38 protein-coding genes are annotated in these 46832 nt (G+C 70.2%); 15 read left to right on the top strand and 23 right to left on the bottom strand.

The genetic code is table 11. From position 1 onward, the window contains the following. Positions 1 to 371, bottom strand: a 371-nt coding sequence (locus ABZT47_RS38675) for an endo-1,4-beta-xylanase (protein ID WP_354853288.1), incomplete at its 3' end; no start/stop codon positions are given. Positions 372 to 1068: 697 nt separating this feature from the next. On the opposite strand from ABZT47_RS38675, the gene ABZT47_RS38670 reads away from it, so the two are divergent. Then, a complete protein-coding gene (locus ABZT47_RS38670) occupies positions 1069 to 2421 on the top strand; it encodes a cellulose binding domain-containing protein (protein WP_354853286.1) in 1353 nt (450 codons plus the stop codon). Positions 2422 to 2583: 162 nt separating this feature from the next. Next, the gene (locus tag ABZT47_RS38665) at positions 2584 to 4224 is read left to right on the top strand and encodes a cellulose binding domain-containing protein (RefSeq protein WP_354853285.1); all 1641 of its coding nucleotides are present in this window, start codon (positions 2584 to 2586) and stop codon (positions 4222 to 4224) included. Positions 4225 to 4449: 225 nt separating this feature from the next. On the opposite strand, the gene ABZT47_RS38660 is transcribed toward ABZT47_RS38665, so the two are convergent. From ABZT47_RS38660 to ABZT47_RS38615, 10 genes are all read right to left on the bottom strand, one after another. Further along, positions 4450 to 5919, bottom strand: coding sequence for an arabinofuranosidase catalytic domain-containing protein (locus ABZT47_RS38660; protein ID WP_354853283.1), 1470 nt, complete (start codon positions 5917 to 5919; stop codon positions 4450 to 4452). Between the two features lie 1004 nt (positions 5920 to 6923). Next, positions 6924 to 8609 (bottom strand): trehalase family glycosidase, encoded by a 1686-nt coding sequence (locus ABZT47_RS38655; protein WP_354853281.1) that lies wholly within the window; start codon positions 8607 to 8609, stop codon positions 6924 to 6926. Between the two features lie 25 nt (positions 8610 to 8634). Beyond that, positions 8635 to 9441, bottom strand: coding sequence for a carbohydrate ABC transporter permease (locus ABZT47_RS38650; RefSeq protein WP_354853279.1), 807 nt, complete (start codon positions 9439 to 9441; stop codon positions 8635 to 8637). Next, a complete protein-coding gene (locus ABZT47_RS38645) occupies positions 9438 to 10400 on the bottom strand; it encodes a sugar ABC transporter permease (RefSeq protein WP_354853277.1) in 963 nt (320 codons plus the stop codon). Before ABZT47_RS38645 ends, ABZT47_RS38650 begins: the two co-directional genes overlap by 4 nt. Positions 10401 to 10403: 3 nt before the next feature. Next, the gene (locus tag ABZT47_RS38640) at positions 10404 to 11675 is read right to left on the bottom strand and encodes an extracellular solute-binding protein (protein WP_354853275.1); all 1272 of its coding nucleotides are present in this window, start codon (positions 11673 to 11675) and stop codon (positions 10404 to 10406) included. 347 nt (positions 11676 to 12022) lie between these two features. Then, positions 12023 to 13159 carry a glycoside hydrolase family 68 protein gene (locus tag ABZT47_RS38635; RefSeq protein WP_354853273.1) on the bottom strand — a complete coding sequence of 379 codons (1137 nt, stop codon included), beginning with the start codon at positions 13157 to 13159 and terminating at the stop codon, positions 12023 to 12025. A gap of 160 nt (positions 13160 to 13319) precedes the next feature. Next, positions 13320 to 14216 (bottom strand): ROK family protein, encoded by an 897-nt coding sequence (locus ABZT47_RS38630; protein WP_354853271.1) that lies wholly within the window; start codon positions 14214 to 14216, stop codon positions 13320 to 13322. Between the two features lie 5 nt (positions 14217 to 14221). After that, entirely contained in the window at positions 14222 to 15046 is an 825-nt protein-coding gene (locus ABZT47_RS38625; protein WP_354853269.1) for a carbohydrate ABC transporter permease, read from the bottom strand. After that, entirely contained in the window at positions 15043 to 15972 is a 930-nt protein-coding gene (locus ABZT47_RS38620; RefSeq protein WP_354853267.1) for a sugar ABC transporter permease, read from the bottom strand. The genes ABZT47_RS38625 and ABZT47_RS38620 overlap by 4 nt, the downstream gene beginning before the upstream one ends. 5 nt (positions 15973 to 15977) lie before the next feature. Further along, positions 15978 to 17339 carry a hypothetical protein gene (locus ABZT47_RS38615; protein WP_354853265.1) on the bottom strand — a complete coding sequence of 454 codons (1362 nt, stop codon included), beginning with the start codon at positions 17337 to 17339 and terminating at the stop codon, positions 15978 to 15980. A 147-nt stretch (positions 17340 to 17486) separates the two neighbouring features. On the opposite strand from ABZT47_RS38615, the gene ABZT47_RS38610 reads away from it, so the two are divergent. Next, positions 17487 to 18557 (top strand): LacI family DNA-binding transcriptional regulator, encoded by a 1071-nt coding sequence (locus tag ABZT47_RS38610; RefSeq protein WP_354853263.1) that lies wholly within the window; start codon positions 17487 to 17489, stop codon positions 18555 to 18557. 108 nt (positions 18558 to 18665) lie between these two features. Here ABZT47_RS38610 and ABZT47_RS38605 read toward each other — a convergent pair whose 3' ends face one another. Together ABZT47_RS38605 and ABZT47_RS38600 are read right to left on the bottom strand one after the other, a co-directional pair. Beyond that, positions 18666 to 20651 carry an alpha-L-fucosidase gene (locus ABZT47_RS38605; RefSeq protein WP_354853261.1) on the bottom strand — a complete coding sequence of 662 codons (1986 nt, stop codon included), beginning with the start codon at positions 20649 to 20651 and terminating at the stop codon, positions 18666 to 18668. Between the two features lie 413 nt (positions 20652 to 21064). Then, positions 21065 to 21787: a FadR/GntR family transcriptional regulator gene (locus ABZT47_RS38600; protein WP_354853259.1), complete on the bottom strand. Its 723-nt coding sequence runs from the start codon at positions 21785 to 21787 to the stop codon at positions 21065 to 21067. A gap of 364 nt (positions 21788 to 22151) precedes the next feature. Here ABZT47_RS38600 and ABZT47_RS38595 point away from each other — a divergent pair, with 364 nt between their 5' ends. The 3 genes from ABZT47_RS38595 to ABZT47_RS38585 are packed head-to-tail and all read left to right on the top strand — an operon-like array spanning position 22152 to position 25855. After that, the gene (locus tag ABZT47_RS38595) at positions 22152 to 23231 is read left to right on the top strand and encodes a sugar ABC transporter substrate-binding protein (RefSeq protein WP_354853258.1); all 1080 of its coding nucleotides are present in this window, start codon (positions 22152 to 22154) and stop codon (positions 23229 to 23231) included. Positions 23232 to 23244: 13 nt separating this feature from the next. Beyond that, positions 23245 to 24810, top strand: a complete 1566-nt coding sequence (locus ABZT47_RS38590) for a sugar ABC transporter ATP-binding protein (RefSeq protein WP_354853256.1) — start codon at positions 23245 to 23247, stop codon at positions 24808 to 24810. Further along, complete coding sequence (locus tag ABZT47_RS38585) at positions 24803 to 25855, top strand: ABC transporter permease (protein ID WP_354853254.1); 1053 nt, start codon at positions 24803 to 24805, stop codon at positions 25853 to 25855. The genes ABZT47_RS38590 and ABZT47_RS38585 overlap by 8 nt, the downstream gene beginning before the upstream one ends. Positions 25856 to 26023: 168 nt before the next feature. Here ABZT47_RS38585 and ABZT47_RS38580 read toward each other — a convergent pair whose 3' ends face one another. Continuing rightward, the gene (locus tag ABZT47_RS38580; RefSeq protein WP_354853252.1) at positions 26024 to 27316 is read right to left on the bottom strand and encodes an L-fuconate dehydratase; all 1293 of its coding nucleotides are present in this window, start codon (positions 27314 to 27316) and stop codon (positions 26024 to 26026) included. A gap of 325 nt (positions 27317 to 27641) precedes the next feature. On the opposite strand from ABZT47_RS38580, the gene ABZT47_RS38575 reads away from it, so the two are divergent. Then, complete coding sequence (locus ABZT47_RS38575; protein WP_354853250.1) at positions 27642 to 28967, top strand: histidine kinase; 1326 nt, start codon at positions 27642 to 27644, stop codon at positions 28965 to 28967. Between the two features lie 429 nt (positions 28968 to 29396). Further along, complete coding sequence (locus ABZT47_RS38570) at positions 29397 to 30401, top strand: hypothetical protein (RefSeq protein WP_354853248.1); 1005 nt, start codon at positions 29397 to 29399, stop codon at positions 30399 to 30401. Positions 30402 to 30463: 62 nt separating this feature from the next. Here ABZT47_RS38570 and ABZT47_RS38565 read toward each other — a convergent pair whose 3' ends face one another. Further along, entirely contained in the window at positions 30464 to 31135 is a 672-nt protein-coding gene (locus ABZT47_RS38565; RefSeq protein WP_354853246.1) for a response regulator transcription factor, read from the bottom strand. 181 nt (positions 31136 to 31316) lie between these two features. On the opposite strand from ABZT47_RS38565, the gene ABZT47_RS38560 reads away from it, so the two are divergent. After that, positions 31317 to 32252 carry a LysR family transcriptional regulator gene (locus tag ABZT47_RS38560; protein WP_354853244.1) on the top strand — a complete coding sequence of 312 codons (936 nt, stop codon included), beginning with the start codon at positions 31317 to 31319 and terminating at the stop codon, positions 32250 to 32252. Positions 32253 to 32279: 27 nt separating this feature from the next. Here ABZT47_RS38560 and ABZT47_RS38555 read toward each other — a convergent pair whose 3' ends face one another. Both ABZT47_RS38555 and ABZT47_RS38550 read right to left on the bottom strand, forming a co-directional pair. Then, positions 32280 to 33362, bottom strand: a complete 1083-nt coding sequence (locus ABZT47_RS38555; RefSeq protein ID WP_354853242.1) for a hypothetical protein — start codon at positions 33360 to 33362, stop codon at positions 32280 to 32282. A gap of 212 nt (positions 33363 to 33574) precedes the next feature. Then, positions 33575 to 33754, bottom strand: coding sequence for a hypothetical protein (locus tag ABZT47_RS38550; RefSeq protein WP_354853240.1), 180 nt, complete (start codon positions 33752 to 33754; stop codon positions 33575 to 33577). Positions 33755 to 33857: 103 nt separating this feature from the next. Here ABZT47_RS38550 and ABZT47_RS38545 point away from each other — a divergent pair, with 103 nt between their 5' ends. Continuing rightward, entirely contained in the window at positions 33858 to 34349 is a 492-nt protein-coding gene (locus tag ABZT47_RS38545) for a cupin domain-containing protein (RefSeq protein WP_354853238.1), read from the top strand. Between the two features lie 214 nt (positions 34350 to 34563). Next, positions 34564 to 36072 (top strand): S8 family serine peptidase, encoded by a 1509-nt coding sequence (locus ABZT47_RS38540; RefSeq protein ID WP_354853236.1) that lies wholly within the window; start codon positions 34564 to 34566, stop codon positions 36070 to 36072. A gap of 85 nt (positions 36073 to 36157) precedes the next feature. Here ABZT47_RS38540 and ABZT47_RS38535 read toward each other — a convergent pair whose 3' ends face one another. Further along, entirely contained in the window at positions 36158 to 36544 is a 387-nt protein-coding gene (locus ABZT47_RS38535; RefSeq protein ID WP_354853234.1) for a DUF1622 domain-containing protein, read from the bottom strand. 691 nt (positions 36545 to 37235) lie between these two features. On the opposite strand from ABZT47_RS38535, the gene ABZT47_RS38530 reads away from it, so the two are divergent. Continuing rightward, the gene (locus ABZT47_RS38530) at positions 37236 to 38612 is read left to right on the top strand and encodes a ricin-type beta-trefoil lectin domain protein (RefSeq protein ID WP_354853233.1); all 1377 of its coding nucleotides are present in this window, start codon (positions 37236 to 37238) and stop codon (positions 38610 to 38612) included. Between the two features lie 133 nt (positions 38613 to 38745). After that, positions 38746 to 39393, top strand: a complete 648-nt coding sequence (locus tag ABZT47_RS38525; RefSeq protein ID WP_354853231.1) for a hypothetical protein — start codon at positions 38746 to 38748, stop codon at positions 39391 to 39393. On the opposite strand, the gene ABZT47_RS38520 is transcribed toward ABZT47_RS38525, so the two are convergent. The 5 genes from ABZT47_RS38520 to ABZT47_RS38500 all read right to left on the bottom strand — a co-directional run bounded on the left by ABZT47_RS38520 (position 39359) and on the right by ABZT47_RS38500 (position 44734). Continuing rightward, positions 39359 to 40570, bottom strand: a complete 1212-nt coding sequence (locus tag ABZT47_RS38520; protein WP_354853229.1) for a fumarylacetoacetate hydrolase family protein — start codon at positions 40568 to 40570, stop codon at positions 39359 to 39361. The two genes, ABZT47_RS38525 and ABZT47_RS38520, sit on opposite strands and share 35 nt — an antisense overlap. Beyond that, entirely contained in the window at positions 40567 to 41748 is a 1182-nt protein-coding gene (locus ABZT47_RS38515) for a mandelate racemase/muconate lactonizing enzyme family protein (RefSeq protein ID WP_354853227.1), read from the bottom strand. Before ABZT47_RS38515 ends, ABZT47_RS38520 begins: the two co-directional genes overlap by 4 nt. A 7-nt stretch (positions 41749 to 41755) precedes the next feature. Beyond that, positions 41756 to 42586 (bottom strand): carbohydrate ABC transporter permease, encoded by an 831-nt coding sequence (locus tag ABZT47_RS38510; RefSeq protein WP_354853225.1) that lies wholly within the window; start codon positions 42584 to 42586, stop codon positions 41756 to 41758. Continuing rightward, entirely contained in the window at positions 42586 to 43530 is a 945-nt protein-coding gene (locus tag ABZT47_RS38505) for a sugar ABC transporter permease (RefSeq protein ID WP_354853223.1), read from the bottom strand. The genes ABZT47_RS38510 and ABZT47_RS38505 overlap by 1 nt, the downstream gene beginning before the upstream one ends. Before the next feature lie 64 nt (positions 43531 to 43594). After that, a complete protein-coding gene (locus ABZT47_RS38500) occupies positions 43595 to 44734 on the bottom strand; it encodes a sugar ABC transporter substrate-binding protein (RefSeq protein WP_354853221.1) in 1140 nt (379 codons plus the stop codon). A gap of 254 nt (positions 44735 to 44988) precedes the next feature. Here ABZT47_RS38500 and ABZT47_RS38495 point away from each other — a divergent pair, with 254 nt between their 5' ends. Further along, positions 44989 to 45756: an IclR family transcriptional regulator gene (locus ABZT47_RS38495; protein WP_354853219.1), complete on the top strand. Its 768-nt coding sequence runs from the start codon at positions 44989 to 44991 to the stop codon at positions 45754 to 45756. A 771-nt stretch (positions 45757 to 46527) separates the two neighbouring features. Then, positions 46528 to 46832, top strand: a 305-nt coding sequence (locus tag ABZT47_RS38490; protein WP_354853217.1) for an endo-1,4-beta-xylanase, incomplete at its 3' end; no start/stop codon positions are given.

The following is a 46832-nucleotide window of genomic DNA, read 5'->3' as shown; positions in this document are numbered from 1 at the left end:
CCGCGGATCTTCATGCCTTTGCTCTGGGCGTGGCTGACGATCTGGTCGGCGCCGGTGAAGCGGAAGGAGTTGCGGGAGGGTTCGGTGGCGTCCCATTTCATTTCGTTTTCGGGGGTGACGCCGGAGAACTCGCGGTCCCAGGTGGCCACGTAGGTGGAGTCGTTGAGGTGCGAGGCGGAGATCGCCGCGCCGAAGTACCGGCCGCTTTGGGCCGCCGCGGCGCCCAGCGTGCTCGCCGCCGCGCCCGCCGGAGTGCTCGCCGCCAACGCCGAGACCACCCCGAGCACACCGACGACACCGGCCACCGCCAATCGGCGGGAACCGCCGAGACGTCGCCGCGCTCCCGCGGCGGATGACAGCTTCTCGCCCATGCCTGAGCCTCCAGTACTGAAAATGGATGAAATCAACACGGGAACGTCCCGAAACGAACGCCCGAGCCTGATCGGTCTTCGCGCGAGAACAGTGGCGCCGGCGCCCGGCGATCGATCGCGTCAGCGCGTCACGCCACCATCGGACCGCACCATGAACCGCGACCTCTGCCGCTCACCACCGAACCGACAGGAGGTCATATCGGGACTCAGTTTGGAAATCTCCACGAAACGTGTCAAGGCCATGCGCCGATCGTTTCGGTCGTTCCGGCGGGCCCGCACCCGGCTTCGCCTGGGAGAACCGCCGATGCCGGCCGTCGAAGTTTCCGCCGTTCCGCGTCGAGCCGCCTTCGCCGTCGAAACCTCCTTGTCAGAGGGCAGATCACCGCCGGCGGGGACCTGAAAGTTTCATCTCGCCCACCTCGGCGGGAATCGGCTCCGCGCCTGGTAGACGCGGTCGGGGAACGCCGGGCGATGGGAGGCCGGCGCGCGGTGGAGTCCTCACCTTGACGGGACTCCGCCGCGTCGTATTTGCTCCGCCGCACCACCACCAATCGGAAACAAGGCCGGCGAGCCCCCCATGTTGCCGACAACCAGTACGCGCCTACCGGCGGCCGGTCGACCCGCGGCCATCCCACCTGGCGAAAGGGCCGACCCGACGCGATGTTAGCGCTAACAAGACCTTTGGACGGGGAGTGCGATGTCAAGACATAGATCGTTCTTAGGGGCCATCGCGGTCGCGGCGCTTCTCGTGCTGGCCACCGGTCGCGCGGCGCTGAGCGAAGGCCTCGAGGGAGCGACGAAGGCGGCGGGCGCGAGCGTCGCCGCGGCGACCGCCGGATGCGGCAAGGCTCCGACGCTGACCAGCGGTACGAGGTCGATCACGACCAGTGGCAAGAACCGCAGCTACATTCTGCGGATTCCCGACAACTACGACAGGAACCACCCCTACCGGCTGATCTTCGGCCTGCACTGGCTAGGCGGCACCGCCACCGACGTCGCCACGGGCCAGACCGTGCAGAGGGACGTCTGGTCCTACTACGGCCTGCAGCGCCTGTCGAACAACAGCACCATCTTCGTCGCGCCCCAGGGCTTCAACAACGGCTGGGCCAACTCCGGCGGCGAGGACGTCACCTTCATCGACGACATCGTCCGGCAGATCGAGACAGACCTCTGCGTCGACACCACACAGCTCTTCGCCACGGGGTGGAGCTATGGCGGCGCCATGTCGTTCTCGCTCGCGTGCAGCCGTCCGACGGTCTTCCGTGCGGTGGCGGTCCTGTCCGGCGCCCAGCTCAGCGGATGCAGCGGAGGCACGCAGCCCGTCGCCTACTACGGCATCCACGGCATCAGGGACAGCGTCCTCAACATCTCCAACGGACGGACGCTGCGCGACAAGTTCGTCAAGAACAACGGCTGCACCGCGCAGAACCCGCCCGAGCCGACGCAGGGCAGCCTGACCCACCGGATCACCGCCTACTCCGGATGCCGGGCCGGATATCCGGTCGTGTGGGCGGCGTTCGACGACGACCACAACCCCGCTCCGCATGACGGTGGCACCGGCACCAGCGGATCCAGTTGGGTGCCGGGAGAGGTGTGGAAGTTCTTCACCCAGTTCGCGGGCACCGACCCGAACCCCACCCCGACCCCCACTCCGACGCCGACGCCGACGCCGACCGTGACGCCGACCGTGACGCCGACGCCGACCCCCACCCCGACCCCCACCCCGGGCACCGGAGCCTGCCGGGTCACCGACACCCTCAACGCGTGGAACTCCGGTCTGACCTCGGACATCTCCATCACCAACACCGGCACCGCCGCGATCGACGGCTGGTCGCTGGTCTTCACCCTGCCCGGCGGCCAGACCATCACCTCCGGCTGGAACGCCACCTACAGCCCCACCAGCGGCCAGGTGACCGCGAAGAACGTCTCCTACAACGGCGCCATCGCGCCCAACGCCTCGGTCAGCATCGGCTTCCAGGCCACCCACACCGGCAACACCGGTAAACCCACGTCGTTCACCCTCAACGGCGCGGCGTGCACCATCGCCTGACCGAGGACGAACCGTCAGGGGTGGAGCCCGGCCGGGCTCCACCCCTGAGTTCTGACGGGGCCCCTCACGGGAGCGGTCGAGTCGATGCCGCCCGCGCCGGTGCGCGAGGGCCCCCTTTCCGTAAGTGCTCTTCGTAGGTCCGCAGGAGGAACAGTGCGCAAAGTGAGAACTCGGCTCGGCTCGGCGGCGCTCGCCACCGGGGTGCTCCTGGGCGGCCTGGTCGCCGTCCAAGGGGAGGCCGGCGCCCTGGAGAACGGCGTGGCGCGCACGCCGCCCATGGGATGGAACAGCTGGAACACCTTCGGGTGCAACATCAGCGAGTCACTGATCAAGCAGATGGCCGACGCGATCGTCAATTCCGGCCTGCGCGACCTCGGTTACCAGTACGTGGTGGTCGACGACTGCTGGTTCAACTCCAACCGCGACTCCTCGGGAAACCTGCAGGGCAATCCGTCGCGGTTCCCCAGCGGGATGAAGGCGCTCGGGGACTACCTGCACGGCAAGGGGCTGAAGTTCGGCATCTACCAGGTCCCGGTGGACAAGACCTGCGCGCAGTACTTCGGCAGCTACCCGGGGGCGACCGGAAGCCAGGGACACGAGGCCCAGGACGCCCGGCAGTTCGCCGCCTGGGGCGTGGACTACCTGAAGTACGACTGGTGCTCGCCCAACGGCACCATCAACGACCAGATCACCACGTTCGCCAAGATGCGTGACGCGCTCGCCGCGACGGGGCGGCCGATCCTCTACAGCATCAACTCCAACAGCATCCACGACAAGACCGGGCCGCGCCGCAACTGGGGCGACATCGCCAACATCTGGCGGACCACCGAGGACATCACCAACAAGTGGGACACCGGTCAGACCAACGGCTACCCGATGGGCATCCAGAACATCGTCAACGTCACCATCCCGCTCGCCTCCTACGCCAAGCCCGGGCAGTTCAACGACCCCGACATGATGGAGGTCGGCCGGGGCGGCATGACCGACACCGAGATGCGCAGCCACTTCGCCCTCTGGGCGATGATGGCCTCGCCGCTCATCGCCGGGAACGACCTGCGCAGCATGGACTCGGCGACCTCGACGATCCTGAAGAACCCCCGCCTCATCGCCATCAACCAGGACACCCTCGGCCTGCAGGCGACTCAGATCAGCAACGACGGCACCCGCCGCGTACTGGCCAAGAAGCTCAGCAACGGCGACGTCGCGGTCGCCCTGTTCAACCAGGGCGGCAGCACCACCACCATCTCCACTACCGCCTCGGCGATCGGCAAGTCGGGTAGCTCGTTCACCCTGCGCGACGCCTGGACCAACGCCACCACCACCAGCACCGGGACGATCTCGGCCAGCGTGCCCTCACACGGCACCGTCGTCTACCGGGTCAGCGGCGACACCTCGCCGACGCCCACTCCGACCCCGACGCCCACTCCCACTCCGACCCCGACCCCGACGCCCAGTCCCACCCCGACGCCCAGCCCGACGCCGACGCCCACTCCCGTTCCGGGCGGTTGCACGGCGACCTACCGGCTGGTCAACGACTGGGGCGGCGGCTTCCAGGGTGAGGTGACCGTCGGCAACGGCGGAACCTCCGCGCTCAACGGCTGGACCGTCAGCATGACGCTGGCCGGCGGGCAGACCGTCTCGAGCATGTGGAACGGCGTGAACACCGGCACCTCCGGCGCGATCACCGTCAAGAACGCCGCCTACAACGGCACCGTTCCCGGCAACGGGTCGACGACGTTCGGATTCACCGCCAACGGAAGCGGATCGACGGCGCCGACCGGGCTGAGCTGCACCAGCCCATGACGACCGGGTAGCACCGTCTCCTGACCGCGCCCTCCCGCCGCCGGCCCTGACGGCGGCGGGAGGGCGCGTCCGGTCGATGCGACAGGGCCGCTGGTCTACGGTTCCCGGCAGGGAAAGGCCGGGTGAGAGTCCTTCCCTGCCCGGCCGGCGGACGGACGACGGCGAGCCGCCCCTGGATGTCCACAGGGGCGGCTCGGCGGTCCGGTGCGGCCCGCGGTCGCTCGCCTACCGGTAGCCGGCGGCGGTGATGTTGGCCTGGACGGCGTTCTCTGTGGCGTCGGAGGGATAGCCGGAGGTCATCACGCCCTCGTAGAAGGTGCCCACGGCGCCGTGGCTGTTGTCGCCGCCGATGCCCAGGATGATGGCCCCTTCCTTCTTCATCGGGTTGTAGCCCGACACGTTGGGCCGCTTGCCGTCGTAGAAGGTGCCAAGACCGCCGGACTGGGCGTTGCCGCCGCGGATGGCCCAGTGGTTGGGCTCGCCCTTGATGATGGCGGTCAGGTACCGGTGGCTGATGGTCGGGTCACCGGCGTTGTTCTTCTGGTTGACCCCGGAGAACAGGCCGTTCTCCAGGTCGGCCATGATCCAGGGGCCGTTGCCCGCGCCGGTGCCCCACACCTTGATGTTGCCGAAGTAGATGGCCTCCATCGTGCCGTTGCCGTTGTCGCGGCTGTTGGTCTCGGCGTTGCCGTAGTCGAAACAGCAACCACCGTTGTAGTGCGTCCCGTCGAAGATCGCGTACATCCCCTCGGGCTGGTCGCCCTTGGCGACGCCGTTGGTGGCGTTGTTGCGGTAGCCGACTCCGGCGTCCACGTAGACGCCGTAGGCCTTGTGGCCGCCCACCGTGGTCGGCGCCTTGGTCGCGGTCGCGAGGTTGTCGTACCCGCCCGCGGCCGGGCCGGAGAACCCGCCGGGAGGCGCCTGGGTCAGCCGGTTGTTACGACCCGACTGGTCATAGATGACGCTGATCAGACAAGTGGTGTTCGCGCAGAAGGTGTCCTGGGTCGCGGCGTTGGCCACTCCGCCCGGGCTGAGCACGCCGATGTCCCGCGTGGTGTTGTCCGAGGAGCGCCGCACCTGGTACAGCGGGCCGTTGTAGGAGGCGTACAGCGCGCGCGTGGTGCTGTGCGCCGCCACGCACGGCGTGCCGCCGTCGGCGTAGATGTCACACGGCTGCTTGCCCGACGGCGTGGGCGTGACCGTCGGCGTAGGCGTGGGCGTCGGCGTGACGGTCGGGGTGACGGTGGGAGTGGGCGAGGGGGAAGAGACGCCGCCGGTGCAGGTCGTGCCGTTGAGGGCGAAGCTCGACGGCACCGGGTTGGAGCCGCTCCAGCTTCCGTTGAACCCGAAACTGGTGCTTCCCCCCGTGGGGATGGCGCCGTTGTAGGAGGCGTTGGTCACCGTCACCGACGACCCCGACTGGGTGTAGGACCCGTTCCACAACTGCGTGATGGACTGCCCGGCGGGGAACGACCAGGTCAGCCTCCAGCCGTTGACCGGGTCGCCGAGGTTGTCGACGATGACGTTGGCGCCGAAGCCGTCCTGCCACTGGGCGCTGACGGTATAGGTGACCCGGCATCCCGCCGCGGCCGCCGAGGCGAGATGGGTCCCGGCCACGCCGACCATGGCCGTCAGGAGGGCCAGGACGCCGGCGATCAGCGTCCACCTCCCACGATGTGCGGTGCTCTGTCGCATGGGTGCTCTTCCGTTCTCTGTAGCCGGTGTTCCACTGTCACGACCCGTATTGTTAGCGCTAACAATGACGCGCGCGGGTACGTCGACGTGTCAGCGACAACAGAACCGGGATTGCGTCACCGGGGTCGGTGACGTCGGACTTCGTGGCGGACGCCACGGTGGAGCGGCCTCTCTCCGGCGGGCTCCACGGTGACGAGTTCCGCCGCACACCACCTGACGTCCGAGGAGAGCAGGCCGCTCGGGGAGTCAGTGTGGAAACCGGTACGGAACCTGTCAAGACCATGTGCCGGCCGTGCGGAGCCCGCCCACCGAAGCGCGGCGGCCCGGCACGGAGGCCAGGACCTGGCACGGCGAGCGGTTACGGCGATTCCCGGCGCTCGCGCGACCGCCTTCCACGAGGGGCGCACACCACTGAAACTTTCAGCCGGCGCGGCCGAACGATGTCACCGCGGCCGGGGCGGGATCGCGGAGCCCCATGTGGCGGCCGGACGCGGGCGAGCGGGCTCGGCGACGGCTCGGCGCGTCGTCTTCGCCCCGCCGCGCCACCCTCGCGTCAGAACAGTGCCACTCCCGCTGAGCAGGCGTTATCGCGAGCATCGTCGGCGCGGAACGTGCCTCGCGAGGCCCGGCGAGCCCACCGCCGGCGCCGCCGAGCCGTCACCCGGCCCGGCGCCGGCGTCGCCTGACGCCGTCGCCGAAAGCAGGCCCGCCACCGTCCGCAGCGTTGACTTCGGCGTACCGATCGCTCACGATCGGCCGCAACTTAACCCCCCAAGAGCGGAAACTTAACCCTGATGGAGCGCCGCCCGTCCGCACGAGGATGACCCGGCCGCGCGCCGACCGCCCGCCGCCGGATCGGCGCCGGGCCGGGCCACGCCGCGGGCGGTCGGCGCCGATCACCACCCAAGCGGAGGCGAGCTGAGATGTTATCGCTAACAACACGTCCTGGCCCTTCGGCGCTCCGACCGTGCGAATAGGGCTCACCCCGGCGACGACGACGCGGGTCAGACCCGACGCCGTTCGTGGTCGCCGGCGAGGATGAGGTAGGCGCCGGCCGTCCAGGTGTAGGCACGGTCGCGCAGCCCCTCACCGGTCCGTGCGTCGAAGTTCTCCGCGAAGCCGGATTTCTCGCACAACGTACGGAACCGTGCGCTGATCTCGTCGGCCAGCTCGACGTGGCCGGCCCGCCGCAGGCCGTCCTCGATGAGGACGGTCGAGGGCGCCCAGATGGGTCCGCGCCAGTAGCCGTCGTCCCGGTAGTGCGGCGATGTGGGCAGCTCGGTCGCCGGGCCGAAGGCGGTGAGGTGGTCCTCGATGCGGGCGGCGAGCGCGTCACGCACCGGTTCGGGCAGTTCTTCCCCGAGGACGATCGGCATGAGGTCGAGCAGGCTGGAGCTGGACCAGGTCCGGCCGGAGTGCGCGCCGCGCGCGAGGAACCTCGACCCGTCCCACAGCTCGGTGAGCAGTGCCTCGCGCATCCGGTCCGCGGCGCTGGACCAGCGCTCGGCCGCGTCCGGTTCGCCGAGTCCCGTGGCCAGACGGGCGAGTTCGCGCATCTGGAGCACCAGGAAGGCGGCCAGGTCGGCGCTCTCGATGACGCGTTCAGGGTCGAAGGTGGTGGCGTTGTCCCAGCCGCTGTCGTTGCCGTGCTGGTAGTGCGGCAGTTCCCTGCCGGGGGCGCGCCGGGCGTCCAGCCAGAAGCGGGTCCAGCGTTCCAGCAGCCGGTAGGTCTCGGACGGCTCGAGGTCGCAGGACGGGCGCAGCCGCCGCAGGGCCCAGCCGTGGATGGGCGGCTTGACGAAGTTGTAGAGGATCTCCGAGTGGGTGACGGAGTCGGGCAGCGCACCCGAGGGGTCCTGGTGGTCGAAGGGCAGCCGGAACTGGTCCTCCGCGAGATCGGGCAGCCCGCCCGCCAGGGCGATGGCGTTGAAGCAGTGGTCCCAGCTCCAGACCTTGTCCATCCAGTGCTTGGACATCAGCACCGCGGGGCGGGTGACGAACCCCGCGGGGCGCACGGTGGCCGACCACAGCACGTAGGCGGCCAGCTCGGCGGCGGGCGTCCGGTCGCTGCGCCAGGGCGCGACGGCCGCGGTGAAGGCGTCGAACTCGGCGCGCGCCGTCTTGGCCACCTGCTCGAAGGAGGTGTCACTGGCGAACGGGGCGCGGGCGGTCTCGTACTCCTCCAGGGCGATCTCCCATGGCTCGTCCGCCCGGAGCAGGACGCCGCGTTCGGCCGTGCCGAGCGCCTGGGCGCCGACGGACTCGGCCCGCCCGTCCAGCAGGGTGACGCGGTAGCGGCGCCCGGTCTGGTAGACGGTGAAGACATAGGAGCCGTCCGCGGGGTCCTGGTAGAAGTACGGGCCGCTGAACGGGGTCAGGACGGGGTCGGCGGCCAGCAGGCGGAGCCCGAGGCCGCGGCCGCGCACCCGGACGGTGTCGGTGGTCTCGTAGGCCAGCTCGATCCGGCCGTCGTCGCCCCTCCAGGTGAGCTGGTGCGGAGCGGCGTCGATCGCGGTCTCGGCCGTGGGCACCAGCCGCAGGATCGGGTGCATGCCGGTCTGGTGCGAGACCAGGTGCACGTCCTCGGCGTAGACCTTCTCGGCCACCACCGGTGAGAAGGCGAACCACGATCCGCTGAAGCTGAACGGGATTTCCCGCAGGGAGAACACCGGGCCCGAGGCGGCGGTCATGAAATGAGAATCCCTTCTCCGAAGGTCAGTCTTTGACGGCGCCGGCGGTGACGCCGGCGGCGACGTAACGCTGGGCGATGATGAGCAGCACCGTGGCGGGGATGGAGGCGATCACGGCGGTGGCCATGATGGCGTTCCATTCCTGGTTGTTGTTGCCGATGTAGTGGTAGATGCCGAGGGTGATGGGCTGGTGGTCGCCGCCCTGGTCCAGGGTGCTGGCGAAGATGAAGTCCGACCACGCCCACAGGAAGGTGAACAGCGACACCGTGATGAGGGAGTTGCGGCTGACGGGCAGCACGATGGACCAGAACGTGCGCGTCACCCCGGCCCCGTCGACGCGGGCGGCCTGCAGCAGCTCCTCGGGGATGCCCGACATGAACGCGGTCAGGATCAGGGCCGCGAACGGCACCGCGAGGGTGGAGTCGGCCACGATCAGCCCTGAGACGGTGTTGAGCATGCCGGTGTTGAGGAAGATGGCGTAGAAGCCCATCGCCATGATGATGCCCGGGATCATCTGGGCCACCAGCAGCACGAAACTCAGCGCTCCGCCGCCGCGGGGCCGCAGCTTGGCCAGCGAGTAGCCCGCCGGGGCCGCGACGAGCAGGGTCAGGGCGACGGTGCCGAGCCCGACGACCAGGCTGATGCCGAGGTAAGGGAGCTGCTGGTCCAGCACCGCGCGGTACCCGTCCAGCGTGCCGTTGATGGGCAGCCAGTTCGGCGGGCTCTTGCGCATGTCCTGTTCCCGGGTGAAGGACACATTGATCATCCAGTAGACGGGGAACAGCATCACCGCGGTCAGCAGGAGACCGACACCGGTCCTCCAGTGCCTCATGTGAGGTCCTGCTTGCGTTGCGCGCGGATGTAGACCAGCCCGAAGACGAGGGCCATCACGATCAGCAGGTTGCCCACGGCCGCCCCGGGGCCGAAGGAGGGCACCAGGTTGCCGAACCCGAGCCGGTAGGACCAGGTGGCGAAGGTGGTGGAGGAGCCGCTGGGCCCGCCCTTGGTCATGATCCAGATGATGTCGAACACCTTCAGCGTGTACACCAGTCCGAGGAGCAGCGTGACCGCCGACACCGGGCGCAGCAGGGGGAAGGTGACCCGCCAGAACCGCTGCCGGCCGTTCGCCCCGTCCAGCGCGGCGGCCTCGTACACGGTGGGGTTGATGGCCTGCAGGCCGGAGTACAGCACCACGAGGTTGAACGGGACGCCGATCCAGATGTTGGCGATGGTCACCGACCACAGGGACCAGTCGGGGGAGGTCAGCCAGTTCACCGGTCCGAGGCCGACCGTCCTCAGCACGGCGTTGACCACGCCGGAGTCGCTGTTGAGCATCCACGACCAGGTGGAGGCCGACACGATCAGCGGGAGCAGCCACGGGACCAGGAACAGCGCCCGCAAGGTGGCCGACAGGCGGAAGTGCCTGGCGAAGAACACCGCCAGGGCCAGCCCGATCGCGAACTGGAAGGCCAGCGACACCACGGTGAACACCGCCGTGTGCCACAGCGTCGGCCCGAAGGCCGGGTCGCCGACGACCTTGGCGTAGTTGGTCAGGCCGGTGAAGGGGGCATCGCCCTGCACGAAGGAGCGCACGGTGTAGTTGCGCAGGCTCAACTCGACGTTGCGGAACAGCGGGTAGGCGTAGAAGACCGTCAGGTAGACCACGATCGGGGCGAGGAACGCCCACGCCGCCCACTGCCCTGACGCCAGGCGTGCCGCCCGGCGCCCCCTCCTCGCCGCGGGGAGGGGGTCACGGGCGGCACGCGCCGGCTTCTCTATGACTCGGCTCATGTCTTACTGGGTGGCGCTCGCCGCGGCCGTCTGCGCGTCCGCCATCGCCTGCTGGGGGTTCTTCGACCCGCTCAGCGCCGCCTGCACCGCGCCCCACATCGGCTCGGAGATCTTCGGATACTTGGTGCCCAGGTCGTCGCTGGTGCGGCCCTTCGCGGCCTTGACCGCCTCCACCCAGACCTCGAGCTTCGGGTTCTGCTCGACCTGCTTGGCCTGCACCGCTTCGGTGGGGGCGACGTAGGACAGGGTGGTGGTCGTGGTGAGGGAGTTGGCGGTGTCGGTCAGGCACGCCACGAGCTTCTGGGAGGTGGCGTAGCGGGCGGTGTCCTTCTGCACGGGAATGCTCACGAACTCGCCGCCGGTCGGCGCCGGCGCGGTCCCGCCGGCCTTGGCCGGGATCGGGATGATGCCGTAGTCGAAGCCGGCCTTCTCGGCGTTGGCGAGCTGCCAGGTGCCGTTCTCGGCGAAGGCGTAGTCGCCGGTGGCGAACTCCTGCCAGCTGGTGGTCTGGGTGTTGTTGATGACGGAGTTCGGGGCGTACCCCTTCTTCAGCCAGTCGGTCCACAGCGCCGCCGCCGAGATCCCCTCGGGGGAGTCGAGCTTGGTCAGCTGGGCCCCGGACCCCCAGTACCAGGGCAGGAACTGGAAGCTGCCCTCCTCGGTGCCGATGGCGGAGAAGGTGATGCCCTTCTTGCCCGCCGCCTTCACCTTCGCGAGCGCCGCGGTGAGCGAGGCCCAGTCCTTGACCGAGGCGACGTCCACCCCGGCCTTCTTGAGCACCGCCTTGTTGTAGTACAGGGCAAGGGTGTTGGCGCCGATCGGGACGCCGTAGGTCTTGCCGCCGCTCTGCCCGGCGGCCAGCAGGTTCGGCGCGATGGCGGAGGTGTCGAGCTTGTTCTCCTCCGTGGTCGTCAGGACCCCGGCCTCGGCCATCGTGGAGACCACCGGGTTGTCCACGATCAGCACGTCCGGCGCGTTGCCCTGCTGGGCGGCCAGCAGCGCCTTGTTGGTCAGGTCACTGGTGTCGTAGCCGGTGCGCTCGATCTTCACCCCGGCCTGGGTGCCGCACGTCTCGAGCAGCTTCACCCACTCGGAGCTCTTGTCGTACTGGGGGTAGGGATCCCAGATGGTGTAGGTGCCGCCGCCGGCGGCCGGGCTCGCGCTGGCCGCGTCGCCGCCACCGGACGACGACGAGCACGCGACCGTACCGCCGGCGACCAGCAGGACCGTGAGACCCAGGCCGGCCGCGTGGCGGCTCGTTGCTGCTGACCCCATGATTATGACCTCCGCTGACAGGCGTTGAGCGGCTATTTTCGATGGCCGGTCGAACCGGTTCGCCGAACCGGTTCGATGAACATAAGCGCGCCCACAAGAGGAGTCAATGGGAGAGGCCCAATGTATGCCGTCCTGTTGCACGGCGCCGCGCCCGTGCCTCGCCGCCGGATGGCCGCCGCGTCACCGGCGGATGTCGCGGGTGTTCCGCCGGCGATGGACCCGAGACGTCTGTCGTGCCGCACATCGAATCGATTCGAGCGACGGCCGGACACGGCCCCCTGAGACGCGGCCCTCGTGGCCGCGTCCCTGGGCGGGCGACGCGGCCACGAGGCCGTCCATGCGTCCGGTCAGCGGGCGGACGGCACGACGGTGGTCGTCAACCCGTCCACGGTGAGCCTCAGCGCCGGAGCGATGGTGCCGCCGAAAGCGGCCCGTGCCCGCTCGGCCTCCGCGAACCGGAGGTCCATGCCCGGCTCGGACCCGTAGTTGGCGAAGCCGACCACCTGGAGGTCGGACAGCACCAGCCAGGCGTAGGTCTGGTCGGGCCGGGCGGAGGGATTGCCGAGCACGAGCCCGGACCCGTTGAGCGGCTCGTACGGTCCGGTCAGGCTGGGCGCGGCGAAGCCGTACAACCCGGTGGGCGCGCTGCCGGCCGGGTGGAAGCCGTGGCGCTGGGTGGAGAAGAACAGGTAGTAGCGCGACTCGTGCACGATGACGTGCGGTCGTTCGAGCTCGTGGTTGACGCCTTCGGCGACGAGCAGGGGCGGCTGCAGGACCCAGGCGCCGGCCCGCCGCCCGGCCAGGGCGATCGCGCCGGTGAAGCCGTCCTCCCAGGCGGTGGACGCGGCGACGAGCAGGTGGTCGCGCCCGTCGGCCGGGTCGCGGAACCAGCCGGGATCGCGGAAGGCCCTGATGCGGCCCGGCGCCCCCTCGGACTCGTCGGCCGGCAGGTACATCCGGCCGTCGGAGCGCAGCACCTCGCGGTGGTCGGCGTCCCGTCCGAGCGCGATCCGGCCGCCGTCGGCGATCAGGGCGGGACGGGTCTCGATGACGCTCTGCGCGAATGTCGGGCGTGCCTCGCCTCGCCGTCCGGCGGCCGTGTAGAACACCGAGACGGTGCCGTCGGGCCGGCGGACCGCCGACCCCGACCATTCGCGGCTGCCGGGCGAGGCGCCGTCGGCGAAGGCGTCCCCGAGGTCGGTCCACTCCTCGCCGTACCTGGCGAGCAGGCGGATGCGCGCCTGGTCGTGGCGCTCCTCCGGATGGCCGAGAGCGGGAGCCGACAGGGCCATCCACAGCTCACGCCCGCCGATCACGCTCGTCGAGCCGTCCTCCTCCTGGATCGGCCACAGGTCCCACAGATAGTGGCCGGGCAGGATGCGCGGCAGGGACGGCGGATCGATGACGGGCACGGTGACCGCGCCGGTCTCGGCGAGCAGGTCGAGATGCCGGCGGGTCCAGCGCGCCGGCCGGCCGTCGCTCACGCGGCGCCCTGCCGGCGGCGGTGACCACCGATGCGTCCGTGGAGCGCGCCGGGTCCGTCCGCCGTTCCCCGTGCGGCCCGTGACCGTCCTTGGCGGAGCATGGTGAACCTCTTCTCTGAGAGTGATGGATGTGATCTCGCCTGACCGGCGGGCCCGCCGGTCAGGCGAGGGCGCTCATGGCGAGCTCGACGGCGCCGGCGATTCCGGAGTGGTCGCCGAGCGAAGGGCCGGCCACGTACTCCTCCATGGCGGATCGGTCGGTGAGCGCAGGTATCGCCGGATAGCCGGCGGCCAGGTCGAACGCGCGCGCCCGGATCCGGGGCAGCAGCCCCGGACGCTTCGCGACGCCGCCGCCGATGACGATCCGCTCGGGAGACAGCGCGTAGGTGAGGGTGGTGACGGCGTGGGCCAGGTACTCGGCCTCGAGCTCCCACGCCGCCGGGTCGTCCAGGTCCTCCGCACGCCGCCCCCAGCGCCGGCGCATCGCCTCCCCGGAGGCGAGCCCTTCCAGGCAGTCGCCGTGAAAGGGGCAACTGCCCGCGAACGGGTCTCGGGCGCGGTCGTGCGGGATGCGGATGTGGCCGAACTCCGGGTGCAGGAGACCGTGCGCCGGGCGGCCGTTCAGCACGGCTCCCACGCCGATGCCCGTGCCCACGGTCATGTAGGCGAGCGTCTCCAGGCCTCGCCCGGCGCCACGCCGCCACTCCCCCAGCGCGGCGGCGTTCACGTCGGTGTCCAGGCCGACGGGAACGCGCAGCGCGGCGCGCAACGGGGAGACGACGTCGGTGTGGGTCCAGCCGGGCTTGGGCGTGACCGTGATGTGGCCGTACGTCGGTGAGCCCGGCCGCAGGTCGACCGGGCCGAAGGTGCCCACGCCGATCGCGGCGAGCGTCCGGTGCTCCTGGAAGAACCGCACGGCGCCGGTGATGGTCTCCTCCGGCGTGGTGGTCGCCAGCACGTGCGTCGCGAGGATCTCCCCGCCGGCGTCGGCGACCGCGCACACCCACTTCGTGCCGCCCGCCTCGATCCCGCCGAAGAGCGGCGGCGGTGCGCTCATCGCCGTCATCCCTTCAGCGAGCCCTGGAGCAGGGCCTTGACGAAGTGGCGCTGGAAGATCAGGAAGATCGCGAGCGTGGGGGCCAGGATCAGCAGCGACCCGGCGCACAGCAGCGGGATGTCGGTGCCCCACTGGCCCTGGAAGGCGCCCAGCGCGCCGGACATCGTGCGCTTGGCGGGGTCGTCGACCAGGACGATGGCCAGCAGGAACTGGTTCCAGGTCCACAGGAACAGCAGGATGCCCAGCGAGGAGATCGCCGGCATGGCCAGGGGGAGGTGGATGCGGCGGAACAGCTGCCACACGTTGGCGCCGTCCATCCGCGCGCTCTCGGACAGCTCTTGGGGCATGTTGACGAAGTGGGCGCGCATCCAGAAGACGCTGAACGGCATGAACAGGCCGATGAGCGGCAGGATGATCGCCCACCGGGTGTTCAGGAGCCCCATGTCGCGGATCTGGTAGTACAGCGGCGTGATGATGCCCTCGAACGGCAGGGTCAGGCCGAGCACGAACAGCAGGAAGACCACCCGTCCGCCGATCACCCGCAGGTGGCCGATGGCGAAGCCGGCCATCGTGCCCAGCAGGATCGACAGCGGGACCACGCCCAGCACGATGAGGACGCTCGACTTCAGCAGCTCCAGCATGTTCGCCGCCTGGAAGGCCCGCGGGAAGTTGCCCCACTGCGGGTGCTCCGGCCAGGCCAGCCCGGCCGGGTAGGTGCCCGAGGGGTGCAGGGCGGTGACGAACAGGCTGATGAACGGCAGGAGCGTGACCGCCATCATCAGGACGAGCAGCAGCCGGCCGGTCCATGCCTCCCCCCGTGCGGTGATCATCGGTTGCCGTCCTTCGCGAACCACTGGATGGGAAGGGCGCAGGCCATCACCAGGACCATGAGCACCACGGCGAGGGCCGAGGCCATGCCCACCTCGCGTTCGGAGAAGGCCAGGTAGAAGATCTGCAGGCCGGGCACCATGGTCGTGTTGCCGGGGCCGCCCTGGGTGGAGATGTAGATGATGTCGAAGCTCGCCAGCGCCGCGATCACGGTCACGGTGACGCAGACCGCGATCTCCTGGCGCAGGCTGGGGACGGTGATCGAGATGAACTCCCGCCACGGCCCGGCGCCGTCGAGCCGGGCGGCCTCGTACAGCGCCGGGTCGATCTTGCTCATGCCCGCCAGGAGCAGCAGCGTGCACAGGCCGAGCAGCACCCACGCGCCGATCATGCCGACCGCCGGCAGGGCGGTGCCGAAGTCGCCCAGCCAGGCCCGGGTCACCCCGCCCAGGCCGACCAGCGTGAGCAACTGGTTGACCACTCCGGTGGAGGCCAGCAGCCAGCTCCACGCGATGCCGGCGGCCACCAGCGGGATGACCTGCGGCAGGAAGATCACGGTGCGCGCCACCAGGGCGAGCCTGGTCGCGGCGATGCGCCTGATCGTCGCGGCGATCGCCAGCCCCAGCACGACCGGGATCGCGCTGAAGAACACGATCAGCTTGACGGCGTTGACCAGCGACTCGAACAGGTCGGGGTCGGTGAAGACCTTGCCGTAGTTGGCCGGCCCCACCCAGGTGGAGGCGCCGATGCCGTCCCAGTCGTACAGCGAGTACTGGAACGTCACGGCGATCGGGCGCAGGACGAACACCGCGTAGAAGGCGAGCGCCGGGGCGATGAACAGCCAGCCGGCCAAGCCGCGCGAGCCGCGCAGCTTGGCCGTGACCGGCCGCCGGGACGCCGATCGGGCGCCGGCGGGGCGGGGCACCACCTGTCTCAGTTCCCTTCGAGCTGGCCGGTGTAGTCGGCCTGGACGCTCTTCAGCAGCTCCTGCGGCGTCTGCTGCCCGGCCACCAGCTTCTGCAACTGCGGCGTCCAGCTCTTGGCGTAGATGGCGCCGGTGGCGTTGGCGATGAAGTCCATCGCGCCGTTGTCCTTGGCGATGTCGGCGCCGGCGGACAGCGTGCTCGCGGTGACCTTGTCGGCGGGCACCTCGGGCATGTACGCGTCGGCCGGTCCCATCGGGTGCGACCCGCCGACCTCGACGCCGATCTCGCGGGCCCGCTTGTCGGTGGCCACCCAGTTGAGGAAGAAGGCGGCGCAGTCGGCGTTCTTGGCGCGGGCGGCGATGCCGAAGGTCAGGGGGGCCGACATCGCGGCGCGCTTGCCGCCCTGCTGCGCGGGCGGCATCAGGGTGAAGCCGGCGTTGCCCGGCATCTGCTTGTCGAGGTTGCCCGACTCCCAGTCTCCGTTGAACATGAACAGGCCCTTGCCGCCGATGAAGCGGCTCATCATCGTGGCGTAGTCGACCGCGTTGACGTCCTTCTGGAAGTATCCTGCCTTGACCCATCGCTCCAGGTGCTGGGCGGCCTGCAGGTTCGACGGGGTGTCGATGGTCGCGCCTTGCTTCTGGAAGATCCAGTCGTTGATGGGCCCGGGCGGCCCGTAGGAGGCCATGAGGTTTTGCAGCGGGAACGCCAGGCCGCCGGTGGCGCCGCCGTTGAACTGCAGGATGGGGGTGAGGCCCGCCTTCTTGGCCTTGTCCAGCGCCTGGTCCAGCTCCGCCAGCGTGGTGGGCGGCGCCGACATCCCGATCTGGGCGGCCAGCTTCTTGTTGTAGAACAGACCGGTCAGGCTGAAGTTGAGTCCCAGGGCGTACAGCGAGCCCTCGCCGCGCGGGCGCCCGCCCGGGCCCATGCGCAGCTGCTCGAGCTGCGAGGCCGGCCACCGGTCCCAGCCGAACGCCTTTGCGTAGCCGTCCAGGTTCTTCAGCAGGTTGTCCTTGACCAGCTCCGACACCTGGGGAAGGCGCATCAGGTCGGGCGGGTTGTCCGCCAGCACGCGCGGGGCGTTCTGCGTGATCACCGCGAACTGGTCCTCACGGATGTCCCAGGTGACGTTCGGGTGCTGCTTGGTGAACTCGGTGGTCAGCTCCTTGGGCAGCGGGAATCCGGTCTCGAAGTAGCCGCTGAGCTTGACCGGAGCCGTGCCGCAGGTGGGCGCCGCGGACGTCGACGACGTGCTGGTGGCCTGGGGTGGCGGGTTGTCGCTGCCGGGAGCCGCGCAGGCGGCGGCCAGCATTCCCATGGCGATCACAAGCGCGGCCCCGGACCTGCCGGGGCGACCTCGACGAGCCATGCGCATCTCCTCTGCTGCCTGGGACCATCCGCACCGGGCTGACGTCCCGTCTTCGTTGCTAAATCGGGTTAGCGCCCGTTAGTCTCACCGTGCACGTCGCACGATGTCAACCCTCCGTAACACACTCTTGACGATCGGAGGCTCCGGGTGAGCCCACGCCGGGTCACGCTGGCCGATGTCGCCAAGGCCGCGGGCGTCTCCCGCCCGACCGCCTCGCTGGTGCTGTCCGGCCGCGGCCGTGAGCTGCGCATCTCTCAGGACGTCGAGCAGCGGGTGCTGAAAGCGGCCGACGAGCTGCAGTACCGGCCCAACATCGTCTCGGTGGGCCTGCGCACGGGCACCTCCCGGACGATCGGCTTCGTCTCCGACACCGTCGCCACCTCGCGGCTGGCCGGCGACATGATCAAGGGAGCGCTCGAGGCCGCCCGCGACCGCGGCTTCATGCTGTTCATCGGTGAGACCGAAGGCGACGCCGAGCTCGAACGCCTGCTCCTGCAGGCCATGCACGACCGTCAGGTGGACGGGCTCATCCTGGCCTCGATGTTCACCAGGACCATCAAGGTGCCCAAAGGCATCACGGCCTCACCCGTCGTGCTGCTCAACGCGGTGCCCAAGGGGCCGGCCGTCCTGCCCGCCGTCCTCCCCCACGAGGTCGAGGCCGGTCGTCTCGCCGCCCGCGTCCTGCTGGACGCCGGCCACCGCGACGGCATCTACCTGATCGGAGTCGGTCCGGGCCTGCGCAACGTGCCCTCCGAGAGCGTCGCGGCGCTGGAACGGCTCGTCGGCATCCGCGAGGCCCTCGGCGAGGCGGGGGTGAAGGTGGCGGGCGCGCGCACGTGTTTCGACTGGCAGCCGGAGTACGGCCTCGCCGCGACGCGCGACCTGCTGGAGACGGTCAGGCCGCGCGCGCTGATCTGCTTCAACGACCGCATCGCCATGGGCGCCTACCAGGCGCTCGACGACTTCGGGCTCAAGGTGCCCGCGGACGTCTCCGTCGTCTCCTTCGACGACCACCCCATCGCCTCGTGGATGCGGCCCGGCCTGACCACCGTCGCGCTGCCCCACTACGAGCTGGGCCGCAAGGCCGTCGACGTGCTGTTCACCGAGATGGACCGCGCCCCCGCCGAGCGCGCGGCGGGCGAGGTGCACCGTGTGCCGATGCCGGTCCGTGCCCGCGATTCCGTCGCGCCGCCTTCTGGCGCGCACTCCCCCGGCTGAGCGCCGCCCGCCGGCACGCGGGGTGAGGTGGTGAGGAGGGCGCGCATGGCCGCGGCGGCCGCGTCTCGGCGCGACCGCCGCGGCGGGTGAGAGGGGTGGTGGTACCGCTCAGAGCGCGGTGATGGTCCACTGGTTGTTGGTGCTGGTGTTCGGGGCCCACATCTGCACGGCCGAACCGGCCGTGGTGAGGCCCGCGCCGTCCAGCGCGGTTCCAGTGCCCCGGTTGATGATCTGGTAGCGGCCGTTGCCGACGTTGTTGAGCCGCCACTGCTGGTTGTTGCCGCCGTTCCAGGCCGACTGCAGGCAGTTGGCGCCGTTGGCGGTGTTGCCCCAACTGTCGGCGACCATGCCGTTGGTGCGGTTGACGATGCGGTACCAGCCGCTGCCGAGGTCGACGAGCTGCCACTGCAGGTTGTTGCTGCCGTCGTAGTTCCACTGCTTGAGCGCCGAGCCGGAGGCGACGCTGCCGCCGCTGTCCAGGGCGAGGTTGGTGCTCACGTTGTTGATCCGCACCCAGCCGGTCGGGGTGGGGCCCGAGCCCGGGGCGGGGATGGAGCCGTTGAAGGTCAGCTTGACCACGTAGGCGGGGGCGCTGAACGGGGCGCTGGAGGAGGGCATCGTGATGTGCAGGCCCGAACCGTCCTGGGTGCGCGTCGGCAGGTTGGTGTACTGGCCGGCCGTGGAGCCCAGCAGCTGCACCGACGCCAGGGTGCTCAGGTTGATCCGGTTGGAGCCCAGCGTGCCGATGTTCAGCGTGCCGCCCGGCCAGCCCAGCACCGTGGCGTACAGCACGGTGTTGTCCTTGCTGCGGGTGAAGCGGATGTCGGTGTTGGTGCCGGCCCGCGGCGTGGTGAAGGACCCGCCGCCCATCTGCGTCGGCCCCTCGCCGTAGACCGACCAGGCCCGGGTGGCGTAGATGGACTCGCCGAAGCGCTTGAGGTAGTCGCCGATGCCGAGCAGGACCGACCGCTGCCCGGAGGGGATGGTGCCGTCGGCCATCGGCGCGATGTTGAGCAGCATGTTCCCGTTCTTGCTGACCCGGTCGATCAGCGAGTGGAGCATGGCGTTCAGCGAGTAGTAGCCGATGCCGACGGTGTAGCACCAACTGGAGCTGGAGATGCTGTCGTCGGTCAGCCAGTAGGGGGTCTGGATGCCGGCCGGGCCGCCGCGCTCGTAGTCGAACACCTCGCCCCGGTTGTTGAACCCGTCCTTGTAGGTGGCGACGACGTCCTTGTTCCAGGAGACCGCCCGGTTGTAGTAGTACGACAGGAAGTCCAGCCGCCGGGACTCGGGGAGCTGGGTGAGGTTGAAGTCCTGCCAGATGACGTCGGGCTGGTAGCCGTCGATCACCTCGCGCAGCTTGTCGTACCACAGTTGCTGGTGGGTGGACGCGCCGAGCTGGCCGTACAGCTTCTTCAGCGAGTTGGTGGACTGCGTCGGCACCCACTGGTAGAAGCCGGTGAAGTTGTAGGCGTGGTGCAGCGACACGATCAGCTTGAGGCCCTTGGCGCGGATGGCGTCGGCGTGCAGGCGCAGCAGGTCCAGCCGGGGCCCGGTGGCCACGGAGTTCCACTCGTTGACCTGGCTGTTCCACATGGAGTAGCCGTCGTGGTGCTCGGCCACCGGCCCGGCGAACCTGGCCCCGGCGTCGGCGAACAACTGCGCCCACTCGTTGGGGTCGAAGCTGCCGCCCGCGGACTTCAGCTTGGGCGCGAACTGCACGAAGTTCCCGGCCTTGTCCCGGGCGCCGTTGATGAAGTTGTGGTACGGCCACGCGGAGGGATCGCCGTAGACGCTCTTGTGGTGGTTGTTCTCGTTCGACCCGTTGTTGTACATGTTGCGCGGGTACCACTCGTTGGCGAAGGCGGGGACGCTGAACACGCCCCAGTGGTAGTAGATGCCGAACTTGGCGTCCTGGAACCACTCGGGGGCCGGCGGGTGCTGGTCGACCGAGGACCACGACGCGGTGTAGCTCTGCGGGCCGTCGGTCGCGAACGCCGGGCGGAACCCCAGCAGGCCCGAGGCCGCGACACCCCCGGCCCCGGCGAGGAGCGCGCGACGACTGAACTGGTACGAGGACGAAGACGAGGACATGAGCGGGGACCTCTCAGGACCAAGGAGCTCTACTGGGTCACGTGCGTTGTTTCGCCGAGATGACTGGAGGGTCACACCTGAGACATTGGATGTCTTTGTAGACCTACCAACGGCATCTGTCTAGCCCCCGCCGATCGCCGGAACCGCCCACCGGAAGGGGGCCGCCGCGCGCGGAACGCCGCCGGATCACGAGGTCCGGGGGACGGACGGCCGAGACGGAGCAGGTCTCCGCGATGCCGCTGACGGGTGCGCATGCCGCGGACGCGGGTCTCCCCCGTCATGACCTTCCGCCATCAGACAACCCATGTCTGACGACACACCCCGCGCGACCGCCGAGAGCCGAGATGGCTGTAACTTTCAGCGCGCGACGGCGCGTCGATCTTCCGGACGGCCGATCCCCAGACGGCCGGCCCTCAGGATGATCGCCGCAGTGGCGCGAGGGCGGGCTCCGGCAACGACGGGCCGAGGTTCTCCCGCAACCAGGTCTCGGTGGTGTTCACATGCATGAGCGCGGCCGCCTGGGCCAGGGGCGCGTCGCCGTCGGCGAGCGCGCGGTAGATGGCGGCGTGCTCGGCGATGGTGCGGTCGGCCGCGTTCCCCTCCACCAGGCCCCGCCAGACACGGGCACGCAACGTCCGGCCGGCGATGCCGGCGAGCAGTGCGCACAGGGACCTGTTGCCCGTCGCCTCGAACACCGCCCGGTGGAAGGCGTCGTCGTGGTGGTTGAGCATCTCCACGTCATCGTGCGCGGCGATCATGGCATCGAGATGGCGTGCGACCTCCGCGAGCTGGTCCGCGGTGATGCGCAGCGCGGCCACGCCCGTGGCCACCGGCTCGAACAGGCGCCGCACCTCGGTGATCTCCAGCAGGTCGTCGCCCCGCATCATCTCGACGGCGAGGCCGACCCCTTCGAGCAGCAGCTCCGGCTTCAGGCTCGTGACGAAGGTGCCGTCTCCCCTGCGCACCTCCAGCACGCGGGTCGTGACCAGGGAGCGAACGGCCTCTCTCAGCAGGTTGCGGGAAAGGCCCAGCTCGGCGGCCAGGTCCTGCTCGGGAGGCAGCCGCGCACCGGGGTGGAGGGTCCCGTCCTTGATGAGTTGCCTGATGCGTTCGATCGCCTGCTCGGTCAACGACATAGACGAATCTTCGTACCTCAGGACGGAGGAGAGCCACCCCACCCCGTCCGAGAACGCCATCGAGAGCCACAGACATGTGATGAATCGGCTGATTCGGCACGACTCATCGATCATCGGACGCGTCCGGCCGTCCGCCCGGGATGATGCCGTCTCCGACCCTCGTGGGGTCACGGCGAATCCGTCCCATGAGGTCTGGACACCGGCCAGGTTTGGCCATAGAAAGACATCCCATGTTCTTGTCGATGATGAGCGCTAGTGAGGCTTTTCACCGGAGTCCCGCGTCCCGCGGCGCGTGACCCCGCCCGAGCCCGCGGCGCGGCCCGCCACGGCGATCCCCCATCGTGGTGATCCTTGAGGAGAGACGATGAAACGCAGAAGGTTCGCGCTGGCCGCGGCCCTCGCCATGTCGGGGTGCCTTGCCGCGGCATGCGGCGGCGGTGGCACCGGCGGCGGTGACGGTGGCGGCGAGAAGGGCGCGCCGGCGAAACCGCTCATCGGCGTCGACTACCCGCGGTCGGACACCGACTTCTGGAACTCCTACATCAGGTACGTGCCCCAGTTCGGCGGCGAGCTCGGAGCCGATCTGAAGACCACCAACTCCCAGAACGACATCTCCACGCTCACCGCCAACGTCCAGAGCCTGGTCGGCCAGGGCGTGGGCGGCATCGTCATGGCCCCCCAGGACACCGCCGCGGTGGCGCCCACGCTGCAGCAGCTCGAGACCAAGAAGATCCCCGCCGTTCTCGTGGACACCCGGCCCGACCAGGGGAACGCCTTCATGGTCGTGCGCGCCGACAACCGCGCCTACGGCGAGAAGGCCTGCCGGTTCCTGGGCGAGAAGCTCAAGGGCAACGGCAAGGTCGTCATGCTCCAGGGCGACCTGGCGTCCATCAACGGCCGAGACCGCACCGAGGCCTTCAACGAGTGCATGAAGCAGAACTACCCGCAGATCAAGGTGTTCGGCGAGGCCGCGAACTGGGACGGCGCGGTGGCCGCGCAGAAGCTCTCCACGGTCCTCACCGCCAACCCGGACGTCAAGGGCGTCTACATGCAGTCGAGCTTCGCCCTGGCCGGCACGCTGCAGGTGCTCAAGCAGCGCGGCCTGCTGGTCAAGCCGGAGGACCCCAAGCACGTCTTCGTCGTCTCCAACGACGGCATTCCCCAGGAGCTCAAGGACATCGCCTCCGGCGACATCGACGCGACCGTCTCCCAGCCGGCCGACCTGTACGCCAAGTGGGCCCTGTCGTACGCCAAGGCCGCGATCGACGGCAAGACCTTCCAGCCGGGCAAGACCGACCACGACAGCACGATCGTGCAGGTCCGCGCGGGGCTGCTCGAAGACCAGCTGTCCGCGCCCCTGGTCACCGCCGACGGCGGCACCTACGGAGGCGTCCCCAGCGTCAAGCACGACGACAAGTCGCTATGGGGCAACAACCTGAACTGAGAGGGCGAGGGTCATGGGCGACCACGCGGGAGCGACCGCGAAACCCGCGCCCGCACGCGACGGCGAGCCGGCCCCCGCCGACGGGCCGGTCGCCGAGGCGGAGCGCGTCACCAAGAGATACGGCGAGACCGTCGCGCTGGACGGCGCGCACATCACGATCATGCCGGGACGGACGCACGCTCTGGTCGGACGCAACGGCGCGGGCAAGTCGACCCTGGTCTCCATCCTGACCGGGCTGCAGCCGCCGGACGAGGGGGAGATCCGCTTCGCCGGGGCCCCCGCTCCGCGGCTCGCCGACCGGGACGCCTGGCGTGAGCGGGTCGCCTGCGTCTACCAGAAGTCCACCATCATCCCCGAGCTGACCGTGGCCGAGAACCTCTACCTGAACCGGCACAAGCGCAACCGGCTCGGGCTGGTCGACTGGAAAAACGTGTGGCGCAAGGCGTCGGAGCTGCTGGAGACCTGGTCGGTGGACGTCGACGTCCGGCGGCCGGCGCGGGAGCTCGGGGTGGAGCAGCGGCAGTTCGTGGAGATCGCCCGGGCGCTGTCGTTCGGCGCGCGGTTCATCATCCTGGACGAGCCCACCGCCCAGCTCGACGGCGCGGCGATCTCCCGGCTGTTCGAACGCATGCGCGCCATGCGCGAGCAGGGCGTCACGTTCCTGTTCATCAGCCACCACCTGCAGGAGATCTATGAGATCTGCGACACCGTCACGGTGTTCCGCGACGCCCGGCACATCCTCACCGCGCCGGTGGCCGAGGTTCCGCAGGGCGACCTGGTGGGGGCGATGACCGGCGAGGCCGCGGGCCTGCGGGAGCGGCGGATCCGTCCGGCCGTGCCCTCGGACGCGCCCGTCGTCCTGGAGGCCAAAGGACTGGGCGACGGCGAGCTCTACCACGACGTGGACCTGCGGGTCCGCGCCGGGGAGATCGTCGGGCTGGCCGGGCTGGGCGGCAGCGGGAAGACCGAGCTCGCCGAGGCCGTCGTGGGGCTGCGGGCGCCCCGGTCGGGGACGGTGGAGGTGGCCGGGAGCCGCCCGCGCCCCGGCAGCGTCCCGGCGTCGCTGACCATGGGCGTGGGGTTCGTCCCCCGGGACCGCCATCACCAGGGCCTGGTCCCGCTGATGTCGATCGCCGACAACACCACGCTGACCATCCCCGAGCGGCTCGGTCCTGCGGGCTTCGTCAGCGGCCGGCGCAAGGACCGGCTGGCCCGCGAGATGATCGACAATCTGGCGATCAAGACCCCCGGGCCCGAACTGCCCGTCACAGGGCTGTCCGGGGGGAACCAGCAGAAGGTCGTGATGGCCCGCGCGCTGGCGAACGGCCCCCGCCTGCTCGTGCTCATCACCCCGACCGCCGGGGTCGACGTCCGCTCCAAGGAGTTCCTGCTCGGCAAGGTCGAGGAGATCGCCGGGACCGGGACCGGCATCGTGATCGCGTCGGACGAACTCGACGACCTGCGGCTGTGCGACCGGGTGCTGGTGATGTTCCATGGCCGCGCCGTCGCGGAACTGCCCGCCGGCTGGCACGACCACGAGATGGTGGCCGCCATGGAAGGAGTCGACCTCGATGCCTGAGACCACCACCGCGCCGTCCGGCACCGGACGCCCGCCAGGCTCACCGTCCTCGGAGGGCACCGGACCGGGAAGGCGGCGCGCCGGGCCGCGCCTGGCGCGGCTGCGCGACCTGGCCCTGGTCCCCGCGATCATCGTGATCGCGATCGTCGGGCAGGTCGTCCACCCGATCTTCCTGCAGGCCGACAACCTGATCAACATCCTGCAGACCATGTCGGAGATCTCGCTGCTGGTGCTCGCGCAGACCCTCGTCCTGGTCGCCGGCAGGATGGACCTGTCGCTGGAGTCGACGTTCGGGCTGGCGCCCGGCGTGGCCGCCTGGGTGACGGTCGCGGCGGGGACGGGACACGGGCTCGGCCTGCTGTCGGGCGCCTGGGCCATCCCGGTCACCCTCGCGGTCGGGGTGCTGGCGGGGGTGGTGAACGCGCTGTTCATCGTCCGCTTCGGCCTGAACGGGTTCATCGTCACCCTCGGCATGCTGATCGTGCTGCGCGGCCTTCTCACCGGCATCTCGGGCGGGCAGACCTTCTTCAACCTCCCCTCGTCCATGACCTACCTGGGCTCGGCGTTGTGGCTCGGCATCCCCGCGTCCATCTGGGTCTGCCTGCTGCTGTTCGCGGCCGGCGTGGTGCTGCTGGGGTTCACCGGCTTCGGCCGCTCGCTGTACGCGATCGGCGGCAACGTCGACGCGGCCAAGGCCGCGGGAATCCGCACCGACCGGGTGCTGTGGATCACGCTGATCACCGCGAGCGTGCTCGCGGCGCTCGGCGGCCTAATGCTCGCGGGCCGGCTCGCCTCCGTCGCCGCCGGCCAGGGAAACGGGGCGATCTTCACCGTGTTCGCCGCCGCCGTCATCGGCGGGGTCAGCCTCAACGGCGGCAAGGGGACGGTGTTCGGCGCGTTCACCGGCATCCTGCTGCTCTACATGATCCAGAACGTGCTGACCCTCGCGGGCGTCCCGGCCCAGTGGATCGGCGCGCTCAACGGGGCGATCATCCTCACCGCGCTGGGGATCTCGCGGCTCACCGGCGGCAAGACACAGGAGTGAACCAGAGACGGCGGTGGCCGGGCTCGGGCCGACCAGATGGTCCGCCCGGCCCCCGCCGGCTCTGACCCGGACGCCTGAGGCGGTGACGGCGGCGCCCGTCCGCCGCGCGCCCCGGCGTCGATGGTCAGGTGCTCGACCGGGTCGACCGCGGTCTCGGCGACGCCCGCGTCAGCCTCCCCAGCGGTGCCCGTCCGGATAGCGGTAGGCGGCGACGGAGCCGGGGTGCATGCGGGCGCTGTAGCCGGGGGCCTCGGGCAGCCGGTAGCGGCCGCCCTCGACCCGGACCGGGTCGGTGAAGTGCTCGTGCAGATGGTCGACGTACTCCAGCACCCGCCCTTCGAGACGGCCGCTCACGCAGACGTAGTCGATCACGGAGATGTGCTGGACCAGCTCGCACAGGCCGACGCCGCCGGCGTGCGGGCAGACGGGCACGCCGAACTTGGCGGCCATCAGCAGCACAGGGACGATCTCGTTGACCGAGGCCAGGCGGCAGGAGTCGATCTGGCAGAAGTCGATCGCCCCGGCCTGGAGGAGCTGCTTGAACATGACGCGGTTGTGGCAGTGCTCCCCGGTGGCCACTCCCACGGGGGCGACCGCCTTGCGGATGGCGGCGTGGCCGAGGATGTCGTCGGGGCTGGTCGGCTCCTCGATCCACATCGGCTCGTACGACGCCAGCCGGTTCACCCACTCGATGGCCTGCGGCACGTCCCACACCTGGTTGGCGTCGATGAGCAGCGTGCGGCCGCCGAGCTCCTCCCGGGCGATCGACAGGCGGCGCACGTCGTCCTCGACGTCCGCGCCCACCTTGAGCTTGACGTGGGTCCAGCCCTCGGCGACGGCCTCACGGCACAGGCCGCGCAACTTGTCGTCGTCGTAACCCAGCCATCCTGGGGAGCTGGTGTAGGCCGGGTATCCCCGCTCGGCGAGCTCGGCGACGCGCTGCTCGCGCGTGGGAGCGAGCGCGGCCAGCATCTCGACGGCCTCGGCGGCCGTGAGCACGTCGGACAGATAGCGCAGGTCGCAGGCCGCGACCAGCTCTTCGGGCGGCATGTCCGCGACCAGCCGCCACAGCGGCTTCCCGGCCCGCCGGGCGGCCAGGTCCCACGCGGCGTTCAGCACGGCCGCCGCCGACAGGTGCACCACGCCCTTCTCCGGGCCGAGCCAGCGCAGCTGGCTGTCGCCCATGATCTCCCGGTAGAGGCCGCCGAGGTCGCGGGCCAGCTCGTCCACGTCGCGGCCGGTCAGCCGTGCCCCGATCTGCCGGGCCGCCGCCACGCACAGGTCGTTGCCGCGCCCGATGGTGAACGTCAGACCGTAGCCCGCCAGCTCGGCGTCGTCGGTCACGAGGACGACGTAGGCGGCCGAGTAGTCGCCGTCGGGGTTCATCGCATCGGACCCGTCGAGGGTGGCCGAGGTGGGGAACCGGACGTCGATCACGTTCACCGAGGTGATTGTCGGCATGAACCAGCTCCCATTGATCCGATGAATACGCCCTGGACAGTAGAATCGCATCCGGCTCGGGACAAGTAAATCCACGTTGCGCGACTCCCCCGTCTTCCCGCAAACCCGATGAATCCCCTACCCGCGCCCCGCGACGTCCACCTCGCCGTCACAGAGCGGGACCGAGCGGCGAGCGGTCACCGGGTGGGCCTGGCGGGCGAGAACGACCTCGCGTACCCGGAGCCCAGAACGAGGGGGAAGACGCCACCGGGTGGCGGGGACGACCTCGCGTCTCCGGGGCCGGGACGAGCGGCCGGCGGCGTCCCGGGAGGCTAACGTGGTCCGCGTGCCCGACCTCGCCGCAGCTCCTCCTCGCACCCCGGCGGACCGGCGGGGAAGCCGGCGGGACACGGCCACGCTGGTGGGTTTCGCGCTGGCCTTCGGCCTGCTCGACGTCGTGATCTGCCTCAGCAGCCGGCCCACCACGGGGTGGGCGGGCCCGCGCGCCGATCTGCTGCTGCAGCTGGCGGTGGACGCCTCGCTGGTGTTCCTCGGCCGGTTCCCGCGCCAGGTCAGCGGGGTGGTGCTGGTGGTCGTAGCGCTCACGCTGCTCTCGGACACCTTCTCCCCCGGCCTGTTCTCCCCCGTCGAGCCGGCCAGCCCGCTCGCGTTGCCACGGGCCACCCCGGTGGTGGTCATCTACCTGGTCAGGCGGCAGCCGCAGCGGGTCGCGCTGCCGCTCGTCGCGCTGTTCGCGCTGGCCGGCAGCCGGCTGTGGGAGCCGAGCTGGACCGTCACGCCGGTCGGGCTGCTCAGCACGACGGGCCCGGCCGTGGTCGTGCTCTACCTCGACGCGCGCAGGCAGCTGCTGCGGTCGCTGCGCGACCGCGCCGAGCGGGCCGAGCGCGAGAAGCACCTGCTGGCCGCGCAGGCACGATCCGAGGAGCGCCGCCGGCTCGCCGCGGAGATGCACGATGTGCTCAGCCACGGCGTGAGCCTCATGGTGCTGCACGCCGGGTCCTTGGGCGTGACCTCCTCCGACCCCGCGGTACGCGAGGCCGCCGAGGAGATCAGGGCGGCCGGCGCGATGGCCCTCGACGAGCTGCGCGACCTCATCGGCGTGCTCAACGGCGAAGCGGACGATACCCGCGTCCGCCGGGCGGACGGCGAACCGGACGATACCCGCGCCCACCCGCCGGGCCCGAGCCGCCGCCCCGCCGGCGCGCGGCGGCAGGCGCCCCCGGTGCCCGACCCGGCCGCCCTGGCCGAGGAGTCGGCGGCCGCCGGCTTCCCGGTCGAGCTGGACGTCGAGGGCGAGCGGTCGCTGATGTCGCCCACGATCGCGCGCACGGTGCACCGCATCGTGCGGGAGGCGCTGACCAACACCCGCAAGCACGCGCCGGGCGCCCACGTTCGGGTCCGGCTGCGCTACCGGCCGGACGGCGTCACCGTCCGTGTGGTCAACGGCGCCGCCGCGCGTCCGGCCGACGAGGTGCTGGCCGGCAGCGGGTCCGGGCTCGGCCTGGCCGCCCTGGGGCACCGGGTCGACGTGGTCGGCGGCACTCTGCGCGCGGGCCCCACCGGCGACGGCGGCTTCCTGGTCGCCGCGGAGCTGCCGGCGTACGTCCCGGCCTCGCAGACCGATGGCAGGCCCGCCACCGCCCACGGCTGACCCCGATGCCTCGCCGCTGACGCCGCTGATTCGTGAATGACCCCGGCTGGGCGTGGCTCTCCACCCTGGCCACGTGCCGGAGATGATCGGCGCCGGGTCGGCGGGTCGTGGTACGGCGATCCCGGCGGCTGCTACGGCGCCCGAGCCGGTGATCGTGGATGGCCGGCGCATCGGCGACCGCGACCGGCAACTTTCGTTGTCGCCGGAGCCCACCTTGTGCCGTAGCCCCCGCCCCGCGTACCCGGGTTGCATGGAGGACGGAACCGCTGGGTCCGGTACCCGCCGGCGCGTTCCCGAGGGCCGATGGCCGAGCAGGGAGGTGGGCGGGCCGGTGGATGGACCCGCCGGGACGACCGGGGCGACGCCCGCCCATCCCCTTCGCGGCCTCCCGGCGGCGAGACACGGACGCACGATGTGGAGTGAACACCCATGAAGAACCGGCCTCGCGGCGAGCGCAACCGGCTCGCCGCGCTCACCCTGGTGGTCCTCGGGCCGTTGGTCGCCGAACTCGCCCTGGGCTCCACGCCGGTGCGGATGGCATGGCTGCTGTTGCTGTGGCTGCCGATCTACGGCGCTGGGGTCCTGCTCATCCGCGAGCTGGTACGCCGCTTCCGCGGCGGGTGGCTCAGCGTCATCCTGCTCGGGGTGGCTTATGAGCTGGTCGAAGACGGCATCGCCCTGCAGGCCCTGTCCAGCCCCCACCTGTACGGCGCGGCCGGCTGGGCTCCCCGGGTGCTCGGCCTCAACAGCGCCTATCTGGAGGCCAACCTGCCCTACCACGTGGTGTTCAGCGTGACCGTCCCGATCCTGCTGACCGATCTGCTCTTCCCGCGCCACCGCCACGTGCCCTACCTGGGCCGGACCGGGCTGGTCGTCACCGGCCTGTGCGCCCTGGCCGGGGTGGCTCTGCTGAGGGTCAGCGTGCCCCCGAACCAGGATCCGGGGTACATGGCGCCGCCCGGTGTGCTGCTGGGGTGCCTGGTGGCCGTCGCCGTTCTCGCCGTGATCGCCCTCGGTGTGCTGCCGAGGCGCGCCGCGCGTCCGCGCACCGACGCGCGGGTGCCCTCCGCCCGGGCGCTGGCGGGGGGCGGCTTCCTCGCCACCCTCGCCTTCATGGGCCTGCTGTTCCCCTTCTGGGGGGCCGCACAGCCGGCCTTCACTCATGGCCTGTGGGTTCTGCTCCCGATGGCGGCCGCCGCCGTCGTCGCCGTGGGCACGGGACTGCTCGTCCACCGCTGGTCGGCCTCGTCGCGATGGGACGATCGGCGGTGCCTGGCCCTGGCGGGCGGCGCGCTGATCGCGCACACGGTCTTCGGGGTCGTGGGCGTGGCCGACACGGCCCTGGACAGGGCGGGCCTGGTCGTCCTCGGCCTGCTGACCGCCTGGCTCCTGCTCGTGCTGGCCCGCCGTCCGCCGGCGGCGGCGACGAGCTGAGCCGGGCGGTCGCGCACGTGCCGGTGGCACCACCACCGGCGTACCCGGGTAGCCGGCGGATCTCAGCCGGTGAGCCCGGCCTCGTGGGCCAGCAGGCCGGCCTGCGTACGGTTCGCGCAGCCCAGCTTCGTCAGCATGCGGGAGACATAGCTCTTCACCGTCGCCTCGGACAGGTGGAGCCTGGCCGCGATCGCGGCGTTCGACATCCCTTCGCCGAGGCAGACCAGCAGGTCGATCTCGCGCTCGGTGAGCTCGTCCAAACGGGTCCTGGCCTGCTGGACGCGCTGGTGCCGGCCGGCCGAGGCGGCGACCATGCGGCGCGTGGCCTCCTTGGACATCACGGTGTGCCCCTCGGCCGCGACGCGGACCAGGCCGAGCAGGTCCTCCGGCGGCGTCGTCTTCAGCAGGAACCCCGACGCGCCCGCGCTCAGGGCCTTCATCACATGAGCGTCGGTGTCGAACGTCGTGAGCGCCACCAGCGCCGGAGCGGCCGGCATCGCGGCGATCTTCTCGATCGCGGTCAGCCCGTCCACCTCGGGCATCCGCAGGTCCATCAGCATCACGTCGGGCCGGAAGCGCACGGCGGCCTCGATCGCCTCGGCCCCGTCCTGCGCCACGCCGACGACCTCGATGTCGCCGGCCGAGCTCAGCACGGTCCGCAGGTGCGCCAGCACCATGGGCTCGTCGTCGACGAGGACCACGCGGATCGCGGTGCGGGCGCTGTCGGCGGACACCCCTGCAGTATCGCATCACGACCGGCCGGATGAGGCTCCCCCGAGCACGGCGGTCCCACCACGCCTTTCGCCCGCACAACCGATTCGCGATCGCAAGCATGGAGCACGCGGCATATCAGGACTTCACGCGCCCGATGAGCCGCCTGGACACAACCACGGGTTGTGGCCATAGGGTACCCGGATGGACCTCGACACCGTCCGGACCTTCGTCGCCGCCGCGGACGCGGGACGGTTCCAGGAGGCCGCCGCCGAGCTGGCGGTCACCCAGCAGGCCGTCTCCAAGCGCATCGCCGCGCTGGAGCGCGACCTCGGCGTGCGGCTGTTCACCCGCACCGCGCGCGGCGCCGAGCTCACCATCGACGGGCAGGCGTTCCTGCCCCACGCGCGCGAGCTGCTGCGCGTCGCCGAGCGCGCGGTCGGGTCCGTGCGCCCCGGCAGCCGTCCCCTGCGCGTCGACGTGATCGCCTCGCGCGGCGCGGCGTCGGGCCTGATGCGCGGCTTCCACCGCGCGCACCCCGAGATCGAGCTCGACGTGGTGATGCTGCTCGAGATCGAGACGGCCGTCGCGGCCATCCGGTCCGGTGCGATCGACGCGTCCTTCCGCGCCGTCGCCGTGCCCGGCCGGCCTCTTCCCGAGGACTTCGCGTCGGTCCGGGTGCTGGACGAGCGGCTCCAACTCCTCACCGGCCCCGCCCACGCGCTGGCGGGCGCGCGGTCGGTGACCGTCGCGCAACTCGCCGGGCACCGCATCTGGATGCCCGGCCTGGTCCCCGGAACCGAGTGGACCGCCTACTACGACGACCTGGTCGCCGAGTTCGGCCTCACCATCGAGGCGACCGGCCCCAATTTCGGCTCCGACGCGCTCCTGGACACCATCGCCGACACCCCGGCCCTGGCCACCTTCATGGGCGAGCGGACGCGCCTGGTCTGGCCCGCCGACTACGGCCTGCGCCGCATCCCGGTGACCGGCCCGACGCCCGTCTACCCGCATTCGCTCCTGTGGCACCGCGACAACCCGCACCCCGCGCTGGCCACGCTCCGCGCCCACCTCGCCGCCACGGCGGCCGGCCACGACGCCGCCGGCACCTGGGCACCGGACTGGGTCATCCCACGGTGAGCGCCGCGTCCGGACCTGAGGGCGGCGTCAGCGGACGGAGGACACCGCGATGCCCATTCCGTCGCGCAGGCCGGTGCCGCCGTCGGTGAAGGTGCGCCGCGGCGGGGTGTTGCCGTCGGCCAGCCGGTCGAAGGCCAGGATGCTGCCGGGGCCGTCGAACGCGGCGGCTTTGGTGAGCACGTAGATGGTGCCGTCGACCTGGCTGCCGACGATGCCGGTGATCACCTTCCCGGCCAGGCCGGTCGCCGGGCCGGAGATCACGCGCACCGGGGCGGCGTCCCCGCTCGCGGTGCCGGCGTACACGTTGATGTGGGTCTGCTGGCCCTGGCTGACGGCGACGTAGAGCCGGCCGGTGAACGGCGAGTAGGAGACGGCGATCTGGTCGCAGGTGCTGGAACAGCTCCCCAGGCCGGTGTGCGGGCCGGCGATGACCCGTGCCGGCGTGGAGCCGCCGGTCGAGCCGCCGTTGAAGAACTCCACCGCGTTGCCGTTCGCGCGAACCACCGCGGCGATGACATGTCCGGACGTGTCGGTGGTCAGGACGCCCGGCCACGGGTGGAACGACTCGTCGGTCGGGATCTGGCGTACCGCGGGCACCGTGTAGAGGTTCGCGGGGGTGCCGCTCGCATTCGGCGCGGCCACCGCGATCATCGCCTCGGCCTGGCCGGTCGCCACGTACGCGAACCCCGCGGCGTCCACCGCCACCGCGCGGGAGTCCGGCCCGGCGACGCGGAAGATCCGGCCCGGCGTCGTGGCCCCCGGCGGGTAGACGAAGGTGGTCGCGTCCGACAGGAAGCTCTGCGCGTAGGCGTTCCCCCGGGTGTCGAAGGCGATTCCCCACGGCCCCCAGTAGGTGTTGGGGTCGCCCGGGTCGGCCAGCTGCCGCACCGGCGACACCGCGCCCGAGCTCCCGGTGGGGTAAGCCGTCACCGGTCCGCGGGTGTTGGCGACGTACAGCAGCTCCGGGCCGGTGGGGAACGGCGTCGGACTGACGGAGGGCCCACCGGAGGGCACGGCGGACGGCACGGCGGCCGTGGCCCTGGCCGTGGGGAAGCCGCCCAGCCACCCCGTGCCCGCTACGACCGCGAGCGCGGCCACGACACCTGCCACACCCAACCGCTCTGATACACCACGCCGCATGCGCACAACGTCGCACCGCACCGGCCGTAAGGCAACGGCCCGCGACACCGAGGAAGTCACCCCCCGCTGTGGAGGCACCGGCTTGGACCCCACGATGCGCAATCGCCCACGGTAGCGGCTTGATCACCCGCCCCGGCCCATCTCACCGCCGGCCGGCCCCGGATGAACCTTTCACGCCGGAGTCAGTGGACGGCCGGCGCGTCGTCCACGGTGGGGCGCTGCGGGCTCTCGGCAGGCCCGACCCGGTGGTCCGGGCCGCCGCCGAAAAGGCCCGCGCACTGGCCGTCGAACGTGAGGCCCACCTGTTCGCCCACCATGCCGAAAAGTTCCTGGCAGAACCCGGCGAACAGCCGGTCGACCACTGACCATCACGCCTGACGAGAACCTCCGCACAGACTCGTCACTTTTTCTCCAGTCGACCGCGCTGTAATGGCCGCTACGTGTCCTGAGGAGAAAGGTCAGCTTATGAGCCGGTTCGACAGCGGGTGGGGCGCGGACGGATGGGCCGTGCCACCCGGCGGGGGGAACCTGGTCGAGCTACGTGGTCCGCACCGGCCGGAGATCCTGGTGCGCGGCGCCGAGGTGGGAGGCGAGTTGGGCGCCTTCGTGTTCCACCATGACGTCATCGAGGAGAATCCGCCGCACGCCCACCACGACTTCATGAAGATCGCCTACGTGCTGGAGGGCGAGTACGCGTTCCGCGTAGGCGACGCCGAGTTCGAGGGCGGCCCGGGCACCACCGTGGTCGTGCCCCGCGGCTCGTACCACACGTTCGTGACGCCGACCGGCGGCAAGCTGCTCTTCGTCAGCGCCCCCTCCGGCAACGAGGAGCTCTTCCTGGAGATGGGACGCCTCGGAGCGGACCCATCGCCAGGGCAACTGCTCGCCCTCGACGAGCGCTTCGGGACCACCCGCCTGTCGGGCGACGAGGGCCGCCCGTGGCGACAGCCGCGCTGACCCCGTCGTCGGACGGAAGGCCGGCGAATATCGAAATTTCCATTCGCCGGGCCCCTCGCGAACCCCGGCATGCGGGCTTCCCCGGGAGACGAACGACGTCGGCGAGCTGAATGCCGCTTCGGCCTCAGGACCGCATCCCATCGTGCGTCACCGTCGCACATCCGCCCGAGGGCATCCGCGCCTCGGCACCCCCTCATATCGATACGGAGATCTCATGAACCCGCGCCTCAGACGCCGGCTCACGCTTGCCGTGCCGGTCGCGCTGTCGCTCACCGCCTCGTCCGGGCTCCTCCCCACGGCCGCTACGGCGGTGACCACGGCGGTCCGTGCCACCGACGCCCCCGCCTTCGTCTACGCCGTCAACACCAGGACCGACGGTCGCACGATCGAATCGGTACGGCGGGCGATCGGGGCCAACGGCGGCACCGTCGTGACGGGCTACGACCGGATCGGAGTGATCATCGCGCGCTCGTCGAACCCGGACTTCGGCCGGCGGATGCGCGCGGTGCGGGAGGTCGACTCGGCGGGCGCGACGCACACCGCGCCGCTCGGCGAGGCGGGGACGAACGACGAAGGCCCGGCGCAGGTCCTGACGAAGGCGCAGGCGGCGAAGGCCGCCGGCCGTGCGACGGCTGGTCAGGAGCCCCTCGAGGCCGACCAGTGGGATCTGCGGGCCATCGGCGCCGACAAGGCGGCCGAGGTCGACCCGGGAAGCAGGAACGTGACCGTCGGTGTGATCGACGGGGGTGTCGACGACACCCATCCCGACATCGCCCCGAACTTCTCCCCCGCGCAGAGCGCCAACTGCGTGAGCGGCAAGGCGGACACGACCTACGGCGCCTGGCGCCCGATGGACGCCGCCCACTACCACGGCACCCATGTGGCCGGTGAGATAGCCGCGGCCCGCAACGGCATAGGCGTGGCGGGCGTGGCTCCCGGGGTCAAGGTCGCGGGCATCACCGCGGGCGACGTCAACAAGCTGTACTTCGCGGAAAGCGTGGTCTGCGCCTTCGTGTTCGCGGGGGATCACGGCGTCGAGATCACCAACAACAGCTACTACGTCGACCCGTGGCTGTACAACTGCATGGACGACCCCGACCAGCGTGCCATCGTCGACGCGGTCAACAGGGCCCAGCTCTACGCGCAGCGCAAGGGCACGCTCAATGTGGCCGCGGCCGGCAACGCCGGCGCCGACCTCGGCGCGGACGCGATCGTGGACGACAGAAGCCCGAGCGACACGACGCCCGGCCCGCGCACGGTCGACCCGCACAAGTGCCTGGACGTACCGGCCCGCCTGCCGGGAGTGGTCAACGTCAGCGCGGTAGGCGTCAAGGGCGCCAAGGCCTACTACTCCAGCTACGGCCTGGGGGCCGTCGATGTGGCGGCCCCGGGCGGCGACAAGTACCAGATCCCGGACACCCCGGGGAAGGACGGCCGCATCCTGTCCACTTTGCCGAACGGCCAGTACGGCTACCTTCAGGGCACCTCGATGGCGTCCCCGCACGTGGCCGCCGTGGCCGCGCTGCTGAAGTCGGCGCACCCGCACGCCACCCCGGCCCAGCTCCAGGCCCTGCTGAAAGCCCACGCCGACAACCCGGGGTGCCCGAGCGGCCCCTACGACGGCAACGGCGACGGAGTCGCGGACGCGACCTGCTCCGGCGACGAGCACGTCAACGGCTTCTACGGCCACGGCGTCGTCAACGCGCTGCGCGCGGTCAAGTAGGCCCTGTCCTGGCCGATGGCGCGACTTCGAGCGTGAGGTGACACCGCGCCGCCCGAGAGGTCTCCCCCCTCGGGCGGCGCGGTGGTCAACGGCGCTCAGGGCCGCCGAGGCGCGCCTCGGTGTCCTGCGAGCGGCGCTGCCACGGCCGGCGGCCCTCCAGTTCCACCTCAAGGGAGATGCTGAGGAAGGTCCGGACGAAGACGATCAGCACCAGGACACCGACGCTGGTGAAGGTGGGTGAGACGGCCACGCTACGGATGATGTCCCCGGCGACGAGGAACTCGAGGCCGAGCAGGATCGCACGCCCGAGTCCCTGGCGATAGCGCCGGTAGACCTCCGGGAAGGGCGCGCGCCGCAGCAGCAGACGGTAGGCGAACAGCGTGCTCGTCAGCAGGGCGCCGACGGCGATGCCGGCCACCCCGGCCAGGTCGATGAGCTCGCCGAGGGTCTGGATGAGCGCCTGGAACCGCACCGCTCCCCTCCCCTCCGCCGGACCGCCGGCCTGCTCGGACGACCTCTTCGGAGATACCCCTTACGAGCACCCACGTCCGCTCACCGTCACGCGGGCTGCCGGTCGAGGCGGCGAGAGCGGCGAACCTTGACGAACGGTTGGTCCACGAGTCGCTCGACCGACCGTGGTCGATGGTCAGGCACGAGAGCCGCCCGCCGTCCGGGGCGTGAGCCCGGCGGTCCTCAACCCACACGACCGCGGGAATGCCCGACACGGCCGAAAGTATCGGAATTCCGCAAAAACTTCTGGAAGGGGGCCCAATAGCACTTGACGACGGCATCCCATGATCATTTTTGGAGGCCATCCGCCCTCCACCCGGCACGTGATCGGCCTGTTCACTACGAAAGTTTCATCCTGTGCGCCAGGCGCAGGCGCGAACAATCCCTGGTCAGCACGCGTGGAGGAGCACCCCGCGGGACCGGCGCCCCGCACCGGAAGTCAAGCTACTTGACATCCGTGATCAGGTCGTATTTGCTCCCTCGCACCACACCTTTTCAGCACGTGTGCAGCGCACTGATAACCCGCCGCCGAACCTTGGCGCTGATATCCCGGTTCCCGTTTCACAGCACCCGGCATTCGATGCCGCTGATGGAAAGGAACGCAGAAATGTTATCGACATCGGCCCGGTCCGCACGGCCAGAGGGAATCGCAAATGTTGAAGCATAGGTCAATCCTCGGGGCCGTGGCGCTCGCGGCGGCCGTCGTCCTCGCGACAGGGCACGCGGCGATGAGCAGCGGCAGCAGCACAGGAAACTCGGCGTCCGCCGCCGCCGCGCTCGCGGGCACCGCGGGATGCGGGAAGAGCCCGACGCTGACCAGCGGGACGCGGAGCATCACGACCAGCGGCAAGAACCGCCAGTACATTCTGCGGATTCCTTCGAACTACAACAACAACACCCCCTACCGCCTGATCTTCGGCCTCCACTGGCTGAACGGCACCATGAACGCCGTCGACTCGGGCGAAAGCGCCGGGGCCTCCTGGTCGTACTACGGACAGCGGCAGCTGTCCAACAACACCGCGATCTTCGTCGCGCCGCAGGGCTTCAACAACGGCTGGGCGAACAACGGCGGCGAGGACGTCACCTTCATCGACGACATCATGCGGCAGGTCGAGTCGGACCTCTGCGTCGACACCTCACTGCGTTTCGCCATGGGATGGAGCTACGGCGGCGCCATGAGCTTCTCCCTCGCGTGCAGCCGCGCGACGGTCTTCCGCGCGGTCGTGGTGTACTCCGGCGCGCAGCTCAGCGGATGCAACGGCGGCACCCAGCCCATCGCCTACATGGGCCTGCACGGCATCACCGACAACGTGCTGAACATCTCGCAGGGACGGGCGCTGCGCGACAAGTTCGTGCAGCTCAACGGCTGCACCGCGCAGAACCCGCCCGAGCCCGCCTCCGGCAGCCGGTCCCACATCGTCACCGCCTACTCCGGATGCCGCGCCGGATACCCGGTCGTCTGGGCCGCCTTCGACAACGGCCACACGCCCGCCCCGGTGGACGGGACCTACACCGCGGACGGCGCCCAGACCTGGACCAAGGGCGAGGTGTGGAAGTTCATCTCCCAGTTCACCAGCACCACGAACCCCGATCCCACCCCCACGCCGACCGTGACCCCGACCGTCACCCCGACGCCGACCGTCACCCCGTCCCCCACGACGGACTTCCGTCTGCGCAACGAGGGCGCCGGCCGCTGCGTCGACTCCCCCAACAGCGCCACCGCCAACGGCACCCAGCTCCAGGTCTACGACTGCCACACCAACGCCAACCAGCGCTTCACCTACAACTCCGGCCGGCTGGAGATCCTCGGCAAGTGCCTGGACTCCCCGACCAACGCCGGCTCCGGCACCCGCGTCCAGCTGTGGGACTGCCACACCAACAGCAACCAGCAGTGGACCTTCACCTCCAGCGGCACCATCACCAACGGCGCCAACAACCTCTGCCTCAACGCCGCCGGCACCGGCAACACCTCCGGCGTGACCATCGCCACCTGCAACGGCCAGGCCACCCAGAGATGGACCAGGGCATGACCACCCACTAGCCGATGACGAACGTCGGGTCCAGGCGACTCCGCCTGGACCCGACGTGACATTTCCGCTTCGCCGGAGACCTTCGAAACCATTCGCGTGCGCCATGAGCGCGGCCGGGTGTTGCATGGGCCAGATGATCGACGAACCGCTGGAACGACTACGCGCCGCCGCCCGACGCACCCGTGAAATGGCTCTGAACCGGGCGAGCACCGGCCTGGGACACCAGGACGCCGACGACGACATCGGCACGATCGGCACGGACGGAGCCCTCGGGTTCGACCCGTTCCCCCTGCTGGAAGCCCTCCATCACCACGGCGTCCGAGCCGTCGTGATCGGGCAGGTCGCCGGCATCATGCATGGGTCCACCGAACCGACCGGCGATCTGGACCTGCTCTGGGATGGCGCCCCCGCTAACGCCCCAGCCCTGGCGGCCGCCTTGACCTCCGTCGGCGCCCGGCTCGCCGACGAAGCAGGCGACCCCCTGCCTACTCGCCCGGAATCCCTTCTCCGCCCCAAAGTGCAGTTCACCTCACCCGCGGCCGGCGGGGACTGCTGCACCCCGGCGCTCCCCTGGGGCGACCTTCGCCCCACAGAGTTCCTCGACCACGCGGTCACCGCGGTCGACCCGGGCGGCCTGGAAGTCCACTACGTCTGCCGAGAAGACCTGATCCGGATGCGCCGCGCCATAGGCCGCCCCAAGGACCTGCGCCGAGCAGCCGAACTGTGCGGCGGCATCAGACCGGGGCTCACAACAGTCCTCTCTTCACGAGATTCGCCATGAGGTCGCGGACTCCGAAGTCCCAAGGTGCGCAGTCCTCGGCGTGCCGGACGCGGTTGACCAGGGTGCCGAGGGCGGGGGAACTGATCCGCACCACGTCGCCGGTCTTGTGCGTGAACCCCTCGCCCGGGTGGTCACGGTCCTGGATGGGCGCGAACATCGTGCCGAGCATCAGGACCGCGCCGTCGGGATACTGATGGTGCGGGCCGATCAGTTGCCGCACCAGCGCTTCCGGATCGCGTGACATCCGCGCCATCTCCGAGACCGCCTCGAGGCGGAAGCCGTCCTCGCCTTCGATCTCCAGCCGCACCACCAGGCCGCGTACCTGTTCCAGGTCGAACCGCTCGTCGAAGAGCCGGATCAGGGGGCCGAGCGCGCACGAGGCGTTGTTGTCCTTCGCCATCGGCAGCAGGAGCGCGGATCGGCCCTCGACATCCCGGAGGTTGACGTCGTTGGCGAGCGCCGCCCCCACGATCCGGCCACTCGACTGGACGATGAGCGACACTTCGGGCTCGGGGTTGTTCCAGGTCGAGGCGGCGAGCACCCCGACGGGCACCGCGGTGCCCATGGCGGACAGGACCTGCCCCTTGGTGAAGATCTCGGCGTCCGGGCCGATCCCGACCTCCAGGTACTGGCTCCAGATGCCCTCGGCGACGAGCAGGGTCTTCAGCCGCGCCGCCTCCTCCGAGCCTGGCGTCAGGTCGTGAAGGTCGGCGCCGACGCCGGCGAGCATCCGCCGGCGGATGTCCGCGGCGAGTGCCATGTCGCCGCCGGCCCGCTCCTCGATGACGCGCTCGATCATCGAGACGGGGAAGGTCACCCCGGCGGCCTTGAGCGCCTGGAGGTCGACCGGTGCGAGCAGCCAGGGCCGGGTGCGGTCCCGGTCCGCGGCCCCGGTGTTGGCGAGCACGTCCCCGAAGCCGCCGACATGCCGGCCATCGAGCGCGGAGACCACGGCGGCGGGGTCCGGCAGCTCGCAGATGTCGCGGACCGTCGGGAAGTCCGCGCTGAGGTCGATGACCTCTCCGTCGCGGACCACCACGGGTGAGGGCCCTTCGACGAGGGGATCCCAGATCCGGCCGATCAGGACACCGTCCGCGGCATCGTCCGGCAGCGCGTCCGCGGCCGTCCCGAACCAGGCGGCCTCGGCGGCGAGCTCATCGGGCGATGACTGGATCATTTGCCGTCTCCCAGGTTGAAGAAGGACCGCTCGTCCGCGGGCCGGATGTCGAAGACGGCGTCTTGGAACATCCGCAAGGGGTGGGGGGTGAAGGGATGCCGTGCGATCGCCTCGAGATCGAGCTCGATGCCGAGACCGGGCCCGGTCGGGATGAGGATGTCACCCTCCTGCGTCAGTACGAGTCTCTCATTGGTGATCTCCGGACGCCATGGGACGTCGGTCGCCATGATCTCCAGGTAGCGGAAGTTGGGCAAGGCGGCCCCGAGTTGCAGCGTCGCCGCGGTGCTCAGCGGTCCGCTGGGATTGTGCGGCGCGAAACCGACGTAGCCGGTCGCGGCGAGCGTCGAGATGAAGGCCAGTTCTGCGATGCCGCCGGCGTGCGTCACATCGGGCTGGACGAAGTCGACCGCCTGGCGGGCGAGCGCCGGCGCGAACCCCTGCCGTCCGAACCATCGCTCCCCCGCGGCGATGGGCACCGGCGAGGACCGGCGGACCTCGACGAGGGCGTCGAGGTTGTCCGGGGGGCAGGGTTCCTCGAACCACACCGGTTCGAACTGCGCGATCTGCCGCGCGACCTTGACGGCGTGGTTGACGTCGAAGCGGCCGTGGCCCTCGATGAACAGCTCCACGTCGCGCCCGACCGCGGAGCGGACGGCGTCGATCTGTGCGAGCACGCGGTCCAGTTGCCGGGAGGTGATCGTGAGGTCGTGGTTCTCGAAGGGATCCCACTTGAGACCGCGAAAACCGCTGTCGACGGTCCTCCTCGCGGCGGCCGCGTAGTCCTCGGGCGTGACGGCTCCGGAGAACCAGCCGTTGGCATAGGCGCGCACCCGGTCGCGGGTGGCGCCGCCGAGCAGCCGGGAGACCGGGACGCCGAGCTCTCGTGCCGAGATGTCCCACAGCGCCATCTCCAGCGAGCTCAGCGCGGTCATGATGACCGGGCCGCCTCGCCAGTACCAGTCCCTCGCCAGCTCGTACAGGATGCCGGATATGCGGGTGGGGTCCATCCCGGTCACGGCTTCGGCCACTTCGGCGATGGCGCCTTGGACGGCGCGTTCCTTGCCCTCCAGGGTCGCTTCGCCCAGTCCGACGATCCCCTCGTCCGTCGAGACGCGGACGATCACCAGGTTGGTGCGGTAGAAGTCGACGACCACGGTGTCGACCGAGGTGATCTTCATGTCCGGCTCAGCCCTTCACCGCGCCGGCGGTCATGCCGGCCACCACATATTTCTGCACGAACAGGTAGAAGACGACGGCGGGCGCCGTGAACATGAAGGCGACCGCCATGACCGTCTGGATCGGGGTGCCGAGTTCGCCGATGAAGTTCGCGATGCCGACCGACGCCGGCTGCATCCCGGGGGTGAAGATGAACGTGACGGCGAACACGTACTCGTTCCAGGCGTGGAAGAACGCGATGACCGCGGTGGCGGCGAGCGACGGAGCGATCAGCGGCACGTTGATGCGGGTGAGCACGGTGAGCGGTCGCGCTCCGTCGACCCGCGCGGACTCCTCCAGTTCGCGAGGCAGGCCGTCGATCGCGCCCTTGAGGATGAGGGCGACGATCGGCAGGACGAAGGCGGAGTTGACCAGGATGAGGCCGCCGAGGGAGTCGAGGAGGTCGAATCGCCGGAAGAGCGCGAACAGCGGCACGACCATGAGGGCCTCGGGAAGCATCTGCGTGAACAGCAGCGCGACGGTCACCAGGACCTTGCCCCGGAACGTGAACCGCGAGAGCGCGTAGCCGAGCGGGATGCCGAGGCCGATCGAGAGGACCGTCGTGCCCGCGGCGATCACCAGGCTGTTGCGCAGCCAGGTCGTCGCCTTGCCTTCGGCCAGCGCGTCGATGAAGACCCCGAACTGCGAGAAGTCGGGGACGAGCCGGGCCTTGTGGGCGAAGAGCTCAGAGTTTCCCGACAGTGCGGTGACGAACATCCAGTACAGCGGGAAGACGGCGATCCCGAGCACGACGAGAACGGCGATGATCCGCAGGGTCAGGCCGACGTGGGGCGGTCTCATCAGCGGGCCTCCCTCTCGGCGGCACGGGCGACGAACCGGCTGCCGGCGATGACGATGAGCGAGATGACGACGCCGACCATGCCGATCGCCGCCGCCGAGCCGAGTTGCTTGGAGTCGAAGGCCTGGGAGTAGAGGTCGATGACCAGCGTCCTGGTCGCGCCGACCGGTCCCCCCTTCGTCATGAGCCAGATGAGCTCGAATCGCCGCAGCGACCAGATGGTCATGAGGAGGGCGAGCAGGCCGACGGTCGGCTTGATGGCCTGCCAGGTGACGGCGCGGAAGGTCCACCACCTTCCCGCACCGTCCATCGTCGCGGCCTCGGTGAGGTGCGGGGGGACGGACTGCAGCGCGGACAGCAGCACCACCGAGGTGAAGGGGAACAGTTGCCAGATGGTCGTCGCGAGGACCGCCGGGAGGGCGTATCGCGGGCTGTCGAGGATGGCGCCGCCCGGGACGCCGAGGCCGACCGCGTCCAGGAATCGGTTCACGATCCCGTAGTCCGGGTTGAGCATCCATATCGCGATGAGCGCGACGGCGATACCGGGCGCCGCCCACGGAATGGTCACCAGTGCGCGCGCCAGCCCCCGGCCGCGGAAGCCCTTGTTGAGGAGCAGGGCGACCGCGAGCCCGGTTCCGACGGCGACGACGACGCACACGACGACGTAGACGAGGGTGATGAGCAGGGTACGGCGGAAGTCCGCGTCGCCGAAGATGCGGGCGAAGTTGTCCAGTCCCACCCAGGTGCTGCGTGTGGGGTTCAGCAGCGAGGTTCGCGTGAAGCTCAGGAAGACTTCCTGCGCCAGCGGGACGACCTGAAACACCAGGATGAAGACGGCTGCGGGGGCCAGGAAGAAGTAGGGCGTCCACCTGCTCCCCAGCGGGCTGCCTCGACGCCGGGCCCCGGATCGAGGTCCTGTGATCTGCTGCTGTTCCAGCACGGTCATCGAGTTCGGTCCTTCGAAAGTAGGACGCCGCCGGCGGGAGAGTCTCGCCGGCGGCGTCGTCCGGTCAGCCAACCAGTTGGGACGCCTGCTGCTGGGCGCGGTCCAGCGCCGTCTTGAGGTCGACCGTGCCCTGGAGGGCCGCGACGACGTTCTGCACGACGATCTTGCGGATGTCCGGCGTCTTCGCCTCGAACCCCTGGACGATCTGCGGCAGGCTCGAGTCGGTGAGGTCGTCGAAGACGGTCAGGAACGGCGTCTTCTGGAGCTGCTCAGGGCTTCGCTTGGTGACCGTCGCCACACTGCTGGCGCCGAGGATCTCCTGCAGCTTGACCTGGTTGTTCGGCTCGAGCGCCCACTTGATGAAGGTGGCCGCGGCCTCCTTCGCCGGGCTCGCCTCGTTGATGACGATGGGTGCGAGGATCGCGCCCTGCTTGCGGACGGGGAACGGGATGGGTGCGACGTTGAAGTTCAGGTCGGCGTTCTGACCGCGAGTCGCCGTCACATAGCCGCCGTTGTTGAGCTCCATGCCGACCTTGCCCTCGGCGAACATGCGGCGGAACGTCGCCGCGTCCGCGCCACGCGGGATCACTTTGGCGTCGTACAGGTCCTTGAACGCCTGCAGGCCCTTGAGGTTCGCGGGCGAGTTGATCGTCAGCTTCTGGCCGTCCGACCATGCGCCGCCGAAGCCGTAGACGTAGTTGAAGATGTCCTGCCACACACCGGCTTCCTCGGCCTCGGTCTGGCGGAACGCCAGGCCGTAGGTGTCGCCCTTGGTCAGCGACTTCGCCGTGTCGACGAACTGCTCGTAGCTCGTCGGGGGCTTCGGGATCAGGTCGGCGTTGTAGAACATCGCGTAGTTCGACGCCTCGAAGATGATCCCGTGACGCTGGCCGTCGTGGACCATGAACTGGTCCGGCTGCTTGAGCAGGTCGTACTTGCTGACGTCGATCAGGTCGTTGAGCGGTGCGATGAGGCCGGCGTCCGAGGCCGACTCGAACTCCGGCATGTCGAAGCGGATGAGATCGGGCCCTTTTCCGCTGCCCATCTGGGTCAGGATGGTCTGCCCGAAGGTCGGATACGGCACCGCCGCGGCGGAGACCTGGACCTTGCTCTGGCTCTTGTTGAACTCCTCGAGCCACTTCGTGAGCAGCGGTCCGCGGCCCGGATCGCCGAGGGTCGAGGCGGCGAACGTCAGCTTGGCCACGCCGCCCCCGGATCCACCGTCGGAGCCGCAGCCGGTCAAGAGGGCGACGGCCATAGATGTGACGCCGGCCGCCGCGACAATGCCGCGGCGAACGCGATGCAGCCTCATTTGTTACTCCACAGTAATAACTGGATACTTCCCCGAAACCGTGGTCGGAATTGCAACGATCGTAGCGACATGTGCAACGAAGTCAAGTGGCGGTTGCACATGTCATGAGCTACATTGCAAACTACGCAACGCAAGGAGGATGGTAAGTGGCGCAATCGATCCAGCGTGCGATCAACCTGATCCGCTTGGCGGCGGAACATCCGCTGACACTGTCGGAGGCCTCGGACGTGCTCGGCGTCCACAAATCCACGGCCCTGCGGATCCTCCAGACGCTGGAGGCCGCGCGCTTCGTGCGCAAGACGGGGGCGGGGACGTACGTGTTCGGCAGCGGGCTCATCGAACTGTCGGAACTCGCGCTCGGCTCGATGGACCTCCGCCAGTTCGCCTCCGCGCACCTGCGCGTGCTTCAGCGGCGGACGGGCCATACCGTGCACCTGGCACAGTTGACCGGCGACGAGATCGTCTACGTCGACAAGGTGGACAGCCCCGCGTTCGACGCGGTGAAGCTGCCGTCACGGGTCGGCCGGGCCGTCTCGATCTACGCGAGCGCCGTGGGCAAGGTGATCCTCGCCCACCTCTCCCAGGCGGAACGCGACCGCCTGCTCTCTCACGTCACCTTCGAGCGGTACACCGGCACGACCTTCGCCGACCGCGAAGCCCTCGACGCCGAACTCGCCCGCGTCGCCGAACGCGGCTGGGCCATCGACGACGGTGAGCACGACGCCTATGTCATGTGCGTCGCCGCACCGATCAGGGATTCGCGTGGACAGGTCATCGCGGCGGTCTCCCTGACCGCCATCGAGGTGATCGCGAACCTGGACCAGCTGAAGGAGAAGCTTCCGCTCCTGCTGGAGACCTCGGCACTGATCTCCCAGGAACTCGGGTACACACCCGAGCCCTCGCCCGCTCCATAGGCGAGCCGAGACGCGTCCTTCGGGAACACCCCGCCGGTGTCCCTCCTCCGCCCCTGCCGGGCATGCCCTTCACGGCCTCCGGCGCGGATCGTCCGGCGCCTTGCCGTGGCGCCTCAGCTGCCACGGCAAGGCGTGCCGGAGGCGCGTCGCCGTCAGGTTGTTAGCGCTAACATCCTGCCCTGGCATTCCTCCTCTTCGCCTGGCGTACTTGAGGTGGTGGTGCAGCGGAGCCAATACGATCAAGTGCGCTCTCGTCAAGAGCCCAGGACTCGCCGCTCGCCGCGCGTTCGCCGGCGACGACCGGTTTTCCGCCGCCACCGGCATCCGATCGCATGGTGCCCGGAGCTCGGCACGATGCAACTTTCATCCGGTGGCGGTGCGGCATGGCCCACGGCGCCCTTCCTGCTGACGTGGGCATCGATGCGCGTCAGGTCGCCGCGGAAGCCTCGCCGTCGTCGAGCCGAATCGAACCGGTTCGTCGATGGTCTTGACATGTTACAGAGAGGTTTCCACACTGAGTCCGCAAGGCGGCTTCCCCCTGTCGGGTCGGTGGTGGTGACAGGGCCGCCAATTGGTGACGCGACGTCTGTGACGCCGGTGCGCCACGGTCCGGCGACGATCCGCCGCCCGTGCCCGGCCCGGCTTCGCGTCCCCTTCTTCGACCGACTCGGCAGTGGAGGCTCAGACATGGGCGAGAACGGCATTTCCCCAGATCAACCCCAGCGCGCATCCAGACCACGGCGTACAACGCGCGGCACTCGCCGATTGGCGGTGGCCGGTGTCGTCGGTGTGCTCGGGGTGGTCTCGGCGTTGGCGGCGAGCACTCCGGCGGGCGCGGCGGCCGGCACGCTGGGCGCGGCGGCGGCGCAGAGCGGCCGGTACTTCGGCGCGGCCATCTCGGCCAGTCATCTGGGCGACTCCACCTATGTGGCGACCTGGGATCGGGAGTTCAGCGGGGTCACCCCTGAAAACGAGATGAAGTGGGACGCCACCGAACCCTCCCGCAACTCCTTCCGCTTCACCGGCGCCGACCAGATCGTCAGCCACGCCCAGAGCAAAGGCATGAAGATCCGCGG

The organism is Sphaerisporangium sp. NPDC005289, assembly GCF_040607455.1.
Taxonomy (GTDB): domain Bacteria; phylum Actinomycetota; class Actinomycetes; order Streptosporangiales; family Streptosporangiaceae; genus Sphaerisporangium; species Sphaerisporangium rhizosphaerae.
This window is presented reverse-complemented; position numbering and strand designations above follow the sequence as displayed.

What these genes read in the sequence shown, in the direction of transcription:
- ABZT47_RS38630 (WP_354853271.1), bottom strand. Translation starts at nt 14,216, where the DNA reads ATGAGCGCACCGCCGCCGCTCTTCGGCGGGATCGAGGCGGGCGGCACG.
- ABZT47_RS38560 (WP_354853244.1), top strand. Translation starts at nt 31,317, where the DNA reads ATGGACCTCGACACCGTCCGGACCTTCGTCGCCGCCGCGGACGCGGGA.
- ABZT47_RS38585 (WP_354853254.1), top strand. Translation starts at nt 24,803, where the DNA reads ATGCCTGAGACCACCACCGCGCCGTCCGGCACCGGACGCCCGCCAGGC.
- ABZT47_RS38615 (WP_354853265.1), bottom strand. Translation starts at nt 17,339, where the DNA reads ATGGCTCGTCGAGGTCGCCCCGGCAGGTCCGGGGCCGCGCTTGTGATC.
- ABZT47_RS38505 (WP_354853223.1), bottom strand. Translation starts at nt 43,530, where the DNA reads ATGACCGTGCTGGAACAGCAGCAGATCACAGGACCTCGATCCGGGGCC.
- ABZT47_RS38570 (WP_354853248.1), top strand. Translation starts at nt 29,397, where the DNA reads ATGAAGAACCGGCCTCGCGGCGAGCGCAACCGGCTCGCCGCGCTCACC.
- ABZT47_RS38545 (WP_354853238.1), top strand. Translation starts at nt 33,858, where the DNA reads ATGAGCCGGTTCGACAGCGGGTGGGGCGCGGACGGATGGGCCGTGCCA.
- ABZT47_RS38510 (WP_354853225.1), bottom strand. Translation starts at nt 42,586, where the DNA reads ATGAGACCGCCCCACGTCGGCCTGACCCTGCGGATCATCGCCGTTCTC.
- ABZT47_RS38660 (WP_354853283.1), bottom strand. Translation starts at nt 5,919, where the DNA reads ATGCGACAGAGCACCGCACATCGTGGGAGGTGGACGCTGATCGCCGGC.
- ABZT47_RS38580 (WP_354853252.1), bottom strand. Translation starts at nt 27,316, where the DNA reads ATGCCGACAATCACCTCGGTGAACGTGATCGACGTCCGGTTCCCCACC.
- ABZT47_RS38645 (WP_354853277.1), bottom strand. Translation starts at nt 10,400, where the DNA reads ATGAGCCGAGTCATAGAGAAGCCGGCGCGTGCCGCCCGTGACCCCCTC.
- ABZT47_RS38655 (WP_354853281.1), bottom strand. Translation starts at nt 8,609, where the DNA reads ATGACCGCCGCCTCGGGCCCGGTGTTCTCCCTGCGGGAAATCCCGTTC.
- ABZT47_RS38605 (WP_354853261.1), bottom strand. Translation starts at nt 20,651, where the DNA reads ATGTCCTCGTCTTCGTCCTCGTACCAGTTCAGTCGTCGCGCGCTCCTC.
- ABZT47_RS38525 (WP_354853231.1), top strand. Translation starts at nt 38,746, where the DNA reads ATGATCGACGAACCGCTGGAACGACTACGCGCCGCCGCCCGACGCACC.
- ABZT47_RS38530 (WP_354853233.1), top strand. Translation starts at nt 37,236, where the DNA reads ATGTTGAAGCATAGGTCAATCCTCGGGGCCGTGGCGCTCGCGGCGGCC.
- ABZT47_RS38595 (WP_354853258.1), top strand. Translation starts at nt 22,152, where the DNA reads ATGAAACGCAGAAGGTTCGCGCTGGCCGCGGCCCTCGCCATGTCGGGG.
- ABZT47_RS38625 (WP_354853269.1), bottom strand. Translation starts at nt 15,046, where the DNA reads ATGATCACCGCACGGGGGGAGGCATGGACCGGCCGGCTGCTGCTCGTC.
- ABZT47_RS38540 (WP_354853236.1), top strand. Translation starts at nt 34,564, where the DNA reads ATGAACCCGCGCCTCAGACGCCGGCTCACGCTTGCCGTGCCGGTCGCG.
- ABZT47_RS38600 (WP_354853259.1), bottom strand. Translation starts at nt 21,787, where the DNA reads ATGTCGTTGACCGAGCAGGCGATCGAACGCATCAGGCAACTCATCAAG.
- ABZT47_RS38640 (WP_354853275.1), bottom strand. Translation starts at nt 11,675, where the DNA reads ATGGGGTCAGCAGCAACGAGCCGCCACGCGGCCGGCCTGGGTCTCACG.
- ABZT47_RS38590 (WP_354853256.1), top strand. Translation starts at nt 23,245, where the DNA reads ATGGGCGACCACGCGGGAGCGACCGCGAAACCCGCGCCCGCACGCGAC.
- ABZT47_RS38670 (WP_354853286.1), top strand. Translation starts at nt 1,069, where the DNA reads ATGTCAAGACATAGATCGTTCTTAGGGGCCATCGCGGTCGCGGCGCTT.
- ABZT47_RS38520 (WP_354853229.1), bottom strand. Translation starts at nt 40,570, where the DNA reads ATGATCCAGTCATCGCCCGATGAGCTCGCCGCCGAGGCCGCCTGGTTC.
- ABZT47_RS38515 (WP_354853227.1), bottom strand. Translation starts at nt 41,748, where the DNA reads ATGAAGATCACCTCGGTCGACACCGTGGTCGTCGACTTCTACCGCACC.
- ABZT47_RS38650 (WP_354853279.1), bottom strand. Translation starts at nt 9,441, where the DNA reads ATGAGGCACTGGAGGACCGGTGTCGGTCTCCTGCTGACCGCGGTGATG.